This is a genomic window from Paenibacillus sp. CFBP13512, assembly GCF_005233705.1.
GTDB lineage: Bacteria > Bacillota > Bacilli > Paenibacillales > Paenibacillaceae > Saccharibacillus > Saccharibacillus nuruki.
The window spans coordinates 1-57,058 of record NZ_QGAD01000021.1; the positions used below are offsets into that span (position 1 = coordinate 1).

Annotated in this window: 70 protein-coding genes and 1 other annotated feature; all 70 genes read right to left on the reverse strand. The window is 40.9% G+C overall.

What is annotated here, in order from left to right:
* Nucleotides 1-211 precede the first annotated feature (211 nt).
* Nucleotides 212-442, reverse strand: coding sequence for a hypothetical protein (locus PaeCFBP13512_RS20285; RefSeq protein ID WP_069328383.1), 231 nt, complete (start codon nt 440-442; stop codon nt 212-214).
* Between the two features lie 168 nt (nt 443-610).
* Nucleotides 611-1,237 carry a stage II sporulation protein M gene (locus PaeCFBP13512_RS20290; protein WP_137225634.1) on the reverse strand — a complete coding sequence of 209 codons (627 nt, stop codon included), beginning with the start codon at nt 1,235-1,237 and terminating at the stop codon, nt 611-613.
* A 121-nt stretch (nt 1,238-1,358) separates the two neighbouring features.
* Complete coding sequence (locus PaeCFBP13512_RS20295) at nt 1,359-2,468, reverse strand: Mrp/NBP35 family ATP-binding protein (RefSeq protein WP_069328381.1); 1,110 nt, start codon at nt 2,466-2,468, stop codon at nt 1,359-1,361.
* A gap of 241 nt (nt 2,469-2,709) precedes the next feature.
* Nucleotides 2,710-3,879 carry a sulfate adenylyltransferase gene (gene sat / locus PaeCFBP13512_RS20300; protein WP_137225636.1) on the reverse strand — a complete coding sequence of 390 codons (1,170 nt, stop codon included), beginning with the start codon at nt 3,877-3,879 and terminating at the stop codon, nt 2,710-2,712.
* A 131-nt stretch (nt 3,880-4,010) separates the two neighbouring features.
* Nucleotides 4,011-4,703, reverse strand: a complete 693-nt coding sequence (locus PaeCFBP13512_RS20305; RefSeq protein WP_069328379.1) for a phosphoadenylyl-sulfate reductase — start codon at nt 4,701-4,703, stop codon at nt 4,011-4,013.
* 359 nt (nt 4,704-5,062) lie between these two features.
* Complete coding sequence (gene rpsI / locus PaeCFBP13512_RS20310; protein ID WP_069328378.1) at nt 5,063-5,455, reverse strand: 30S ribosomal protein S9; 393 nt, start codon at nt 5,453-5,455, stop codon at nt 5,063-5,065.
* Between the two features lie 19 nt (nt 5,456-5,474).
* Nucleotides 5,475-5,912 carry a 50S ribosomal protein L13 gene (gene rplM, locus PaeCFBP13512_RS20315; RefSeq protein ID WP_069328377.1) on the reverse strand — a complete coding sequence of 146 codons (438 nt, stop codon included), beginning with the start codon at nt 5,910-5,912 and terminating at the stop codon, nt 5,475-5,477.
* Nucleotides 5,913-6,180: 268 nt separating this feature from the next.
* Nucleotides 6,181-6,960, reverse strand: a complete 780-nt coding sequence (gene truA / locus PaeCFBP13512_RS20320; protein WP_137225638.1) for a tRNA pseudouridine(38-40) synthase TruA — start codon at nt 6,958-6,960, stop codon at nt 6,181-6,183.
* Between the two features lie 144 nt (nt 6,961-7,104).
* Nucleotides 7,105-7,470, reverse strand: coding sequence for a 50S ribosomal protein L17 (rplQ, locus tag PaeCFBP13512_RS20325; protein WP_069328375.1), 366 nt, complete (start codon nt 7,468-7,470; stop codon nt 7,105-7,107).
* Between the two features lie 35 nt (nt 7,471-7,505).
* Nucleotides 7,506-8,450: a DNA-directed RNA polymerase subunit alpha gene (locus tag PaeCFBP13512_RS20330; RefSeq protein ID WP_069328374.1), complete on the reverse strand. Its 945-nt coding sequence runs from the start codon at nt 8,448-8,450 to the stop codon at nt 7,506-7,508.
* A 139-nt stretch (nt 8,451-8,589) separates the two neighbouring features.
* Nucleotides 8,590-8,985, reverse strand: a complete 396-nt coding sequence (rpsK, locus tag PaeCFBP13512_RS20335; protein ID WP_017815387.1) for a 30S ribosomal protein S11 — start codon at nt 8,983-8,985, stop codon at nt 8,590-8,592.
* A gap of 17 nt (nt 8,986-9,002) precedes the next feature.
* Nucleotides 9,003-9,368 (reverse strand): 30S ribosomal protein S13, encoded by a 366-nt coding sequence (gene rpsM, locus PaeCFBP13512_RS20340; RefSeq protein WP_069328373.1) that lies wholly within the window; start codon nt 9,366-9,368, stop codon nt 9,003-9,005.
* Between the two features lie 23 nt (nt 9,369-9,391).
* The gene (gene rpmJ, locus PaeCFBP13512_RS20345) at nt 9,392-9,505 is read right to left on the reverse strand and encodes a 50S ribosomal protein L36 (RefSeq protein ID WP_003333770.1); all 114 of its coding nucleotides are present in this window, start codon (nt 9,503-9,505) and stop codon (nt 9,392-9,394) included.
* Nucleotides 9,506-9,618: 113 nt separating this feature from the next.
* Nucleotides 9,619-9,834, reverse strand: a complete 216-nt coding sequence (gene infA, locus PaeCFBP13512_RS20350) for a translation initiation factor IF-1 (protein ID WP_017815385.1) — start codon at nt 9,832-9,834, stop codon at nt 9,619-9,621.
* Between the two features lie 2 nt (nt 9,835-9,836).
* A complete protein-coding gene (locus PaeCFBP13512_RS20355) occupies nt 9,837-10,133 on the reverse strand; it encodes a KOW domain-containing RNA-binding protein (protein ID WP_069328384.1) in 297 nt (98 codons plus the stop codon).
* Nucleotides 10,134-10,162: 29 nt separating this feature from the next.
* Nucleotides 10,163-10,912: a type I methionyl aminopeptidase gene (gene map / locus PaeCFBP13512_RS20360; protein WP_137225640.1), complete on the reverse strand. Its 750-nt coding sequence runs from the start codon at nt 10,910-10,912 to the stop codon at nt 10,163-10,165.
* A gap of 5 nt (nt 10,913-10,917) precedes the next feature.
* Nucleotides 10,918-11,565, reverse strand: coding sequence for an adenylate kinase (locus tag PaeCFBP13512_RS20365; RefSeq protein WP_137225642.1), 648 nt, complete (start codon nt 11,563-11,565; stop codon nt 10,918-10,920).
* Nucleotides 11,566-11,659: 94 nt separating this feature from the next.
* A complete protein-coding gene (gene secY / locus PaeCFBP13512_RS20370; protein ID WP_137225644.1) occupies nt 11,660-12,958 on the reverse strand; it encodes a preprotein translocase subunit SecY in 1,299 nt (432 codons plus the stop codon).
* The gene (rplO, locus tag PaeCFBP13512_RS20375; protein WP_069328369.1) at nt 12,958-13,398 is read right to left on the reverse strand and encodes a 50S ribosomal protein L15; all 441 of its coding nucleotides are present in this window, start codon (nt 13,396-13,398) and stop codon (nt 12,958-12,960) included. Before rplO ends, secY begins: the two co-directional genes overlap by 1 nt.
* A 45-nt stretch (nt 13,399-13,443) precedes the next feature.
* A complete protein-coding gene (gene rpmD, locus PaeCFBP13512_RS20380; protein WP_069328368.1) occupies nt 13,444-13,629 on the reverse strand; it encodes a 50S ribosomal protein L30 in 186 nt (61 codons plus the stop codon).
* A 12-nt stretch (nt 13,630-13,641) separates the two neighbouring features.
* Entirely contained in the window at nt 13,642-14,139 is a 498-nt protein-coding gene (gene rpsE, locus PaeCFBP13512_RS20385) for a 30S ribosomal protein S5 (RefSeq protein ID WP_069328367.1), read from the reverse strand.
* Nucleotides 14,140-14,165: 26 nt separating this feature from the next.
* On the reverse strand, nt 14,166-14,531 hold the full coding sequence (gene rplR, locus PaeCFBP13512_RS20390) for a 50S ribosomal protein L18 (protein WP_069328366.1): 366 nt from the start codon (nt 14,529-14,531) through the stop codon (nt 14,166-14,168).
* A gap of 81 nt (nt 14,532-14,612) precedes the next feature.
* Entirely contained in the window at nt 14,613-15,155 is a 543-nt protein-coding gene (rplF, locus tag PaeCFBP13512_RS20395; RefSeq protein WP_069328365.1) for a 50S ribosomal protein L6, read from the reverse strand.
* A gap of 31 nt (nt 15,156-15,186) precedes the next feature.
* Complete coding sequence (gene rpsH / locus PaeCFBP13512_RS20400) at nt 15,187-15,585, reverse strand: 30S ribosomal protein S8 (protein WP_069328364.1); 399 nt, start codon at nt 15,583-15,585, stop codon at nt 15,187-15,189.
* A 32-nt stretch (nt 15,586-15,617) separates the two neighbouring features.
* Nucleotides 15,618-15,803 (reverse strand): type Z 30S ribosomal protein S14, encoded by a 186-nt coding sequence (locus tag PaeCFBP13512_RS20405; RefSeq protein WP_037291562.1) that lies wholly within the window; start codon nt 15,801-15,803, stop codon nt 15,618-15,620.
* A gap of 68 nt (nt 15,804-15,871) precedes the next feature.
* On the reverse strand, nt 15,872-16,414 hold the full coding sequence (gene rplE, locus PaeCFBP13512_RS20410) for a 50S ribosomal protein L5 (protein WP_069328363.1): 543 nt from the start codon (nt 16,412-16,414) through the stop codon (nt 15,872-15,874).
* A gap of 33 nt (nt 16,415-16,447) precedes the next feature.
* Nucleotides 16,448-16,804 carry a 50S ribosomal protein L24 gene (gene rplX / locus PaeCFBP13512_RS20415; RefSeq protein ID WP_069328362.1) on the reverse strand — a complete coding sequence of 119 codons (357 nt, stop codon included), beginning with the start codon at nt 16,802-16,804 and terminating at the stop codon, nt 16,448-16,450.
* A 57-nt stretch (nt 16,805-16,861) separates the two neighbouring features.
* A complete protein-coding gene (gene rplN, locus PaeCFBP13512_RS20420; protein WP_069328361.1) occupies nt 16,862-17,230 on the reverse strand; it encodes a 50S ribosomal protein L14 in 369 nt (122 codons plus the stop codon).
* A 37-nt stretch (nt 17,231-17,267) separates the two neighbouring features.
* Entirely contained in the window at nt 17,268-17,531 is a 264-nt protein-coding gene (gene rpsQ, locus PaeCFBP13512_RS20425) for a 30S ribosomal protein S17 (protein ID WP_017815371.1), read from the reverse strand.
* Between the two features lie 48 nt (nt 17,532-17,579).
* Nucleotides 17,580-17,780, reverse strand: coding sequence for a 50S ribosomal protein L29 (gene rpmC, locus PaeCFBP13512_RS20430; RefSeq protein WP_017815370.1), 201 nt, complete (start codon nt 17,778-17,780; stop codon nt 17,580-17,582).
* Complete coding sequence (gene rplP / locus PaeCFBP13512_RS20435; RefSeq protein ID WP_069328360.1) at nt 17,770-18,204, reverse strand: 50S ribosomal protein L16; 435 nt, start codon at nt 18,202-18,204, stop codon at nt 17,770-17,772. The genes rpmC and rplP overlap by 11 nt, the downstream gene beginning before the upstream one ends.
* Before the next feature lie 2 nt (nt 18,205-18,206).
* Entirely contained in the window at nt 18,207-18,872 is a 666-nt protein-coding gene (gene rpsC, locus PaeCFBP13512_RS20440) for a 30S ribosomal protein S3 (protein WP_069328359.1), read from the reverse strand.
* A 20-nt stretch (nt 18,873-18,892) separates the two neighbouring features.
* Nucleotides 18,893-19,240 (reverse strand): 50S ribosomal protein L22, encoded by a 348-nt coding sequence (gene rplV, locus PaeCFBP13512_RS20445; protein ID WP_069328358.1) that lies wholly within the window; start codon nt 19,238-19,240, stop codon nt 18,893-18,895.
* Between the two features lie 36 nt (nt 19,241-19,276).
* Entirely contained in the window at nt 19,277-19,555 is a 279-nt protein-coding gene (gene rpsS / locus PaeCFBP13512_RS20450; RefSeq protein ID WP_069328357.1) for a 30S ribosomal protein S19, read from the reverse strand.
* A gap of 62 nt (nt 19,556-19,617) precedes the next feature.
* The gene (gene rplB / locus PaeCFBP13512_RS20455; protein ID WP_069328356.1) at nt 19,618-20,448 is read right to left on the reverse strand and encodes a 50S ribosomal protein L2; all 831 of its coding nucleotides are present in this window, start codon (nt 20,446-20,448) and stop codon (nt 19,618-19,620) included.
* 13 nt (nt 20,449-20,461) lie between these two features.
* The gene (rplW, locus tag PaeCFBP13512_RS20460) at nt 20,462-20,755 is read right to left on the reverse strand and encodes a 50S ribosomal protein L23 (protein WP_069328355.1); all 294 of its coding nucleotides are present in this window, start codon (nt 20,753-20,755) and stop codon (nt 20,462-20,464) included.
* Nucleotides 20,755-21,378 (reverse strand): 50S ribosomal protein L4, encoded by a 624-nt coding sequence (gene rplD, locus PaeCFBP13512_RS20465; RefSeq protein ID WP_069328354.1) that lies wholly within the window; start codon nt 21,376-21,378, stop codon nt 20,755-20,757. Before rplD ends, rplW begins: the two co-directional genes overlap by 1 nt.
* 25 nt (nt 21,379-21,403) lie before the next feature.
* Nucleotides 21,404-22,027 carry a 50S ribosomal protein L3 gene (gene rplC / locus PaeCFBP13512_RS20470; protein ID WP_069328353.1) on the reverse strand — a complete coding sequence of 208 codons (624 nt, stop codon included), beginning with the start codon at nt 22,025-22,027 and terminating at the stop codon, nt 21,404-21,406.
* 44 nt (nt 22,028-22,071) lie between these two features.
* The gene (gene rpsJ, locus PaeCFBP13512_RS20475; RefSeq protein WP_028609655.1) at nt 22,072-22,380 is read right to left on the reverse strand and encodes a 30S ribosomal protein S10; all 309 of its coding nucleotides are present in this window, start codon (nt 22,378-22,380) and stop codon (nt 22,072-22,074) included.
* 329 nt (nt 22,381-22,709) lie between these two features.
* Nucleotides 22,710-23,900 (reverse strand): elongation factor Tu, encoded by a 1,191-nt coding sequence (gene tuf, locus PaeCFBP13512_RS20480; RefSeq protein ID WP_069328352.1) that lies wholly within the window; start codon nt 23,898-23,900, stop codon nt 22,710-22,712.
* Between the two features lie 112 nt (nt 23,901-24,012).
* Nucleotides 24,013-26,088: an elongation factor G gene (gene fusA, locus PaeCFBP13512_RS20485; RefSeq protein WP_069328351.1), complete on the reverse strand. Its 2,076-nt coding sequence runs from the start codon at nt 26,086-26,088 to the stop codon at nt 24,013-24,015.
* A 51-nt stretch (nt 26,089-26,139) separates the two neighbouring features.
* Nucleotides 26,140-26,610 (reverse strand): 30S ribosomal protein S7, encoded by a 471-nt coding sequence (gene rpsG / locus PaeCFBP13512_RS20490; protein ID WP_069328350.1) that lies wholly within the window; start codon nt 26,608-26,610, stop codon nt 26,140-26,142.
* Between the two features lie 49 nt (nt 26,611-26,659).
* Nucleotides 26,660-27,079 (reverse strand): 30S ribosomal protein S12, encoded by a 420-nt coding sequence (gene rpsL / locus PaeCFBP13512_RS20495; RefSeq protein WP_069328349.1) that lies wholly within the window; start codon nt 27,077-27,079, stop codon nt 26,660-26,662.
* A gap of 138 nt (nt 27,080-27,217) precedes the next feature.
* Nucleotides 27,218-27,466 (reverse strand): ribosomal L7Ae/L30e/S12e/Gadd45 family protein, encoded by a 249-nt coding sequence (locus PaeCFBP13512_RS20500; RefSeq protein WP_069328348.1) that lies wholly within the window; start codon nt 27,464-27,466, stop codon nt 27,218-27,220.
* A 237-nt stretch (nt 27,467-27,703) separates the two neighbouring features.
* On the reverse strand, nt 27,704-31,318 hold the full coding sequence (gene rpoC / locus PaeCFBP13512_RS20505; RefSeq protein WP_069328347.1) for a DNA-directed RNA polymerase subunit beta': 3,615 nt from the start codon (nt 31,316-31,318) through the stop codon (nt 27,704-27,706).
* Nucleotides 31,319-31,474: 156 nt separating this feature from the next.
* Nucleotides 31,475-35,023, reverse strand: coding sequence for a DNA-directed RNA polymerase subunit beta (gene rpoB, locus PaeCFBP13512_RS20510; RefSeq protein ID WP_069328346.1), 3,549 nt, complete (start codon nt 35,021-35,023; stop codon nt 31,475-31,477).
* Between the two features lie 368 nt (nt 35,024-35,391).
* Nucleotides 35,392-35,988: a class I SAM-dependent methyltransferase gene (locus PaeCFBP13512_RS20515; RefSeq protein WP_137225646.1), complete on the reverse strand. Its 597-nt coding sequence runs from the start codon at nt 35,986-35,988 to the stop codon at nt 35,392-35,394.
* A gap of 87 nt (nt 35,989-36,075) precedes the next feature.
* Nucleotides 36,076-36,438, reverse strand: a complete 363-nt coding sequence (rplL, locus tag PaeCFBP13512_RS20520) for a 50S ribosomal protein L7/L12 (RefSeq protein WP_069328344.1) — start codon at nt 36,436-36,438, stop codon at nt 36,076-36,078.
* 102 nt (nt 36,439-36,540) lie between these two features.
* On the reverse strand, nt 36,541-37,044 hold the full coding sequence (gene rplJ, locus PaeCFBP13512_RS20525; protein ID WP_069328343.1) for a 50S ribosomal protein L10: 504 nt from the start codon (nt 37,042-37,044) through the stop codon (nt 36,541-36,543).
* A gap of 72 nt (nt 37,045-37,116) precedes the next feature.
* Nucleotides 37,117-37,281, reverse strand: a sequence feature (ribosomal protein L10 leader region).
* A 76-nt stretch (nt 37,282-37,357) separates the two neighbouring features.
* Nucleotides 37,358-38,050: a 50S ribosomal protein L1 gene (gene rplA, locus PaeCFBP13512_RS20530; protein ID WP_069328342.1), complete on the reverse strand. Its 693-nt coding sequence runs from the start codon at nt 38,048-38,050 to the stop codon at nt 37,358-37,360.
* 95 nt (nt 38,051-38,145) lie between these two features.
* Nucleotides 38,146-38,571, reverse strand: a complete 426-nt coding sequence (gene rplK, locus PaeCFBP13512_RS20535) for a 50S ribosomal protein L11 (protein ID WP_069328341.1) — start codon at nt 38,569-38,571, stop codon at nt 38,146-38,148.
* A 174-nt stretch (nt 38,572-38,745) separates the two neighbouring features.
* Nucleotides 38,746-39,279, reverse strand: a complete 534-nt coding sequence (nusG, locus tag PaeCFBP13512_RS20540; protein WP_069328340.1) for a transcription termination/antitermination protein NusG — start codon at nt 39,277-39,279, stop codon at nt 38,746-38,748.
* Nucleotides 39,280-39,301: 22 nt separating this feature from the next.
* On the reverse strand, nt 39,302-39,493 hold the full coding sequence (gene secE / locus PaeCFBP13512_RS20545; protein ID WP_069328339.1) for a preprotein translocase subunit SecE: 192 nt from the start codon (nt 39,491-39,493) through the stop codon (nt 39,302-39,304).
* Between the two features lie 320 nt (nt 39,494-39,813).
* Nucleotides 39,814-40,458 (reverse strand): RNA polymerase sporulation sigma factor SigH, encoded by a 645-nt coding sequence (gene sigH, locus PaeCFBP13512_RS20550; protein WP_069328338.1) that lies wholly within the window; start codon nt 40,456-40,458, stop codon nt 39,814-39,816.
* A gap of 185 nt (nt 40,459-40,643) precedes the next feature.
* Nucleotides 40,644-41,168: an NYN domain-containing protein gene (locus PaeCFBP13512_RS20555; RefSeq protein WP_069328337.1), complete on the reverse strand. Its 525-nt coding sequence runs from the start codon at nt 41,166-41,168 to the stop codon at nt 40,644-40,646.
* Nucleotides 41,169-41,173: 5 nt separating this feature from the next.
* Nucleotides 41,174-41,926 (reverse strand): 23S rRNA (guanosine(2251)-2'-O)-methyltransferase RlmB, encoded by a 753-nt coding sequence (gene rlmB / locus PaeCFBP13512_RS20560; protein ID WP_137225648.1) that lies wholly within the window; start codon nt 41,924-41,926, stop codon nt 41,174-41,176.
* Nucleotides 41,927-41,957: 31 nt separating this feature from the next.
* Nucleotides 41,958-42,413: a Mini-ribonuclease 3 gene (locus tag PaeCFBP13512_RS20565; protein ID WP_137225650.1), complete on the reverse strand. Its 456-nt coding sequence runs from the start codon at nt 42,411-42,413 to the stop codon at nt 41,958-41,960.
* The gene (gene cysS / locus PaeCFBP13512_RS20570; RefSeq protein ID WP_069328334.1) at nt 42,410-43,807 is read right to left on the reverse strand and encodes a cysteine--tRNA ligase; all 1,398 of its coding nucleotides are present in this window, start codon (nt 43,805-43,807) and stop codon (nt 42,410-42,412) included. The genes PaeCFBP13512_RS20565 and cysS overlap by 4 nt, the downstream gene beginning before the upstream one ends.
* 67 nt (nt 43,808-43,874) lie before the next feature.
* Entirely contained in the window at nt 43,875-44,567 is a 693-nt protein-coding gene (gene cysE / locus PaeCFBP13512_RS20575; RefSeq protein ID WP_241669445.1) for a serine O-acetyltransferase, read from the reverse strand.
* A 415-nt stretch (nt 44,568-44,982) separates the two neighbouring features.
* Nucleotides 44,983-46,443, reverse strand: a complete 1,461-nt coding sequence (gene gltX / locus PaeCFBP13512_RS20580) for a glutamate--tRNA ligase (RefSeq protein ID WP_137225654.1) — start codon at nt 46,441-46,443, stop codon at nt 44,983-44,985.
* Between the two features lie 42 nt (nt 46,444-46,485).
* Nucleotides 46,486-46,962 carry a 2-C-methyl-D-erythritol 2,4-cyclodiphosphate synthase gene (gene ispF / locus PaeCFBP13512_RS20585; protein ID WP_069328331.1) on the reverse strand — a complete coding sequence of 159 codons (477 nt, stop codon included), beginning with the start codon at nt 46,960-46,962 and terminating at the stop codon, nt 46,486-46,488.
* Nucleotides 46,962-47,657, reverse strand: coding sequence for a 2-C-methyl-D-erythritol 4-phosphate cytidylyltransferase (gene ispD, locus PaeCFBP13512_RS20590; RefSeq protein ID WP_069328330.1), 696 nt, complete (start codon nt 47,655-47,657; stop codon nt 46,962-46,964). The genes ispF and ispD overlap by 1 nt, the downstream gene beginning before the upstream one ends.
* A gap of 127 nt (nt 47,658-47,784) precedes the next feature.
* Entirely contained in the window at nt 47,785-48,777 is a 993-nt protein-coding gene (locus PaeCFBP13512_RS20595) for a PIN/TRAM domain-containing protein (protein WP_137225656.1), read from the reverse strand.
* A 105-nt stretch (nt 48,778-48,882) separates the two neighbouring features.
* On the reverse strand, nt 48,883-49,593 hold the full coding sequence (gene pssA / locus PaeCFBP13512_RS20600; RefSeq protein ID WP_069328328.1) for a CDP-diacylglycerol--serine O-phosphatidyltransferase: 711 nt from the start codon (nt 49,591-49,593) through the stop codon (nt 48,883-48,885).
* A gap of 55 nt (nt 49,594-49,648) precedes the next feature.
* Nucleotides 49,649-50,725 (reverse strand): DNA integrity scanning diadenylate cyclase DisA, encoded by a 1,077-nt coding sequence (gene disA / locus PaeCFBP13512_RS20605; protein WP_069328327.1) that lies wholly within the window; start codon nt 50,723-50,725, stop codon nt 49,649-49,651.
* A gap of 12 nt (nt 50,726-50,737) precedes the next feature.
* Nucleotides 50,738-52,111, reverse strand: coding sequence for a DNA repair protein RadA (gene radA, locus PaeCFBP13512_RS20610; protein ID WP_069328326.1), 1,374 nt, complete (start codon nt 52,109-52,111; stop codon nt 50,738-50,740).
* Nucleotides 52,112-52,309: 198 nt separating this feature from the next.
* Entirely contained in the window at nt 52,310-54,805 is a 2,496-nt protein-coding gene (clpC, locus tag PaeCFBP13512_RS20615; RefSeq protein ID WP_069328325.1) for an ATP-dependent protease ATP-binding subunit ClpC, read from the reverse strand.
* A 20-nt stretch (nt 54,806-54,825) separates the two neighbouring features.
* Nucleotides 54,826-55,899: a protein arginine kinase gene (locus PaeCFBP13512_RS20620; RefSeq protein WP_137225658.1), complete on the reverse strand. Its 1,074-nt coding sequence runs from the start codon at nt 55,897-55,899 to the stop codon at nt 54,826-54,828.
* A gap of 13 nt (nt 55,900-55,912) precedes the next feature.
* Nucleotides 55,913-56,437, reverse strand: a complete 525-nt coding sequence (locus tag PaeCFBP13512_RS20625) for a UvrB/UvrC motif-containing protein (RefSeq protein ID WP_069328323.1) — start codon at nt 56,435-56,437, stop codon at nt 55,913-55,915.
* A 27-nt stretch (nt 56,438-56,464) separates the two neighbouring features.
* The gene (locus tag PaeCFBP13512_RS20630; RefSeq protein WP_069328322.1) at nt 56,465-56,926 is read right to left on the reverse strand and encodes a CtsR family transcriptional regulator; all 462 of its coding nucleotides are present in this window, start codon (nt 56,924-56,926) and stop codon (nt 56,465-56,467) included.
* Between the last annotated feature and the right edge of the window lie 132 nt (nt 56,927-57,058).

Genomic DNA, 57,058 nt, shown 5'->3' on the forward strand with positions numbered 1-57,058 from the left:
GTGCACCGACGCGTTATCGCATCAGCAACTCTTATAATATATCATGCTCATTTCATTTCGTCAACACTTTTTTTCAATCTTTTTTTCAAGCGATCTGCAATGTTGAAATTTGTTAATCTCTTTCATTGCGTTCAACACTTTTAAACATTAAAAACAGTGCGAGAATTAATTTATCATATATTTATAGATTACGTCAATAGTTTTTTACAATTTAATTATTAGTCTCTTTGTAGCGTCCGTTTCGTACGTATTTGGATAGTTCCTTTTGTGGTGCGAAACGTGCATACATTTGAAAAATCGTTTTGTATCTTTTATCAATTGATTTGCGTATATCCTGATTTAGACGTTGATCACTTAGATCGAATAACATTTCATCTAATTCTTTACGTAATACATAAGCCATCTCTTTACATTCTTTATCGTTTAATAACATTCCAAGCATATGAATATCCTCCCTAGATTGTAACTCCTCACAGTATATCTATTAGGCTGCTATCTGTAGATGTATCAATCTCAATCCATTTACATACAATAACAGCCTTCTGGATAGTGATGAATTAACCTAATTAGGCATACTTGTAACTGTTTGTATGTGATTTTTTGTAAATAACTAAGCCTGCATTAACCAGAATGTTACCGTACTCTCTATAATCGCTGCTACAAAAAGAATAATGACTAGCCAAAATGAAGCTGTGATTGTAGATCTCATAAACTGTTTCCAAGCTACTCTGAGTTTTACTCTTCCTGCTGGACTCCATGTGGTTAGACTATCCAATACCAATTTACCAAATTTCAGACCATAAGCGGCGGCGATAAGAATAGCAGGAATTTCAAAGATTCCATGTGGTAATAATCCTTTAACTATTAAAGTCACTACATCCTGTCCCTGCATATCATAGGTACGTAGTAGAAATCCAATAATCATTCCGTTCATAACTAAAAAGATTACTGGAATGATCCCTATAAATATTCCTAAATAAATAATAAGAACACTTTTGATCGCATTGTTTAGAAAGATAAACACAAAATAGTTAAGTTCTACATGCTGTCCTTGGTTAAGCTGCTCTTTGACTACTTGTAGTTGCTGAAGTTGTTCTCTTAAATAGTTACCCAATGGTTCTACTAATAAGATTCCTGCTACAATTCCTACTGCAAACAGAATGGTAGAAACCAATAACATTGATTTGTTAGATTTAAGATCACGCCAAAAAGTACGCAATGAAAACAATGAAGCCATATATTCTACTCCTTTACAACACAATTTGGTAAATAGATAAAAATAGAGAGCAAGGTATGATACGCCTTCCTCTCTATCTATCGGTTATTGAGATCAATCCTATATTTATTAGTATTGAGGTTTAGCCATGTTTCTCAATTACTTTTAGAGCTAACTCATTATATAGTTGACCAATTTCACTATCTTCTTTGTATACAGAAGGTGAAAAGTCAGGATCTGTTGGTAAATTGTCTGGTGCGCCTAACGGAATTTGAGCTAGTAGTTCAGTATGCAGTGTTTCTGCAAGCTGTCCACCGCCCCCTCTACCGAAGACATACTCTTTCTGTCCATCTCTTGCTTGGTAGTAAGACATATTTTCGACAACACCCAGAATCTCATGATCGGTCTGTAATGCCATCGTTCCCGCACGTGCTGCTACAAATGCTGCTGTTGCATGTGGAGTAGTTACCAGTATTTCTTTACTTTGTGGAAGAATCTGATGTACATCCAATGCTACATCCCCTGTTCCTGGAGGTAGATCTAGTAACATATAATCCAATGGAGCCCAGTCCACATCAGCAAAAAACTGACGAAGCATTTTACCCAGCATCGGTCCACGCCAGATTACAGGATTATTTTCTCGAATAAAGAATCCCATCGACATTACTTGAACGCCGAATCGTTCTACCGGTTGAATACGTCCTTCTTCTACAGTAGGGCCTTCTTCTATTCCCATCATGTCTGGAATACTGAATCCGTAAATATCAGCATCAATAATGCCTACTCTTTTTCCCTGGCGGACTAATGCAGTTGCTAAATTTACTGTAACAGTAGATTTACCGACGCCACCTTTACCACTAGCTACAGCGATAAAACGTACACCGGAATTCTGATGAATGATAGGAAGCTCCTCTAGACCTGCTGCATGACCTTTGTGCGTCTCAGATTCAGGCGGTAGTGCTTCTTCTGTGTCTGGAGATAGTAATTGACGTACTGTAGCCATTTCAAGCTCAGAAGGCGCTCTGAAACGAATATGTAGGTCAATCGGTTCAACAATTTTAAGAGCGGCTCGAATCGATTGCTCTATAGCATCTTTATATTCTTGACCTAATTCAATACCCACTACAGTTAATGAAATTCTGGTATCTTTGATCATAACATCGCGAATAAATTGCATTTCCAATAAAGGAAATTCGTACTGCGGATCTGTAACCGTACTTAATAACTCCAAAACATAGTCTCTTGATAACATATGAGGTGCACTCCTTATGTGGTTAGATTGAATATATCGTTATAAAGACAACCATGCGCTAATGCAACAATACGTTATATTATACCATTTTATATTATTGATTCGCGAATCGTACACCATAAAAGTATAAATAAAATGTTTCTACATCGATCGGCTTCATTTCTTATATAAAAAAACCGCTTCACTTCAAATCATGATCACATGACTAAAGTAAAGCGGTTTGGAATACATAGTGACTAATTTAGAGTTTGTTATGTTCTGCCATACCTTCAATTAATACTTCTGCTACTTCTGGACGGGTAAATTCCGGTGGCGGGCATTGACCATCTCTTAGTAATGCTCTCACTTTTGTGCCAGAAAGAGTTAAATGATTTTCTTTAGAATGCGGGCAAGTTTTGCTCGATGCCATGTTACCGCATTTGGTACAGAAAAAGCTATGTTCAAAGAATAGTGGAGTAATTCCTAATTCCTCTGCCGTAAAGTTAGTGAAAATTTCTTGAGCTTCATACGTTCCATAATAGTCACCTACACCCGCATGGTCGCGACCAACAATAAAGTGTGTACATCCATAATTTTTGCGAACCATTGCATGGAATATGGCTTCTCTTGGTCCTGCATAACGCATTGCTGCTGGAAATACTCCTAAAAAGGCACGATCTTTTGGATAGTAATTTTCTAAAAGAACTAAATAACTACGCATCCGTACATTCGCAGGTACATCATCTGACTTTGTTTCACCTACCAATGGATTCAAAAATAAAGCATCTACAATCTCCATTGCACTCTTTTGAATATATTCATGAGCACGATGCACAGGATTACGAGTTTGGAAACCGACGACTGTTTTCCATCCTTTATCTGCAAAAATCTTTCTGGTTTTTTCAGGATCAAAATAAAACTCACCGAACTTTTCAGGTTGAGGACGTTTTAATACTTGAATAGGTCCTCCTACATAGATCGAAGAACGACTGAATAATTTTTGTATCCCTGGATGTTCAGGATCATCTGTTTTAAAGATTTTCACCGCTTCTTGTTGTTGATCTACTGTATAGATGCTACGTACCTCTAATGTACCGTAGATCACTCCATCCTGCTCTCCTACTAATGCTACTTGCTCACCTATTTGAAGAGTGGAAGTAATAGATTCATCTAAAGCAAGTGTAATTGGAATACTCCATACTGTTCCATTTGATAATCTCATATTTTCGAGAACAGAATGATAATCTGCTTCTTCCATAAATCCTTCAAGTGGCGAAAAGGCTCCTACACCTATAAGATCAAGATCGGAGATAGTCCATGTATTGATAGGAATTTGTTTCCACAGTTGAGCTTGAGCCAATAACTGATCGTGCTCTTCCTCTTTTACAATACGCTGGATCAATTGACCCCCATGTGGCAAAATTGTTGTCATTCTGTAATCGCTCCTGTCTCATCATAAATGTGTATGCTATAAAATCTATCTGTCTAAGTATACATGAAGCCGACCAAATGCTAAAAATCACTTGATCGGCTGAGATTATCTATGTTAGTCATAATGTTGAATTATTTGTGTAATCCACATTCTGTTTTATCAGAGTTAGCCCAACGTCCAGCACGAGGATCTTCGCCTGGCATAACCTGACGTGTACATTGTTCACAACCAATACTAGGGTAATGTTGATCATGCAGAGGATTATAAATAATATCGTTATCTCGAATATACTGCCATACCTCTTCAGAAGTCCAATCTGCAATAGGGTTAAACTTCATCAAACCAAATTTGGAATCATATTCGATCTTTTTAGCATTTGCACGAGTGGGTGCTTGGTCACGCCGAATACCCGTAATCCATGAATCATATTGAGATAATATCCGAGTTAAAGGTTCTACTTTGCGAATATTGCAGCAAGCATTAGGATCGACAGTCCATAGCGATTCTCCATGAGCAGCAGCTTGTTCTTCAGGAGTCAGCTTTGGAGCTACTTTAACAAATTCCATACCATAACGCTCAATCATACGATCACGAGTCTCATAGGTTTCTTTAAAATGGAAATCAGTATCTAAATAGAAAATATCAGTGGACGGGCTGATATTCTGTAACATATCCACAATGACTACATCTTCAGCTCCAAAACTACAAGCAAAAGTAAGACTTTCAAAATTATCCACAGCCCAACGGATGACTTGTTCAGCTGTAGCATGTTCTAACTCTTCCGCTTTTACTCGAGCTAACTCTTCTTTTTCCAACAGATTCATATTTAGTTCCCCCATCTTTGGAATTCATTTTACCATTTTGGTTTTAAGTACCTTCAATAAATGACTACACTTTTAAAAGGATTCAAATTAAAGCCGACTAAACAACTAAGAATTATGTATATTATAGTACTTAATGGTTGAGGATTCAATAGTATTTTTGAAGTTAATCACAAGTTATTCACAATCTTGTACAGCTGATTCTATATTTAATTTTAATTGCTATTGATATTTATGATTGTACACAGGGTTATACACATATAAAATGGTGGTCAAAATGTGGTCACGTTTCTTTTAAACACAAAAAAACCTCCCACCATTTCTGGTAAGAGGTCTTTGTAAACCTTAATATACAAGGAATATTAACGTTTGGAGAACTGAGGTGCGCGACGTGCTGCTTTAAGACCGTATTTTTTACGCTCTTTCATACGAGGGTCACGAGTCAGGAATCCAGCTTTTTTCAAAGATCCACGAAGTTCAGGATCAGCTTTAAGCAATGCACGGGAGATACCGTGACGGATTGCTCCTGCTTGACCAGAAATACCACCACCGTGAGCCAATACGATTACATCGTAGCTTCCGATCGTTTCTGTCAAGTTAAGTGGTTGTTTAACGATCAGTTTAAGTGTATCTAAACCGAAATATTCATTGATGTCGCGTTTATTGATGACAATGCGTCCTTCACCCGGTACAAGGCGAACACGTGCTACCGAATGTTTACGACGACCTGTCCCATAGTATTGTACTTGTGCCATGAAACTGTCCTCCTTTTAATTAGCCGCGAAGTTCGTAAACTTCCGGTTTTTGTGCTGCATGTGGGTGTTCTACGCCAGCATATGCTTTCAATCTTAACTTCATTTGGTTACCCATACGAGTTTTTGGAAGCATACCATGAACTGCAAATTCGATTACACGTTCTGGTTTGTTTTTAAGCATTTCATCAGCAGTGGTAACTTTAAGACCACCTGGATGCATTGAGTGACGGTAGTATTTTTTGTCTTGCAATTTTTTACCAGTCAAGTGGATTTTGTCAGCATTGATTACGATAACGAAATCTCCACCGTCTACATGAGGGGTAAATTGTGGTTTGTGTTTGCCGCGAATAAGTGCAGCTGCTTCACTAGCCAAACGACCAAGCGTTTTGCCTTCAGCATCGATAATGTGCCAATTGCGTTCTACTTCACTTGGCTTGGCAATGTACGTCGTACGCATGAAAAGTTCCTCCTTAGTGTGCTTTTGAAAATATATCATTACGGTATATTTTCATATATCTTCGTTCTTGAGTTAGTGTTGTTAGTACACAGTGTTACATATTTATTAAGTGATGGATTAAAAATTTTAGGTGGTGTTATTCTTAATGGGGCTGTGGGATAGCCTTAAGAAAACACAAACTTTATTTTACAGCATAAAAACACGTTAAGCAAGAACTATTTGAAGTTTTTCTAGAAAAAATTTCGTAGGCATTTGCTTTGAAATTTTACTATGTATTAAACTCCTCATAGTGAACCCCCCACATCGTCAACGCTTTGCTGATTGCAGTTGGTCCTGCCTCACTACGATCCTCCGCAGCAATCATATTAGAAATAGCATCTGGTGCGTGTTTACCTTCTCCCACTTGTACCAGTGTCCCCATAATAATACGTACCATATGCTGTAAAAATCCACTGCCCGTTATATAAAAGTGTAGAATACCTTGGTCTCTTGTATCAGGACGGGTCATAGAATAATCTACTTCCAATCGTGCCTCATAGATTGTACGGATATGACTTTGCTTTTCAGAATGTTTTGAAGCAAAGGTTGTGAAGTCATGAGTACCTATAAAGTGGGAAAGAGCTTCACGCATTGCTTCAATATTCAGTTTGCCTGGATGATGTAATTGCATATGCCTTAGAAAAACATTTGGATATTGATTAGCGTTAATCGTGTATCGATATGTTTTTCGTTTGGCTGAGCGCCGTGAGTGGAAGTCCAAATGAACCTCGCGCGCATTTGTAACAATAATATCTTTGGGCAAGCGACCATTTAAAGCAAGTGGCCAACGTTCTGCTGGGACGGTTGATTCAGTCAAGAAATGAAAGACTTGTCCAATCGCATGTACACCTGCATCTGTACGACCTGAGCCATGAATCTTTGGTTTTTCTCCAATGATAGAGGCAATTGCTTTTTCTAAATGATCCTGAATCGTATTTCCGTCCGGTTGGGTCTGAAATCCGTTATATCTAGTTCCATCATAATTGACAGTCATACAAAGATTCCTCATATATCCTCACCTTTTATACAAAGCAAGGGAGCCCCTAATGGAGCTCCCTCCCTCATTATCCTCAAACACTGCATGTTCCAAACAGAGAAAAAAAGGGTTTTGTCAGAATCTGTTGACCCTGTCCACCCTTTCCTCATCTGCATGTTACGCGCGGTCTACCAATTCAAGATAAACCATAGGTGCAGCATCGCCGCGACGAGGTCCTAATTTAAGAATACGAGTGTATCCACCTGGACGCTCTGCATAGCGAGTTGCTAAATCAGAAAACAATTTTTGGATAGCATCTTGTCCACCATCGAGAGACTCGCGACGAACATAAGCAGCTACTTGACGACGAGCATGAAGATCTCCACGTTTAGAAAGGGTGATCAGTTTTTCAGCGATAGAACGAACTTCTTTCGCTTTAGCTTCAGTCGTTTGAATACGCTCATACAAGAACAGGTCAGTTACCAGGTCACGAAACAAAGCTTTACGAGCGCTGGAGTTACGACCCAATTTTTGGTATGCCATGTTGTTTTTCCCTCCTTCATTACACTATTAAATGATTAGTCTTCTTGACGAAGTCCTAATCCTAATTCTTCAAGCTTCTCTTGAACTTCCTCAAGCGATTTGCGGCCCAAGTTGCGGACTTTCATCATATCGTCTTCGGATTTCGTAGTTAGCTCTTGTACGGTATTAATACCAGCACGTTTCAAGCAGTTGTAAGAACGTACAGAGAGATCAAGCTCTTCGATAGTCATCTCGAGCACTTTCTCTTTTTTATCTTCCTCTTTTTCGACCATGATTTCAGCATCTTTTGCTTCGTCAGTTAGACCAACAAATAACATCAAATGCTCAGTCAAAATTTTAGCGCCCAGGCTAACTGCTTCTTCAGGGCGAATGCTACCATCCGTCCAGATTTCAATAGTTAACTTGTCATAGTTCGTTACTTGACCTACACGAGTATTTTCCACGCCATAGTTAACGCGGGAAATCGGAGTATAGATAGAATCTACAGGAATGACACCAATTGGTTGATCATCACGTTTATTCTTATCTGCAGCAACATAGCCACGACCACGATTTGCAAAAATACGCATGTGAAGTCTAGAACCTGGAGCTAAAGTGGCGATATGAAGATCCGGATTCAGGATTTCAACATCACTGTCTGCACGGATATCTCCTGCAGTGATCGCCCCTTCTCCTTCCGCATCAATCTCCAACACTTTTTCTTCATCAGAGTGGATCTTAAGCGAAAGGGCCTTGAGGTTCAGAATGATTTCTGTAACGTCTTCCATCACACCTTGAACCGTTGAGAACTCATGCAATACACCATCGATTTGAACAGATGTTACTGCTGCTCCCGGAAGAGAAGATAACAAAATTCTACGAAGTGAGTTGCCAAGTGTTGTGCCATAACCACGTTCGAGCGGTTCAATGATGAATTTACCGTAGTTACCTTCATCATTTACATCTACGGTCTCAATTTTCGGCTTTTCGATTTCTATCACTGCAATATCCCTCCTTCAAAACGTCGCTCCTGTGAAACTGTCGCTGAATACTTACAAATAGACATGCAGTAGTATACCCGGTAAACGGATCTTTACCTTTGCCGGGAGTTATACTACAAAATAAAGAGACATGCTTCAATTATACGCGGCGACGTTTTGGTGGACGGCATCCGTTATGCGGGATTGGCGTTACATCTTTGATTAGGTTAACTTCAAGACCAGCTGCTTGCAAAGAACGAATTGCTGCTTCGCGTCCAGCTCCTGGACCTTTAACCATAACCTCAACGGCTTTCATACCGTGTTCCATTGCTGCTTTAGCTGCTGTTTCAGCTGCTAATTGTGCTGCGAATGGAGTAGACTTACGAGATCCTCTGAAACCTAGACCGCCTGAGCTTGCCCAGGAAATCGCGTTACCATGAGGGTCCGTAATTGTAACGATCGTATTATTAAACGTGGAACGGATGTGCGCCACGCCAGATTCAATATTTTTACGGTCACGACGTTTTGTACGTACGACTTTTTTAGCTTTAGCCATTGTGTGTTATACCCCCCTTACTTCTTCTTGTTCGCTACAGTACGACGAGGACCTTTACGTGTACGAGCATTAGTTTTAGTACGTTGTCCACGAACCGGCAATCCACGACGGTGACGAACACCACGGTAACATCCGATTTCGATTAGACGCTTAATGTTTAGAGAGATCTCACGACGAAGATCACCTTCAACTTTAGTACTACCAATTACTTCACGCAATTTTCCAACTTCATCTTCTGTAAGATCGCGGACACGAGTGTTCAGGTCAATACCAGTATCACTCAGAATTTTCTGGGAAGTCGTTTTACCGATTCCGAAAATATATGTCAAGGCGATCTCAACGCGTTTATCACGTGGTAAATCCACGCCAGCTATACGTGCCATTTTACGCTACACCCCCTAGATAATTATCCCTGTTTTTGTTTGTGTTTAGGATTCTCACAAATTACCATTACATTCCCTTTGCGGCGAATGACTTTGCATTTTTCGCAGATGGGTTTTACAGAAGGTCTTACCTTCATGTTAATTACCTCCTCAAGTTTTACGTCCGTAAAACTTACTTGTAATCATTGTATCTGCTGACAAGCAATGATTTCATAAACATCTATTATAACATAGATTAGTGTTAAAGTGTCTATTTGCGGTAAGTTATACGACCTTTTGTCAAATCATAAGGTGACAATTGTACAACTACTTTATCTCCAGTCAAAATACGGATAAAGTGCATCCGTAGCTTTCCAGAAACATGAGCGAGAATCTGATGACCATTCTCTAATTCAACTTTGAACGTTGCATTTGGCAAGGGTTCAAGAACCACGCCTTCTACCTCAATAACATCTTCCTTGGCCACAGTCAGTCTCCTTTCTGTTCAACATTGTTTTCGGCAGATTCCAAGAACTTGGTAACTGCATAGCGCAATTTCCCGTTCGTGACCCGACCGCTTTCTTGCAAACTGTTTACTACTTCGCTGCTAATCACCGGCATTAGCTCCAGATGAAGCAGATTCTTCTTCTTCGGCTGGTCAAACTTTCGTTTGTTCCCGTCGGCGATATAAACAAACTTTTCATCCGGTACTGCAATGATAACAGCAGGTTGAGAAGCTCCCTGACCTTTTAACACTTTCACAATTTGACCGACCTGCGGGTTCATTGTTGTTTTCACAAGAATCACCTACGCATTTAGTTTAGTTTTGTGAAAATTTCCATACCGTCTGGTGTAACCGCAACTGTATGTTCAAAATGGGCACATAATGAGCCATCAACAGTAACTACTGTCCATTTGTCTTCAAGCGTTTTGACATGTTGCTTGCCGGCATTTACCATCGGCTCGATTGCCAGAACCATTCCCGGCTTCAGCCTCGGTCCGCGATCCGCAACTCCATAGTTTGGAATTTGAGGGGCTTCGTGCAGCTTCGCTCCGATACCATGTCCTACGTATTCACGTACGACAGACATACCGGCATCTTCAATAAAACGCTGTATCGCATGCGATATTGTAAACAAGCGTACATCTGGCTTGACCAGTTCAAGTCCTGCATACAAAGAACCTTCAGTTACTTCTAAAAGTTTTTTTGCATCATCAGAAATCTGTCCTACCGGATAAGTCCATGCAGAATCTCCATGATAACCTCGGTATTCAGCACCAATATCAAGTGTAACGATGTCGCCTTCTTGCAATTTGCGTTTATTCGGGAATCCATGAACTAATTGCTCATTAACCGAAGCACAAATGCTGGCAGGAAAACCATTGTATCCTTTGAATGACGGTAAGGCATTTTGACTGCGAATATAACGGTCTGCAATCTGATCAAGATGTTCGGTCGTAATACCTGGCTCGATCGCTTGCTTGATTAGACGATGCGTCTCAGCTACAATTCGCCCTGCTTCCCGCATAAAGCCTAGTTCTGTTTCGGATTTGCAAATGATCATTCTGCTTAACCTCTAAGCAATGAAACAATATCCTTAGATACCGCATCAATACTTTGATCGCCATCAATCTCTCTCAATAGCTTTTGATCACCGTAGTAAGCAATAAGTGGCGCTTCTGTTTTCGTATGATACTCATTCAGACGCGTTCCTACGCTTTCTTCGTTATCATCAGCACGTTGATAAAGTTCACCACTATCAATATCGCACACGCCTTCTTGCTTCGGCGGATTGAATTCAATATGGTAAGTAGCTCCACAAGTTTTGCAAATACGTCGTCCGGTAATCCGAACAAGCAATTTGTTAAGGTCTACTTTTAAATTGATCACGTGGTCCAGCTTACGCTCCATTGCTGCCAGCATTTTATCCAACGCTTCAGCTTGAGCTAAAGTTCTTGGAAAACCGTCAAGCAAGAAACCTTTTTTACAATCGGGCTGAGCAAGACGCTCTTCCACGATTCCGTTCGTTACGTCATCCGGTACAAGCAAACCTTGATCGATGAACTCTTTGGCTTTTACTCCAATTGGAGTTTCCTGTTTGATCGCTAGACGAAATGCATCGCCTGTAGAAATATGAGGAATACCTAGTTCTTTCACAATCACTGCTGCTTGTGTTCCTTTTCCTGCTCCCGGAGGCCCCATGAATATGATGTTCACGTAATGTCACTCCCCCTAAGACTAATGCTGCAAGAACAGCACGGAAAGGCGCCGGTGTGAACAAGCATGACTTGTCCCAGCCGGAACCTGCCGTCTATTTATTGATAAAACCTTTGTAATGGCGTTTAATGAGCTGGCTTTCGATCGTTTTCATCGTATCAAGTGCAACCCCGATTACGATAAGAAGCGATGTACCGCCGATTTGCACAGATTGTGGCAAACCTGAAATAGCTCCTAAGAATACTGGTAATACCGAGATGACCGCAAGGAATAATGATCCTGTCATGGTCAAACGAGTCATAACACGAGTCAAATAAGTAGCCGTTGGCTTACCTGGACGAACACCCGGGATATATCCACCATTCTTTTTCATATTATCTGCCATTTGCGTAGGATTCATTTGCACAAATGTATAGAAGAAAGTAAAACCTATGATCATTATAACATACAGCACCATACCAAGCGGTTTGTCATACCACAAGTTTGCAGTAATCCATTTTGCCCAGATATGAGTAGACCAGAAGCTTGCTATAATAATCGGAAATTGTAGCAATGAAACGGCAAAGATAACAGGGATAACACCCGCTGAGTTAACTTTCAACGGAATATGTGTATTCTGTCCACCATACATTTTGTTACCTACAACGCGTTTTGCATATTGTACTGGAATTTTACGAATACCCTGTTGGATAAAGATAACTCCGACAACGATGAAAATCACGACGAGAACAACAATGGCTAACTTCGCAACATTAAAGAACGTCTGACCTTGTTGCAGGAAATCCGATTGAACCATATCACGGATATGCTGCGGAATAGCTGCAACAATACCAGCGAAGATGATGATCGAAATACCGTTACCGATTCCTTTTTCAGTGATTTGTTCCCCAAGCCACATCAAGAATGATGTACCTGCCGTTAATACAATAGCAATAATAATGTAATCTACCGCAGTAGCATTAGGAATCATTTCTGCATTGTATAAACGGTTGAAACCAATCGATGTACCAAAGGCTTGGATAAGACCCAGAATAACAGTACCATACCGGGTAATCTGTGCCAGTTTCTTTTTACCGTGTTCCCCTTGTTTGGCCCATTCCGCAAATTTCGGAATGACATCCATAGATAATAGTTGAACTATAATGGATGCAGTGATATACGGCATGATCCCAAGGGCAAAAATGGAGAAATGCCCCAAAGCTCCCCCTGAGAAAGTATTTAGAAGACCGAACAATTCTTTACCTTGAGCGTTAGCAGACTGGAATACACTTTTGTCTACACCCGGAACCGGTACAAACGCACCGATACGGTAGACAATGAGCACCAGCAAGGTAAAGATAATCCGATTTCTAAGATCCTCAACCCGCCATATATTCTTTAGGGTCTTGAACATTAGATCACCTCGGTTTTACCGCCGGCAGCCTCGATTTTCTCTACCGCAGATTGAGAGAACTTATTCGCTTTTACAGTCAATTTCACAGTGATGTCGCCATTACCAAGAATTTTAATTCCGCTTCTTGCATTTTTAACGATTCCCTGTTCCATCAAGAACGTAGGAGTTACTTCTGTATCAGCAGCAAAGCTGTTTAAATCTTCGATGTTTACGAGTGCATATTCTTTACGAGTAGGGTTAACAAATCCGCGTTTAGGCAAACGACGATACAATGGGTTTTGTCCGCCTTCAAATCCTGGACGAACGCCCCCGCCTGAACGAGAGTTTTGTCCTTTGTGACCACGACCCGATGTTTTACCAGTACCACTACTTGGACCGCGACCTACACGTTTGCGTTCCTTGCGTGAACCTGGGCTTGGTGAAAGCTCATGCAATTTCATCGTTCGTTGCACCTCCTTATTAATAATAGGTTAATTTTTGATCAATTAACCTTCGATTTCTTTTACAGATACTAAATGTTGTACTTGTTTGATCATACCGCGCATAGCAGCATTATCGTTTTGAACTACTGAGTGATTCATTTTACGTAGTCCTAATGTTTTAACAGTAGTACGTTGTTTCTCTGAACGACCGATCACGCTACGGACGAGGGTAATTTCCAATTTAGCCATGAGGTTCCCTCCTTAACCGAGCAACTCTTCGATAGATTTTCCACGCAGTTTAGCCACGTCTTCAGCACGTTTCAAACGAGACAAGCCTTCCAACGTTGCGTTAACCATGTTCATGGAATTCGAAGAACCCAGAGATTTAGTCAAGATATTGCCTACACCAGCAAGTTCTAATACAGCACGAACCGGTCCACCAGCAATAACTCCAGTACCTTCGGATGCTGGTTTCAACAATACACGTCCTGCTCCGAATTTACCTGTAACAAGGTGAGGAATTGTTGTTCCAACGATAGGAACATGAATCAAGTTTTTCTTAGCATCTTCGATGCCTTTACGGATAGCGTCAGGTACTTCACCGGCTTTACCGATACCAGCGCCTACCCAGCCATTACCATCGCCCACTACTACAAGTGCGCTAAAGCTGAAACGACGTCCACCCTTAACTACTTTAGCTACACGATTAATGTTTACAACTCTTTCAGTCAGCTCTAAAGTGTTTGGATCAATACGCAAGTCGTTAACCTCCTTTTTACAATGTTTTAGAATTGAAGACCAGCTTCACGAGCTGCATCTGCCAAGGCTTGAATCCGTCCGTGATACAAGTAGCCTCCGCGATCAAATACAACAGCTGTGTGCCCTTTTTCAGATGCACGTTTTGCAACCAATTCGCCAACTTTAGTAGCAGCTTCTACGCTACCGCCGTTTTTAATATCTGCAAGTTCTTTATCAAGAGTCGAAGCGGAAACTAAAGTTACACCCGCTACGTCATCGATCAATTGAGCGTAGATATGTTTAGCAGAACGGAATATGTTCAAACGTGGACGTTGAGAAGTACCAGTGATGTTCTTACGAACACGTAGGTGTCTTTTCAGACGCGCTTTATTTTTATCTGCTTTTGTAATCATGACTGTACATTTCACTCCTTTCACGTTGCCTTCACAGGCTCACTTCAACACGCATAAGGTAAAGGAACGTATTCCTTTATCTTATTTTTTCTTACCAGCTTTACCTTCTTTACGAAGAATACGCTCGCCTTCATACTTGATACCTTTACCTTTATATGGTTCTGGTTCACGTACGGAACGGATTTTAGCAGCGTAAGCTCCTACGCGCTCTTTATCGATTCCATTAACGATGATTTTCGTATTTGTAGGAACATCGAACTCGATGCCTGGTTCAGGAGAAATTTCCACTGGATGAGAGTAACCCACGTTTAGAACAATTTTGTCGCCAGATTTGCTTGCGCGGTATCCAACTCCAACTAGCTCTAGGGATTTGGAGAAACCTGTAGTTACTCCACTCACCATATTACTTACTACACTACGAGTAGTGCCGTGCAGGGAACGATGAGTCTTATTATCAGAAGGACGTTCGATTGTGATCACGTTCTCTTCGATGTTTACTTTCATATCTTTATGAATCTCACGGGAAAGCGTACCTTTCGGTCCTTTTACCGTAATTTGAGTATTATCCAAGTTAATTTCAACACCACTTGGTACTTCGATTGGTTTGCGGCCAATACGAGACATAGAGTTGCACCTCCTTATTATATGACGTTAATTACCAAACGTAGCAAACGACTTCGCCGCCGCTTTTCGATTGACGAGCTTCTTTATCAGTTACTACCCCTTTAGAAGTAGAGATGATAGCGATTCCCAGTCCACCTAGTACGCGAGGGATTTCATTGCTTTTCGTGTAAACACGAAGTCCTGGTTTACTGATACGTTTCAAACCAGTAATTACACGTTCGTTATTTTGACCGTATTTCAAGAAAATACGGATAATTCCTTGTTTGTTATCCTCAACAACTTCAGCATCACGAATGAAACCTTCGCGTTTTAGGATATCAGCGATTTGCTTCTTCATTGTAGAAGCAGGAACTTCAACTGTTTCGTGACGCACAACGTTCGCGTTACGAATACGAGTAAGCATATCAGCAATTGGATCTGACATAGTCATGTGTGTAAACCTCCTTCCCCTTAATCAAATGTTTACCAGCTTGCTTTTTTCACACCAGGGATCTGGCCTTTATGAGCCAATTCACGGAAGCAAATTCTGCAAATTTTGAACTTTTGCAATACCGAGTGTGGACGACCACAACGTTCGCAACGTGTGTATGCACGTACTTTGAACTTCGGTGTGCGTTGTTGTTTAACTTTCATTGAAGTTTTAGCCACTTAGCCTGACACCTCCTAATATTTTCGGAGAACTAGGGTTTATATTCGAACCCTGTACGTTTCAATAATTATTTTACGAAAGGCATTCCCAATTGGGTAAGCAATTCACGAGACTCTTCGTCAGTTTTAGCTGTCGTTACAATAACGATATCCATACCGCGAACTTTGTCTACTTTATCATACTCGATTTCAGGGAAGATCAATTGTTCTTTCAAACCTAGTGTATAGTTACCGCGTCCGTCGAACGCTTTAGAAGATACACCACGGAAGTCACGTACACGTGGAAGTGTAATGTTGAACAATTTATCCAAGAAATAATACATACGATCGCCACGAAGTGTTACTTTAACACCGATAGGCATGTTTTCACGAAGCTTAAATCCAGCGATAGATTTTTTAGCACGTGTGATAACTGGTTTTTGACCAGAGATCAATTGAAGATCGCTAACAGCAGAATCCAATACTTTGGAGTTCGATACTGCTTCACCTACACCCATGTTGATAACAACTTTTTCAACTTTCGGTACTTGCATAACCGTTGTATAGTTGAATTTTTGTACCAAAGCTGGGGAAATTTCATTCAAGTAAAGCTCTTTCATTCTTGTTGCCATGTTGGAAGATCCTCCTTTCCGTAACAATTAGTATTAGTCGATTGTTTCACCGGAGCGTTTAGCTACGCGAACTTTTTTGCCGTTATCCAATGTTTTGTAACCGATACGGGTTACTTTTTTTCCGTCCTTAGGATCAACGTGCATTACGTTCGAAACGTGGATCGGCGCTTCTTGCTCAACACGTCCTCCTTGCGGATTCAGTTGAGTTGGTTTTTGGTGTTTGGTGATCATATTCACGCCTTCAACCAACACGCGGTTTTCACGAGGATACGCTGCGATAACGCGACCTTTTTTACCTTTGTCTTTACCGCTGATTACAAGAACCGTATCATCTTTTTTCACGTGAAGTTTGTGGTTGTGAGATTCCAACACTTTTTTCACTTTCGCCATTTGTGTACACCTCCTATAACTCACTTCAGGCCATAGCCTTTATATCTTACAAATCGTTTAGATAACTTCTGGAGCCAAAGAAACGATTTTCATGAAGTCTTTATCACGCAATTCACGAGCAACTGGTCCAAAGATACGAGTACCACGAGGGCCTCTGTCATCTTTAACGACTACTGCTGCATTCTCATCAAATGCGATGTAAGATCCGTCTTTACGACGAACGGAACTCTTTGTACGAACGATTACCGCTCTTACAACATCACCCTTTTTGACAACGCCGCCTGGTGTTGCTTGTTTTACAGAACAAACGATCAAATCGCCGATTGCAGCTGTACGACGTCCAGTACCACCTAGTACGCGGATACACATAAGTTCTTTTGCGCCAGAGTTATCGGCTACAGCCAAACGTGTAAATGGTTGAATCATTGTTAGTTCCTCCTTCCAGACAGGTTTGCATCATTCATCAAATGATGATTGCTTCTTCTACTACTTCCACTAATCTCCAGTTTTTATCTTTAGATAATGGACGTGTCTCCATGATTTTAACAACATCACCAATTTTAGCAGTGTTATTTTCATCATGAGCCTTGAATTTTTTCGTATATTTAATACGTTTGTGATACAAGTCATGCTTTTTATAAGTTTCTACAGCAACAACGATGGTTTTATCCATTTTATCACTGACCACTTTGCCTACTTGTACTTTACGGGCATTGCGTTCGCTCATAGTTAATCTCCTTCCTAGCTGATAGCATTTAAGCTCTCAAATATTGGATTACGATGTGATTCCAAGTTCTCTTTCACGAACTACTGTTTTAGCACGTGCAATTTGTTTACGCACAGCGCTGATACGAGTAGGGTTATCCAATTGACCGGTAGCAAGTTGAAAGCGCAGGTTAAAGAGTTCCTCTTTAAAACCAGCAATCTTTTGCTCGATTTCAGCAGTGGTAAGGTTGCGCAATTCATTAGCTTTCATTTGCTTCACCACCCAATTCTTCACGTTTCACAAACTTAGTTTTTACAGGCAACTTGTGAGAAGCAAGACGCATAGCTTCACGCGCGATCTCTTCAGAAACACCTGCAAGTTCAAACATAATTTTACCTGGTTTAACAACGGCAACCCATTTTTCTACGTTACCTTTACCACTACCCATACGAACCTCAAGAGGCTTTTGAGTAATTGGCTTATCCGGGAAAATTTTAATCCATACTTTACCACCACGTTTGATATAACGAGTCATAGCAATACGAGCAGCTTCGATTTGACGGTTAGTGATCCAAGAAGGCTCAGTAGCTTGCAAACCGAATTCTCCGAAGTTCAATTCAGTACCGCCTTTAGCGCGACCTGACATGCTTCCGCGTTGTTGTTTACGGTGTTTTACACGTTTTGGTACCAACATGATTAGTTGCCTCCTTCCTGAGCAGCTTGTTTCTTAGCCGTAGGAAGAACCTCTCCACGATAAATCCATACTTTTACGCCAATACGACCATAAGTAGTATGCGCTTCTGCTGTACCATAGTCAATATCGGCACGAAGCGTATGAAGTGGAACAGTTCCTTCGCTGTAGCCTTCAGAACGGGCAATTTCAGCACCGCCAAGACGTCCGCTAACTGCTGTTTTAATTCCTTTAGCGCCTGAACGCATAGTTCTTTGAATTGCTTGTTTCAATGCACGACGGAAAGAAACACGACGTTCCAATTGTTGTGCAATACTTTCTGCAACTAGAATTGCATCAAGCTCTTGATTTTTGATTTCAGAAATGTTGATATGAACTTTTTTGCCACCAGCAATTTTAGTTACTTGTGTACGAAGAACTTCAACTTCTGAACCACCGCGTCCGATAACCATACCAGGTTTAGCTGTATGGATCGTTACGTTAACACGATTAGCCGCTCTCTCGATTTCGATATGAGAGACAGCAGACTCTTTAAGTTTGGTTTTAAGGTATTCACGGATTTTAACGTCTTCGATAAGAAGATCGCCAAAGTCTTTACCAGCATACCATTTAGATTCCCAATCACGGATAATACCTACACGTAATCCGACGGGATTTACTTTTTGGCCCACACGTTTTCCCTCCTTCTATCTTATTTTTCAGCTACCACCAAAGAAATATGGCTGGTGCGTTTGTTGATTTTACTTGCACGTCCCATTGCACGAGGGCGGAAACGTTTTAGTGTTGGTCCTTGGTTAACATAAACCTGAGAAATTACCAAGTTGTTAACATCAAAAGTCAACTCTTTTTCTGAGCTAATGAACTCAGCGTTGGCAATTGCGGAGTTAAGAAGCTTCTCAACAATTGGGGATGCGGATTTCGGCGTATGACGCAGAATCGCGATCGCTTCTCCAACTTGCTTACCGCGGATCAAGTCAACTACTAATTGAACTTTACGCGGAGCGATGCGTACAAACTTTGCGTGTGCTTTCGCTTGCATTGCGTGACCTCCTCTCTTACTTTAAATCCTTATATATTAACGTCTTGTTTTTCTGTCGTCATTAGCATGACCTTTGTACGTACGAGTTGGTGCGAACTCACCAAGCTTGTGTCCGACCATATCTTCCGTTACATATACCGGTACATGTTTGCGACCATCATAAACAGCGAATGTATGTCCGATAAATTGTGGGAAAATCGTCGAGCGACGGGACCAAGTTTTGATTACGACTTTTTTATCGTCTTCGTTCAATACTTCTACTTTTTTAAGCAAGTACCCGTCCACGAAAGGACCTTTTTTAAGACTACGGCTCATAGGTTGAATCCTCCCTTCATCTTTTCGTCACTTCACACTTTACAAGCATTCAAGCACAAATCTTACTTCGTGCGGCGGCGAATGATGTATTGATCGGAAGCCTTACCTTTTTTACGAGTTTTGTAACCAAGAGTAGGTTTACCCCATGGAGACATTGGAGATTTACGTCCGATTGGAGCTTTACCTTCACCACCACCGTGTGGGTGATCATTAGGGTTCATTACTACGCCTCGAACTTGTGGACGTTTGCCCAACCAGCGATTACGACCGGCTTTACCGATTTTAATCAATTCATGATCTTCATTACCAACTGATCCGATTGTAGCACGACATACTTTAAGTACGCGACGTACTTCACCAGAAGAAAGGCGAATGGAGACATATTTTTCTTCTTTACCAAGTAATTGAGCTTCCGTACCAGCTGCGCGAACGAGCTGACCACCTTTACCTGGTTTCAATTCGATATTGTGAATAACTGTACCAACTGGAATGTTTTCCAATGGAAGGCAGTTACCGATTTTGATGTCAGATCCTACGCCAGAGAAAATTTGATCTCCAACTTTTAATCCTTTAGGAGCGATGATATAACGTTTCTCTCCATCAGCATAGTGGATCAGAGCAATGTTAGAAGTACGGTTAGGATCGTACTCGATTGTAGCAACGTTACCTGGTATTCCATCTTTAGTACGTTTGAAGTCAATGATACGGTATTTACGTTTGTGTCCGCCGCCATGGTGACGAACTGTAATTTTACCTTGGTTGTTGCGGCCTGCTCTTTTGAAAAGCGGAGCCAACAACGATTTCTCCGGTTGGTTCGTTGTAATCTCTTCGAATGTAGAAACACTCATGTTACGACGAGCCGGGGATGTCGGTTTGTACTTTTTAATTGGCACTGTTTATTCCTCCTTACTCTACAGATTCAAAAAACTCAAGCGGTTTACTTTCTGGAGCCAAAGTTACGATAGCTTTCTTCCATTCGGAAGTGTAGCCGGAATGACGTCCATAACGTTTCGGTTTAGCAGGCATGCGAAGAGTGTTTACTTTAGACACTTTCACTTTGAAAATTTCTTCAATTGCCTTTTTAACTTCCGTTTTATTAGAACGAATGTCTACTTCGAAAGCATATTTCAGTTCACTCATGTACTCGGCAGTGCGCTCAGTAATTACCGGACGCTTAATAATATCACGAGGATCTTTCATTACGCGAACACCTCCTCTACCTTGTGAACTGCATCCTTAGTAAGGATCAGCTTATCGTACGTAAGTACGTCTAGAACATTAACGCCGTCAGCTGCAACGAATTTAACACCTGGGATGTTACGAGCAGATAGTGCAACATTATCATCATAACTAGGAGTTACGATTAATACTTTGCGATCTACTTTAAGGTTGTTTAAAATTGCTGCGAACTCTTTTGTTTTCGGTGCGCTAAAGCTTAGTGCATCCAAAACGATGATTTCGTTAGCTACTACTTTAGAAGACAAAGCAGATTTGATCGCTAAACGACGAACTTTCTTAGGCAGTTTGTAAGCATAGCTGCGTGGAGTCGGTCCAAATGCTACGCCGCCGCCTTTCCATTGTGGAGAACGAATAGAACCTTGACGCGCACGTCCTGTTCCTTTTTGTTTCCATGGTTTACGTCCACCACCACGAACTTCAGAGCGTCCTTTTACTTTGTGATTACCTTGACGAAGGGAAGCACGTTGCATAATGACTGCATCATGAAGCACATGAGTGTTAGGTTCGATACCGAATACGGAATCACTCAATTCAACTTCGCCAACTTGGCTACCGTCGATACTGTAAAGTGCTACTTTTGGCATTTCCTGTTCCTCCTTTCTTGATTGGTTATTTTTTAACCGTTTCTCTTACTTTTACATAACTATTTTTAGCACCAGGGATAGAGCCTTTAACGAGAATTACGTTACGTTCAGCATCTACTCTGATAACTTCGAGGCGTTGGATCGTTACTGTATCATGACCCATGTGACCTGGCAGACGTTTACCTTTCGGTACACGGTTCGCTTGGATAGAACCCATTGAACCTGGTCTGCGATGATAACGGGAACCGTGAGACATTGGTCCGCGGCTTTGGCCCCAACGTTTGATAACGCCGGCAAAACCTTTACCTTTTGAAATACCCGTTACGTCAACGAACTCACCTTGAGCAAACAAGTCTGCTTTGAGTTCCTGGCCAACCTCGACATTTGCGAGGTCAACACCGCGAATTTCGCGAACGTAGCGCTTAGGCACAGTATTCGCTTTAGTAGCGTGTCCTGCTTCCGGTTTGTTAGATCTGCTTGCTTTTTTATCAGCAAAACCGATTTGTACCGCTTCGTATCCGTCATTTTCCAGGTCTTTCTTCTGCAGAACCACACATGGTCCAGCTTCGATAACCGTTACAGGAATTACGTTACCTTCCGCAGTAAAGACTTGAGTCATACCCAATTTTCTTCCTAAGATACCTTTCATGTTGACACCTCTTTTCATTTTACGTGTTACCACATCTATGTGGATTATAATTTAATTTCGATATCTACGCCAGACGGTAAGTCCAAACGCATCAATGCATCCACAGTTTGTGGAGTTGGATTAACAATATCGATCAAACGTTTATGTGTACGTTGCTCGAATTGCTCACGAGAATCCTTGTATTTATGAACCGCACGAAGAACAGTGATAATCTGTTTTTCAGTAGGAAGCGGAATTGGTCCAGATACTCCTGCGCCAGAACGTTTAGCTGTTTCAACGATTTTCTCTGCGGATTGATCAAGAATTCTATGATCGTATGCTTTCAAACGAATACGAATTTTTTGCTTTGCCATTTTTAGTCCCTCCTTCTATCGCCCAATTTGGTATCGGACATACTCAGTGAAAATTTTCCGGCATACCGTCCATGGCAAAGGAGCCGGGTGTGTCGGTAACCTCTCACGTCATCGCAACGTCTCAGAACAACATTTATTATTGTATATGATAACAAACAGTTATGCAAGTCTTTTTTGAAACAATTACATAAAAAAATAAGGCCTGTCTCCCTTATAAGGAAACAGGCCTCATTTGGTCTTTCGTTTACAGTACAATGTTACTTCGTTACAATACAATGTTGCTTATATTAAAATCTTCAAATCGTTTCCGATTCACAATGAAGATTTAATTATTTTTGGATAGATGCTACAGCGCCAGCGCCTACTGTACGTCCACCTTCGCGAATAGCGAAACGTGTACCTTCTTCAATCGCGATTGGATTGATTAGGGATACAGTAACAGTGATGTTATCACCAGGCATAACCATTTCAGTACCTTCTGGTAAAGAAATAACGCCAGTTACGTCAGTTGTACGGAAGTAGAACTGTGGACGATAACCAGTGAAGAAAGGTTTGTGACGTCCGCCTTCTTCTTTAGTCAAAACGTATACTTGAGCAGTGAACTCAGTATGAGGTTTAACAGTACCTGGTTTAGAAAGTACTTGACCACGTTCGATTTGAGTACGTTCTACACCACGCAACAATGCGCCGATGTTGTCACCCGCTTGTGCGGAATCCAACAATTTACGGAACATTTCTACGCCTGTAACAACGGATTTTTTAGTTTCTTCATGGATACCAACGATTTCGATCTCTTCGCCGACTTTAACAGTACCACGCTCAACACGACCAGTTGCAACTGTACCACGACCAGTGATCGAGAATACATCCTCAACAGGCATCAAGAAAGGTTTGTCAGTGTCGCGCTCTGGATCTGGAATGTAAGTATCGATTTCAGTAAACATGTCAACGATTTTTTGAGCCCATTCGCCATCAGGGTTAGCCAATGCTTCACGAGCAGATCCACGAGTGATTGGAGTATCGTCACCAGGGAACTCATATTCGTTAAGAAGGTCACGAACTTCCATTTCAACCAATTCCAAAAGCTCTTCGTCTTCAACCATGTCGCATTTGTTTAAGAATACAACGATGTAAGGTACGCCTACTTGACGAGACAACAAGATGTGCTCGCGAGTTTGTGGCATAGGACCGTCAGCTGCAGATACAACCAAGATCGCTCCGTCCATTTGTGCAGCACCAGTGATCATGTTTTTAACATAATCGGCGTGACCTGGGCAGTCAACGTGTGCATAGTGACGGTTAGGTGTTTCGTACTCAACGTGTGCAGTTGAGATTGTGATACCGCGTTCGCGCTCTTCTGGAGCTTTATCGATTTGATCAAATGCTACAGCAGCACCGCCGTAAGTTTTAGACAATACAGTTGTGATTGCAGCAGTCAAAGTTGTTTTACCATGATCGACGTGACCAATAGTTCCGATGTTAACGTGCGTTTTATTACGTTCAAATTTAGCCTTTGCCATGTTAAACGTTGCCTCCTTGAAGGTAGAGTTTTGTTTGTATTTTAGTTTGAAACGTACAGAGAGCAGTCATGCTACTTTCTGTACATCCCATAAGTGAAAACGGATTGAAAACTTAGCCGTTTGCTTTGGTACTGATTTCGTCAGCGATGCTCTTAGGTACTTCTTCATAATGAGAAAGTTCCATAGAGAATACACCGCGACCTTGTGTACCAGAACGAAGTGTTGTGGAATATCCAAACATTTCAGATAAAGGTACTTTTGCACGAATGATTTGAGTACCACCGCGTGAGTCCATACCTTCGATACGACCACGACGGGAGTTCAGCATACCCATAACATCACCCATGTATTCTTCAGGTACTGTTACTTCAACTTTCATAAGTGGCTCAAGCAATACAGGACGACATTTGTCTTTTGCAGCTTTAAGCGCCATAGATCCGGCAATTTTAAATGCCATTTCATTGGAATCGACATCATGATAAGATCCGTCTACTACTGTAGCTTTTACGTCTACAAGTGGGAAACCGGCGATAACACCGTTCTTCATTGCTTCTTCAATACCTTGCAATGCAGGACCAACATATTCTCTTGGTACGGAACCACCGACAACTTTACTTTCGAACTGGCTACCTGTACCTGCTTCCAATGGTTCGAACTCAACCCATACATGACCGTATTGACCACGACCACCGGATTGACGAACGAATTTACCTTCAACGCGAGCTGGTTGACGGAATGTTTCACGATAAGCAACCTGAGGTTTACCTACGTTAGTCTCCACTTTGAATTCGCGACGCATACGGTCAACGATAATTTCAAGGTGAAGCTCACCCATACCCGCCAAGATTGTTTGGCCAGTTTCTTCATCCGTATGAGCACGAAGAGTTGGATCTTCTTCAGTCAATTTGGACAAAGCAATACCCATTTTATCTTGGTCAGCTTTTGTTTTTGGTTCCACTGCAACTTCAATAACTGGGTCAGGGAAATTCATGGATTCTAAGATAACAGTATCTTTTTCATCACATAGTGTATCACCTGTACCTGTATCTTTCAAACCAACAGCTGCTGCAATATCACCAGCGAAAACTTCGCTGATTTCTTGACGAGCGTTAGCATGCATTTGCAGGATACGACCAATACGTTCACGTTTGCCTTTAGTAGCATTTAGAACGTAAGAACCGGATTGCAATACGCCAGAATATACGCGGAAGAACGTAAGTTTACCCACGTAAGGGTCTGTCATAATTTTGAACGCTAGTGCAGAGAATGGCTCTTCATCAGAAGAATGACGAATTGCCTCTGTGCCGTCTTCGTGCAAACCTTTAATTGCCGGAACATCTGTAGGAGCCGGAAGGTAGTCGATAACAGCATCCAACATAGGTTGAACACCTTTGTTACGGTAAGAAGAACCACAGATTACTGGGAAGATTTTAACGTCACAAACACCTTTACGTAGAGCAGCCTTAATCTCAGCGATTGTTGGCTCTTCTCCTTCAAGATATTTCATCATTAGATCTTCATCTAGTTCTGCAACTCTTTCGATCAAGTCAGCACGCAGTTCTTCAACTGTTGCTTTAAGATCTTCTGGAATTTCGATAGATACTGGATCGCGTCCAAGATCATCTTGATATTCGATAGCTGTTTGCTCGATGATATCGATAATACCAACGAAGTCATTTTCTGCGCCGATCGGCAATTGAATCGCTACTGCGTTCGCTTGCAGACGTTCACGCATGTCTTTAACAACGTTAAGGTAGTCAGCACCAATAATATCCATTTTATTAACATATGCTATACGAGGTACACCATAACGATCTGCTTGTCTCCAAACAGTCTCGGATTGTGGTTCTACACCCTCTTTTGCACTAAATACGCCTACTGCTCCGTCCAATACACGCAGGGAACGTTCAACTTCAACTGTAAAGTCAACGTGACCTGGAGTATCAATGATATTAACGCGGTAGCCTCTCCACTGAGCCGTAGTAGCTGCGGATGTAATAGTGATTCCGCGCTCTTGCTCTTGCTCCATCCAGTCCATTGTAGCAGCGCCTTCGTGAACTTCACCGATTTTGTGCGTACGGCCTGTATAGAACAAGATACGTTCTGTAGTGGTAGTTTTACCAGCATCGATATGAGCCATGATACCAATATTACGTGTATTTTCTAAGGAGAACTCTCTTTTTGCCATGAATGGGTGCTCCCTTCAAAAATATCAATTTTTGAAATAAAGGCTTTGATCCTACCAGCGGTAGTGAGCGAATGCTTTATTCGCTTCAGCCATTTTGTGTGTATCTTCGCGTTTTTTCACTGCTGCGCCTGTATTGTTAGAAGCATCAATGATTTCAGCTGCTAAACGTTCTTCCATTGTTTTCTCTCCGCGGCTACGTGAATAATTCACTAACCAACGAAGTCCCAATGTAGTACGTCTTTCAGGTTTAACTTCGATCGGAACTTGATAGTTAGCGCCACCTACACGGCGAGCTTTAACTTCGAGGACCGGCATAATGTTCTTGATTGCCGCCTCAAATACTTCCATAGGATCGTTACCTGTACGTTCTTGAATCAATTTAAAAGAATTGTAAAGGATGCTTTGAGCAACCCCACGTTTTCCGTCGACCATAATGCGGTTGATCAAACGTGTAACCAACTTGCTGTTATACATAGGATCTGGCAATACGTCTCTTTTCATTACTGGACCTTTTCTTGGCATGGTTATCCCCCTTCCTTAGATATAAAGCGCAGTGATCTGCGCTACTGGATTATTTTTTTTCTTTCGGACGTTTTGTACCGTATTTAGAACGTGATTGCATACGATTGTTTACGCCTGCTGTATCCAAAGCACCACGAACGATATGATAACGAACCCCTGGTAAATCTTTAACCCGTCCACCGCGGATAAGTACCACGCTGTGTTCTTGAAGGTTATGACCGATACCTGGAATGTAAGCAGTAACCTCGATACGGTTCGTTAAACGAACACGAGCATACTTACGAAGTGCGGAGTTCGGTTTTTTTGGAGTCATAGTACCTACACGAGTACATACACCACGTTTTTGTGGAGCGCTAATGTTCGTCTCTTGACGTTTCAAAGCATTATACCCTTTTTGAAGTGCAGGTGATTTTGATTTCTCAATTTTAGCTTGACGTCCTTTACGGACTAATTGATTAATAGTTGGCATTGTGTTGCCACCCCCTTCCCATATTTGTAGTTCCAATATAAACCATATCTTAAGTCCACAGACCCAGGTGGTTCATAAAAGAACAAATGAAAAGTCCTTGCCTGCCACTCACGACCAGCAAAAACATTCCTGATTGCATTATTTAAGGACAACGGCCATAGCAGTTCCCACTTCGATTCCGCAAGCTTTGCCCAATTCTTTCATTGTATCCACATATGTGATCTTAACAGAATGAGTCGAGCATAATTGAACGATTTTCGAGATGAGATGATTTTCCGCATCCTGCGCAACATAGACTTCTTCAGCTTGACCCGTCTCGACCATCCGCATTGTCTGCTTTGTGCCTACTTTGATCCGGGCATCCTTTAATCCTTTGTCATTAGTCATCTTCCGATTTCCTCCAAAAGATCAGGGATCAGCATGCTATTCACGCACCTTTGCTATAGTACCATTAGCTAAAGGATACTGTCAATAGATAACTATAATTCTATTTCATAAATAATCATTATATTTCTTTGACTTCACCCATTAAACAGCAGCTAGAACTGAATAACATCAACTGTTGTTCAGTTCAGCCGCTTATTTATGAGCAATATAAGATTACATTATAACGAGATTAACAAATTACTCAACAGTTACCGTTTCAAGACCAGGTTTCTTGGCTTCAAACTTTTCTGCATCTTCAAATTTAACGCTACGATAACGGTTCATCCCTGTACCAGCTGGAATCAACTTACCGATAATAACGTTCTCTTTAAGACCAAGTAATTTATCGACTTTACCTTTGATTGCTGCATCTGTCAGGACACGAGTTGTTTCCTGGAAGGATGCCGCAGACAAGAAGGAATCAGTTTCCAGAGATGCTTTAGTAATACCAAGCAATACTGGTTTAGCAACTGCTGGCTCTTTGTCAGCCATGATTGCCACTCTGTTCGCATTCTCATATTCGTACATATCAACAAATGAACCTGGCAACAATGTTGTTTCACCAGCATCGATGATACGGATTTTACGTAACATCTGTCTGATCATAACTTCAACGTGCTTATCATTGATTTCTACACCCTGGTTACGATATACACGTTGTACTTCTTGCAGGATATAGTTCTGTACGCCACGGATACCTTTGATACGTAGCATTTCTTTAGGGTCAATCGAACCATCTGTTAGTTCATCCCCAGCTTCGATTTCCATACCTTCTTTAACTCTTAGGCGGGAACCGTAAGTTACAGGGTAAACTTTAGTCTCTGCTTCACCTTCAACCTCGATTTCACGACGGTCTTTAGTTTCACGGATTTCTTTAACCACACCATCAATTTCACTGATGATTGCTTGACCTTTAGGATTACGCGCTTCGAAAAGCTCTTGAATACGCGGCAAACCTTGAGTAATATCGTCCCCTGCAACACCACCAGTATGGAACGTACGCATTGTAAGCTGTGTTCCTGGTTCACCGATAGATTGTGCTGCAATAATACCAACTGCTTCACCAATCTCAACGTGTTTACCAGTAGCAAGGTTACGACCGTAACATGTTTTACATACTCCGTGTTTTGCACGACAACTTAATACTGAACGGATTTGAAGTTTTTCAACTCCAGCTTCAACGATCGCTTCAGCTTTATCCGAATCTAGCAATTCGTTACGACGAGCAAGAATCTCACCTGTTTTTGGATGACGAACAGTTTCGAAGCAATAACGACCTTCTAAACGATCATAAAGATCTTCGATAACTTCTTTGCCATCTTGAATACGGCTTACAGTGAAACCTTTATCTGTTCCACAATCTTCTTCACGTACGATTACATCTTGTGCTACGTCAACTAGACGACGAGTTAGGTAACCTGAGTCAGCAGTACGAAGTGCTGTATCCGCCAAACCTTTACGCGCTCCGTGAGTAGAAAGGAAGTATTCTAATACTGTCAGACCTTCACGGAAATTCGATTTAATTGGAAGTTCGATGATACGACCCGATGGATTCGCCATCAGACCGCGCATACCACCAAGCTGAGTGATCTGCGATTTGTTACCACGAGCTTTGGAGTCAACCATAAGCATAATAGAGTTATAGCGATCCATTGATTTCATAAGGACTTCAGTAATATCATCCTTCGTACGAGACCAGATCTCAATAACACGATCATAACGCTCTTCATTCGTAATCAAACCACGACGGTATTGATTCGTAATAACAGCAACTTTTTTATCAGACTCATCCAAGATTCCTTGTTTTTCAACAGGAACAATAACGTCAGATACACCAACAGTAATACCTGCACGCGTAGAATAAGTGAATCCAAGTTGCTTGATTTTATCCAAAATAATAGATGTTAATGTTGTATGGTAGATTTCAAAACAACGAGCGATAATTGAACCTAAATACTCTTTACCGATAGCGCCTGTTTGAGGAACACTACTAATAAATTCACGGATATTCACACCTTTATCATAGATAAAGTAATGATCCGGTGTACCTTGGAACAAGTTACGACGAGTTGGCTCATTAATGTAAGGGAATGATTCAGGGAAAATCTCGTTAAAGATAATTCGTCCGATAGTTGTTACCATCATTCCTGTTTGTTGCTTCTCTGTAAAGCTTGTTTTGTTCAAAGCTTTAACAGGGATCGCTACACGAGCATGCAATGAAGCAACGCCACGTTGGTAACCCGATACTGCTTCGTTCACTGTACGTAAAATCATACCTGAACCTTTAGCTTCATCATTATCCATAGTTAGATAGAATGAGCCCAAGACCATATCCTGTGAAGGAGTAACAACTGGTTTACCATCTTTAGGGTTCAAAATGTTACCAGATGCAAGCATCAAGATACGTGCTTCCGCTTGCGCTTCAGCAGACAATGGAACGTGAACCGCCATTTGGTCACCATCAAAGTCAGCATTATATGCTGTACATACGAGTGGGTGAAGACGAATTGCGCGTCCTTCAACCAAAATAGGTTCAAATGCTTGAATACCAAGTCTATGCAGAGTAGGTGCACGGTTTAGAAGAACTGGATGTTCTTTAATAACTTCTTCAAGTACATCCCATACTTCTGGACTTACACGTTCTACTTTGCGTTTTGCGCTCTTGATATTATGAGCAAGACCTTTGTTAACCAATTCTTTCATAACGAAAGGTTTGAATAACTCTAGTGCCATCTCTTTTGGAAGACCACATTGGTACATTTTCAAGTAAGGACCTACAACGATAACCGAACGACCAGAATAATCGACACGTTTACCTAGTAAGTTCTGACGGAAACGTCCTTGTTTACCTTTTAGCATATGACTAAGAGATTTCAATGGACGGTTACCTGGTCCTGTAACTGGGCGACCACGACGACCATTATCAATAAGAGCATCGACAGCTTCTTGAAGCATACGTTTCTCATTTTGTACGATAATGTCAGGTGCACCTAGATCCAATAGACGTTTAAGACGGTTGTTACGGTTAATTACACGACGATACAAATCATTCAAGTCAGACGTCGCAAAACGTCCACCATCCAACTGTACCATCGGACGAAGTTCTGGAGGGATAACTGGCAATACATCCATGATCATCCAATCAGGGAAGTTACCAGAGTTACGGAATGCTTCGATAACTTCAAGGCGTTTGATCGCACGATTACGACGTTGACCTTGAGCTGTACGTAGCTCTTCACGTAAAAATTCTAGTTCTTTATCAATATCAAGGTCTTGAAGCAATCGTTTAATCGCTTCTGCACCCATACCTGCATGGAAACCATGACCGTATTTTTCACGGTAGCTACGGTATTCTTTTTCAGATAAAAGTTGTTTTTTCTCCAGTGGCGTCTCACCTGGATCTGTTACAACATAAGATGCGAAGTAGATTACTTCTTCCAAAGAACGTGGAGACATATCAAGTGCTAGACCCATACGGCTTGGAATACCTTTGAAATACCAAATGTGAGATACAGGAGCTGCAAGCTCAATGTGTCCCATACGTTCGCGACGTACTTTAGCGCGTGTTACTTCAACGCCGCAACGATCGCAGACTACGCCTTTGTAACGTACACGTTTGTATTTACCGCAGTGGCATTCCCAGTCTTTGGTTGGTCCAAAAATACGTTCACAGAACAACCCGTCTTTCTCTGGTTTAAGCGTACGATAGTTGATTGTCTCCGGTTTTTTAACTTCTCCGCGGGACCAAGAACGAATTTTGTCTGGGGAAGCTAGCCCAATTTTCATAAATTCGAAATTGTTAACGTCTATCAAAAGACACCCCTCCTAAGGCCAAATCCTGTTTATTGTCATTCTTATCAAAAACTGTATGAATTCCCATATACCCTCTCATCAATAAGGGATAGACCGGGATAAATCTCCGGTCTATCTTCATTGTTAGATCACATAGGGAATGTGTAGTGGCAATAGTTACTCGGCTCCGACTTCAGAACCTTCTAGATTAAGACTGAGCTTATCGTTCGTGCTCGCCTCTTCTTCATCATCCAATTCTCGCATTTCGATCTCATTCTCATTTTCATTGAGAATTTTGACGTCCATACCCAAACTTTGCAATTCTTTGATTAGAACTTTGAATGACTCAGGAACACCTGGTTCAGGAACATTCTCGCCTTTAACGATGGATTCGTATGTTTTCACACGACCAACGACATCATCGGATTTGACTGTAAGGATTTCTTGTAGGGTGTAAGCAGCACCATAAGCTTCAAGTGCCCATACTTCCATCTCCCCGAAACGCTGTCCACCAAATTGAGCTTTACCACCCAACGGCTGTTGCGTAACCAAAGAGTAAGGACCTGTAGAACGAGCATGGATTTTATCATCAACCATGTGTGCCAACTTAATCATATGCATGACACCAACAGTTACTTCACGTTCAAATTCTTCACCGGTTCTACCATCATAAAGGATCGTTTTACCGTTACGTTGCATACCTGCTTCTTCCATCGTATCAAATACATCATACTCTTTTGCTCCATCAAATACTGGTGTAGCAACATGAATACCAAGTTTCATAGAAGCCATACCTAAATGGACTTCAAGAATCTGACCAATGTTCATACGGGAAGGTACACCTAGTGGATTCAATACAACTTGTACTGGAGTACCATCAGGCATAAACGGCATATCTTCTTCCGGCAAAATACGTGCTACAACACCTTTGTTACCATGTCGTCCCGCCATTTTATCGCCTTCAGAGATTTTACGTTTTTGCGCAATATATGCACGTACCAAGTGATTAACACCTGGTGGCAATTCATCGCCATTTTCTCTAGTGAATACTTTGACGTCCACAACAATACCATCAGTACCATGCGGTACACGAAGACTAGTGTCACGAACTTCACGAGCTTTTTCACCAAAGATAGCGTGCAGAAGGCGTTCTTCAGCAGTTAGTTCAGTTACACCTTTAGGTGTTACTTTACCAACAAGAATATCACCAGCAGCAATTTCAGCACCGATACGAATAATTCCGCGTTCGTCAAGATTTTTGAGTGCTTCTTCACCAACGTTAGGAATATCACGTGTGATTTCTTCAGGTCCAAGTTTAGTGTCACGAGCTTCAGATTCGTATTCCTCGATATGAATCGAAGTGTATACATCCTCTTTAACAAGTTTTTCACTCAATAGGATCGCATCTTCATAGTTGTAACCTTCCCAAGTCATGAAGGCAACGACTACATTACGTCCTAAAGCAATCTCGCCCATCTCAGTCGAAGGACCGTCAGCAAGGATATCTCCTTTTTGAACGTAATCGCCTGTTTTAACGATAGGACGTTGATTAATACAAGTTCCCTGATTCGATCTCATAAATTTGTGTAATTTATGTTTAACAAGATCGCCTTTTACTTCTTTGCCATCTACGAGTTCAATACGACGTACTGTAATCTCGTTAGCAGTAGAACGTTCAACGATTCCGTCATGTTTACTTACGATACAAACGCCTGAATCTTTTGCTGCTTTATGCTCCATACCAGTACCAACAAGTGGTGCTTTAGGAATAAGCAAAGGAACAGCCTGACGCTGCATGTTAGAACCCATCAATGCACGGTTGGAGTCATCATTTTCCAAGAAAGGAATCAATGCTGTTGCTACAGACACAACCTGTTTAGGGGATACGTCCATATAATCAACACGTTCATTTGGCATTGGTAAAATGTTATCCGCTTGTTTGTTATAACGAACGATAACCATTTCGTCAGTGAAAGATCCGTCTTCATTCAACGCTGCATTCGCCTGAGCAACAACATAGTTATCTTCTTCATCAGCAGTCAAATAATCAATTTGATCTGTAACACGATTTGTCTTAGGATCTACACGACGGTATGGAGCTTCAATAAAGCCATACTCATTGATACGTGCAAATGTAGACAAGGAGTTAATCAAACCGATATTCGGTCCCTCTGGAGTCTCGATCGGACACATACGGCCATAATGACTGTGATGGACGTCACGAACTTCAAAGCCTGCGCGTTCACGAGTCAAACCGCCGGGTCCCAAAGCAGATAAACGACGTTTGTGCGTCAATTCACCCAATGGGTTCGTTTGGTCCATAAACTGTGAAAGCTGGGAGCTACCGAAGAACTCTTTAATCGATGCAATAACAGGACGTATATTGATCAAAGCTTGTGGTGTAATGACGTTAGCATCTTGAATAGACATTCTTTCACGAACAACACGTTCCATACGGGACAAACCGATACGGAATTGGTTTTGTAAAAGTTCACCTACAGAGCGCAAACGACGGTTACCCAAGTGATCGATATCATCTGTATCGCCAATACCGTTCAACAAGTTCAAGAAATAACTGATTGAAGCGATAATGTCAGCTGGAGTAATATTTTTAACTGTTTTATCAATAATTCCGTTCGCAATCAAAGTCACAACTTTACCATCTTCGATTGGAGAGAATACATTGATGCTTTGCATTGGGATATCATTATCATCCAATACGCCGCCAGCTACGTGATATGTTTTATGATTCAAATCGCCTTCCAAATACGGCATAATTTCGTCTAAAAGACGACGGTCTACCATTTGTCCAGCTTCAGCAATAATTTCACCAGTATCCGTATCAATTAGCGTCTCAGCCAAACGTTGGTTGAAAAGACGGTTTTTGATATGGAGTTTTTTGTTGATTTTGTAACGACCTACGTTTGCAAGATCATAGCGTTTTGGATCAAAGAAACGCGCTACTAACAAGCTCTTCGCATTGTCGAGAGTTGGTGGTTCACCTGGACGAAGACGCTCATAAATTTCAATCAGCGCTTTGTCTGTAGAATCCGTGTTATCTTTATCTAAAGTATTGCGGATATATTCATCGTTACCAAGTAGGTCTAGGATTTCAGCATCTGTACCGAATCCAAGTGCACGCAATAGTACTGTAACTGGAATCTTACGAGTACGGTCAATACGAACATAAATGATATCCTTAGCATCCATTTCAAGTTCAAGCCATGCGCCACGGTTAGGAATAACTGTAGCAGTATATGATGTTTTACCATTCTTATCGACTTTAGTGCTGAAATAGACGCTGGGAGAGCGAACCAACTGGCTGACAATAACCCGTTCTGCACCATTAATAACAAAGGTACCGGTTTCCGTCATCAACGGGAAATCACCCATAAATACTTCCTGCTCTTTGACTTCACCTGTTTCTCTGTTGATAAGACGGACTTTTACCCGAAGTGGAGCAGAATAAGTAACGTCACGCTCTTTTGCGTCGTCTACTGTATATTTCGGCTCACCAAGGCTGTAATCGATGAACTCGAGAACCAAATTGCCTGTAAAATCTTGGATTGGCGAGATATCGTGAAACATTTCGCGCAAACCTTCTTCCAAAAACCACTGATATGATTTCTGTTGGATTTCGATCAGGTTAGGTACTTCAAGAACTTCGTTAATTCGTGCATAACTTCGCCGAGTGCGTCGACCATATTGAACAAGATGTCCTGCCAACTTAAACTCACCCCTTAATGTCTACTCGCTTAAAAATTTCATTGCGAACTACTGTTTGGATCACGTATAATAGGTGCATACATAGAAGTTCACATCCATAAAATAGAGAAAAGCCCTTATCGAATACTTTCGAAAAAAGAGCAGCATCAACTACCAACGAATGTGATTACACATTTGAATGCTGTATTACGGCTGAAATTGACCGAAATACCCCTTAATATACGATTATAGACAATATTAAACACCTTCATGGATGACTAATTTTCATGATTATTTCAGAAAACTAAAGCCAAGAAGGGCATCTTAATACTGACATTTTGTAATCATACCATGTTCAGAACTTCGAGTCAATGATCCTAAAGCAACTTTTATTTAGTAGCTTTGAAAATCCGATAGCCTTTATCTTTCGTTACTTCCTCTACAGTATCAAACAATTCTTCCAATTTTGCTTTGGCTGAAGGAGCGCCCTGTTTCTTCTGAATCACAATCCACAGTGTACCACCTTTATGCAAATGCTCTGCTGCCTCTTCAAAAATAGTGTGAACTGTCGATTTACCTGCACGAATAGGTGGATTTGTCAGAATCACATCAAACATCTTTCCTTTGACTGCACTAAACAAATCACTTTCCAAAATAGTTACGTTACTGAGCCCATTCAATTTAGCATTTTCTTTTGCTAACTGAACAGCTCTTTCGTTCACATCAACCATTGTTACATGACCTTTAGTCGCAAGATAAGCCGCAGATAGCCCCATAGGTCCATAACCACAACCTACATCTAACACATGAGCATTCTCAGCAATATCTATTGCTTCAATTAAGACCCGGCTTCCATAGTCAATGCCTGTTTTGGAAAAAACACCGGCATCGCTTGTAAAACGAAATACTTTACCTCGCAAGGTTGCTTCCAGGACTCGCCGATCGTGTGCCGCTCCTGGCTGATTGGAATAATAATGGTCTCCCATATTCTCCGCTCCCTCTTTTCAAGCTGATCTACAAAACAAACCCCTTGAACGAATTCAAGGGGTTTGCCGAAAATAAGAGGAAACCTCTTATTTTACTTCTACAGATGCGCCAGCTGCTTCTAATTTTTCTTTGATAGAATCAGCTTCTTCTTTAGCAACGTTTTCTTTGATTGCTTTAGGAGCGTTGTCTACTACTTCTTTAGCTTCTTTCAAGCCAAGACCAGTGATTTCGCGTACTGCTTTGATTACGTTGATTTTAGATCCGCCAGCAGAAGTCAAGATAACTTCGAATTCTGTTTGCTCAGCAGCAGCTTCGCCGCCACCAGTACCAGCAGCAGCTACAGGAGCAGCAGCAGTTACGCCGAATTCTTCTTCAATTGCTTTTACAAGATCGTTTAATTCAAGAACTGTCATGCCTTTGATGGCTTCAAGGATTTGTTCGTTACTCATTTGTAAACCCTCCATATAATGGTTTTATTTTTAAATCGATTTTAGCTGATCACACAGCCATCGTTATATCTGTTAAACAGATGTAACGGTTGAGCAAAAAGCTTACGCGCTTTGCTCTTCTTTTTCTGCAACAGCTTTGACAGCCAGTGCAAAACCGCGCATTGGTGCTTGAAGCACGCTGAGAAGCATAGACAACAAACCTTCGCGTGATGGCAATTCTGCCAACGCTTTGATTTCTTCAGCTCCAACAATACGTCCTTCAACCACTCCACCTTTTAATTGAAGAGCTTCGTTTTTCTTAGCGAAGTCATTCAAAATTTTAGCTGGAGCAATTGCATCATCTTTACTGAAAGCAATAGCAGTAGGACCGGTAAGAATTTCATTCAAACCAGCAAGATCAGCAGATTCAGTAGCACGACGAACCAATGTATTTTTCAATACTTGGAACTCAACTCCAGCTTCACGTAATTGCTTACGTAATTCTGTAATTTGAGCTACGTTTAGACCACGATAGTCAGCTACAACAGTAGTTGTGCTTTCGCGCAATTTTGCTGCAACAACTTCTACCGCTTCTTGTTTTGCATGGATTACTTTTGCGTTTGCCAAATTGGACACCTCCTGATCGTATTCTAGCTTTTCTCTGTTTCCGTAGAAGTCAGAAGAAAAGACTTTCCTACACGGACATTAAAAAAAGCCCCCGCAGAATGACGAAGGCTTGATTGAGCGGAACCGAGACGCAGACTAATCTGCGCTCTCAAGTATCCGGTATTCTATCATAACACCTCGGTAGGAAATTAAGCCTGTTACAGCACCTACTGTCTACGGTTAAACATATTCAAATGTAAATGCAAGTACAAAGTTCAAGCATATTCACAACTTTTACATAATATCAAGTATATTGACTATTGTCAACAACTAATTATTTGTAGATAGAAGCGTTTACGCGTGCGCTTGGTCCCATTGTCGAAGAAATCGCAATGTTTTTAAGGTAGATACCTTTAGCCGCAGCTGGTTTAGCGCGGTTAAGAGCTTCAACAAGAGCTTTAAGGTTCTCGTTTAATTGCTCAGCAGAGAAAGATACTTTACCGATAGGAGCGTGAATTTGTCCTGCTTTGTCTAGACGGTATTCGATTTTACCAGCTTTGATTTCTTGAACAGCTTTGGTAACGTCGAAAGTTACTGTGCCGGCTTTAGGGTTAGGCATAAGACCTTTACCACCAAGCAAACGACCCAATTTACCAACTTCGCTCATCATGTCAGGCGTAGCTACGCAGACATCAAATTCGAACCATCCTTGTTGGATTTTGTTAATCATATCTTGATCGCCTACGAAATCAGCTCCAGCAGCTTCTGCTTCTTTTGCTTTTTCTCCTTTAGCGAATACCAAGACACGTTGAGTTTTACCAGTACCGTGTGGCAATACAACTACACCACGAACAGCTTGGTCTTGTTTACGTGGGTCTACGCCCAAACGTACTGCTGCTTCAACAGTTTCATCGAATTTTGCAGTAGATGCCTTTTTCACTAGATCAACAGCTTCTGAAGGCTCGTAAGTTGCTTCGCTATCAATAAGCTTAACAGCTTCTAAATATTTTTTACCGTGTTTAGCCATTTTATATTCCTCCTTTGTGGTATTAGCGGATATTCCTCCCACAATTACTGAATTCATACGAACTCAGTACTGAGACTATTCACTACAAGAGTGAATTAGTCTTCGATCGTGATACCCATGCTACGTGCTGTACCTTCAACCATCAACATCGCCGCTTCTACGGACGCTGCATTCAAGTCAGGCATTTTTTGTTCTGCAATTTCACGAACTGCGGAACGTTTAACAACTGCAACTTTTTTCTTATTAGGTTCGCCAGATCCTTTTTCGATCTTAGCAGCAACTTTCAAAAGAACTGCAGCCGGTGGAGTTTTAGTGATGAAAGTGAAAGAACGATCTTCAAACACTGTGATTTCAACCGGAATGATCAAACCTGCTTGATCAGCTGTACGAGCGTTGAATTCTTTACAGAATGCCATGATGTTGACACCTGCTTGACCCAATGCCGGACCTACTGGAGGAGCCGGATTCGCTTTACCCGCTGGAATTTGCAGTTTCACCATTTTGATTACCTTTTTAGCCATGTAAAACACCTCCTTGCGAATAGTGGTAGACGGACATTGCTGCCCTCCCACGCAAAACGCCGCATTATACGAAAATCGAAATGATCATATAAGTGCGGTAAAACTGGAAGCACTGGTCAGGAGCCATTGTGATACGAGATCATCAATGATTCCCCGTGTCATCCTAGAAACCTACTATATCTTTTCCACTTGAGTATAATCTAGCTCAAGCGGGGTTTCCCGTCCGAACATGTTAACATGTACTTTCAGCTTGCTCTTTTCAACCAAAATTTCTTCCACAGAGCCAACAAAGTTCGCAAACGGTCCTACTTTAATGCGTACAGATTCATTGATGTCGAATTCAATAGTTTCCTTCGGCTCATCCATACCCATGTGTTTGAGAATTTGTTCTACTTCTTCTGGTAGTAATGCGGTTGGCTTAGAGCCAGCACCTGTTGAACCGACAAAGCCAGTTACACCAGGAGTATTACGCACAACATACCAAGAATCGTCAGTTTGAACCATTTCGACAAGAACATAACCGGGGTAAACTTTACGCATAACGGTTTTTTTCTTACCGTCTTTGTTTACCACTTCTTCTTCCATAGGAACAAGAACGCGGAAAATTTTGTCTTCCATGCCCATAGACTCAACGCGTTTTTCTAAATTGGCTTTGACTTTGTTCTCATACCCTGAATAGGTATGAACGACGTACCATCTTTTTTCCATATCAAGCCACCTGGAACCCTTCTTAAATTATCGCTTCGATCACAGCGGAAATGCCGATGTCTAGAACCCAAAAATAAATGGCGACAAACAAAATCGTACCAATAACGATAAGAGTATAGTTAGTCAGCTCTTTACGATTAGGCCAGCGAACCTTTTTAAGTTCAGCCCAGCTTTCGGAGAAAAAGGAAAACACAGACTTGAAGCTTCGTGCCACGACTACACCTCCAAAAGACTATCTGGTTACATGATGAGAATCACAAGTTCTGGAACTAGTGCATTCCGCATCCCATGCGGTCAGGGTGGTTACACTTGCTTTAAATGCAATCATTTTGCCGCAAAGCAAAGGTTGACACATTAAAAAGCAGGCGAAATTAGGCCTACCTAAAACACTTTATCATAGCGTTCCAACCCTGTCAACGAATAAAGCACAACGATTAACAAATATTTTCCATCCATAGGGTCACTATTTTGATACACCCTTGAGCAAATAAAAAAGACTCCAGAGTAAGAGTCTTTGCTTGATTGCTTCCGGATTCAATTATCACGTACTTCGAGATAGCGTTCCAGTTTACGTTTGACACGTTGTAGTGCATTATCAATAGACTTGACATGACGACAAAGATCAACCGCAATTTCCTGATACGAACGACCATCCAGATAGAGCATTAGAACTTTACGTTCCAAATCGCTCAAAATCTCAGACATCTTATCTTCCAATCCTACGAACTCTTCCTTGTTAATGACAAGCTCTTCGGGATCAGATACCTGAGAACCGCAAATGACATCAAGCAGGGTTCGATCAGAATCTTCATCATAGATCGGTTTGTCTAGTGACACATACGAATTGAGCGGAATATGCTTTTGCCGTGTTGCCGTCTTAATAGCTGTAATAATCTGACGAGTAATGCATAATTCAGCAAAGGCCTTGAACGAAGAAAGCTTATCGCCTTTAAAGTCACGAATCGACTTGTACAGACCAATCATACCTTCTTGCACAATATCCTCGCGATCTGCACCAATCAAAAAATAAGATCGGGCTTTCGCACGCACAAAATTTTTGTACTTAGTAATTAAGTACTCTAGTGCCTGAGAATCGCCTTGCCGGACGGCTTCTACAAGATCTTCATCACTTTGGTAATCGTACGGTGACACCATCATATCTTTGAGGTCGACACTCACAAACAATCCCTCCGGTTGCAACGCAAGGTCTCCGTTACCCTATGAAATATAGCCCAAGTATATATTATGTAACCTCACATCGTCAACAACTTATGTCGTATTTGCCGCTTATTTGATGACATTTATTGATATTTAGCATTAAATAGAACGCAGGTTCGTAAGTAAGCTGTCATTTGATTGACAGCTCACTCTCCTCTGCGCCACTTTTCAAACAGATCACGTTGTTTTGAATTTAATTTACCATCTAACGTATTACGTGCTCCACTTTGTTTATGGTCTGTAATTTTTTGTTTTACTTCTTTTTCACTAAGCTGAACTTCGATCAATAGCTCTCTTGCTGACACTCTGAGCGCACCTTGTCCAAAAATAACGTGTTGCTCTGTCATATCACTAGTCGCCACATAAATTTGTCTGCGTTTGCGTCCAAGTTCACGAACAAACCGCTCAATCGCTTCGTCAGCTGTTTCTTTTTCTTTTGTAAAATAGACTTCGACTTTACCTTGATTAAAAGATTTGCCTAGACCGATTACTCGGTACGCATCAAATACAGCAATCACTCGGCGATCTGAGAAAGCTTGATAGTTAGCCAATCTGGTTAATAAACGATCGCGAGCTTCCTCTAAACCGATTTCGGAAAGCTGAGCCAGTTCAGGCCAAGCTCCGATCATGTTGTAGCCATCTACTAGAAGAACATCCCGTAAATCGGTCATCACATTTAACCTTGACCTAAAGATTGTCTACGACGCAGCACTTCATACATCACAACACCTGCTGCAACAGAAGCATTCAATGAATTAATTTGACCTTGCATTGGTAGTTTGATCAACACATCGCATTTTTCACGAATCAATCGTCCCATACCTTTGCCTTCATTTCCAATAACAATCGCTACTGGACCTGTAAATACTTCAGCATCATACAAGCTACTGTCTGTATCTACGTCTGTTCCCACGACCCAGACACCTTGCTCTTTCAAACGATCTATCGTTTGTCCTAAATTCGTCACACGTGCAACCGGAACATATTCAACAGCACCTGCTGATGTTTTGGATACGGTAGCTGTGATTGAAGCAGAGCGACGCTTCGGTACGATCACTCCATGTACACCTGTACAATCTGCTGTACGTAGAATAGAACCTAGATTATGAGGATCTTCGATTTCATCAAGCAAAAGCAAAAATGGAGCTTCGTTTTTGGCTTGAGCAGCTTGTAGAAGATCTTCAACTTCTGCATATTCATAAGGAGCAGCTTGAGCGATAACGCCTTGATGCTGTACATCAGGCACAAGTGTATCCAGCTTACGCTTGTCTACTAATTGCACTACGATTCCTTTTTTCTTGGCTTCTGTCATAATTGGTTGTGTTAGATTTTTCTGCGATCCTTCAGCAATCCAGATCTTATTGATACTACGTCCAGCACGTAAAGCTTCTGTTACTGAATGCTTACCTGCAATATATTCCTCTTCCATACCGTTTCCTCCTAATGTTGTATCATCCGTGTTAGGACTGTTTTTCCAAATGACGGATTCCTTCAGTGATTAACTGCTCCATACGTGCATGTTCACCTTTATAATATAGATAACCCAAAAGACACTCCCATGCTGTCGCATAACGATAATCAATCACACTTGCATTTTTAGGAATAGTTCCCGATTTGGCATTTCGCCCTTGGCGTACTACATTACTTTCAGCTTCTGTTAACGATGGTTCAAGATGAGCTAAGATTTTGGCTTGGGCACCCGCAGATACAAAGCTTGTAGAAGAGCGATGTAAATGATGGGGACGCAAATTTTTACCTGATAATAAATACTGTCTGATGGCTACTTCATGAATAGCATCCCCCATATAGGCAAGTGCCAGTGGGGGAAGTTGCTCTACAGGCTTGGAAGGGTCAAAATTGAACCATCCTTTATTACTTTTCTGAGGTTGAGCGGGATTCAACGATTCTTCACTCATTTGCGGCGCCATCTCATGCCTTGTGGAGTATCCTCCAACATGATCCCTTGCGCAGATAATAGATCACGAATCTCATCAGCACGTGCCCAGTTTTTATTTTGACGAGCTTCTACACGCTCTGTAATTAATTGATCAATATCTGCATCTACCAATTCTTCCTCTTTCCAGTAAATACGAAGTACTTCATTCATTTCATCAAACAAATCTAGCAATGCTTCAAGCGAAGCTTTGGCTACAACTTCTTTTTGTAACAACAAATTAGCTTCATTCACCCATTCAAAAATAGCTGTGATTGCATCCGGTGTGTTGAAATCATCTTGCATTTTCTCATGAAACAGATGACGAATCTCAGTCAAGCGTTGGTTCAAGCTTTCTTCTACAGGTGAAGCTTGGTCTGAAGCAGAAAGGCGATGCTTCACATTATTTACGGCATTCGCAATACGGTCTACACTATTTTCGGCTTGTTGAATAGTATCTGCATTGTAGTTCAATGGATTACGGTAATGCGTAGATAACATGAAGTAACGAATCGCTGCTGGTTTGTGTGCTTTACGCAAATCTTTAACCAAAATACCGTTACCTAAAGATTTGGACATTTTCTCATCGTCTATACGAATAAATCCATTATGCATCCAGTAATTAGAAAGTGGCTTGCCTGTAACAGCTTCTGATTGAGCGCATTCGCACTCATGATGCGGGAACTGCAAATCTTGTCCGCCTCCATGAATATCTAGCGTATCTCCCAAGTAATGACGTGCCATTGCAGAGCACTCGATATGCCAACCCGGTCTACCTGCTCCCCAAGGACTTTCCCATGATACTTCACCTGGCTTAGCGGCTTTCCATAATACGAAATCTTCTGGATTTTCTTTACGCTTATCGACTTCTACACGAATCCCAAATTGTAATTCGTCTAATTTCTGATGAGATAACTTACCATAGTCTGCAAATTTGCGAGTGCGGAAATACACATCGCCTTCTTTAGCATAAGCATAATCTTTATCTACCAGACTCTGGATAAACTCCAAAATGATATCCATGTTCTCTGTTACACGTGGATGCATTGTTGCATGGCGAATCCCTAATCCTTCAAGGTCCTCAAAGTAAGCCGCAATAAAACGTTCTGCTACATCAGCGACTGTTGTATTTAATTCTTCAGCTTTGCGAATTAATTTATCATCTACATCTGTAAAGTTAACTACATAATTTACGTTATACTGTTGATTTTCTAAATAACTACGAACGACATCGAAAAAGATCATCGGTCTTGCATTACCAATATGGATATAGTCATACACGGTAGGTCCGCATACATACATTTTAATTTCTCCTGGCGTCATACTGACAAACTCTTCTTTCATACGGCTCATCGTGTTATATATTTGCAATGCCATACTGTCATCCCTTTCGTATATGTTGCTCTAGTACTTATCGAATATGTTTAAAAGTAACAGGTAATCATTACTCTTTTTTAATTTCTGCTTCACAGGTAGCTAATTGTTTGCGTAATTGATCGATCTCAGATTGTAATTCATTGAGTTTACTTGTTATTGGATCAGGCATTTGATGTCTTAAGCGATCAGCAGGCTGTCCATTTTGTCGAACAATTTTACCAGGAATGCCGACAACTGTACTATCCGGTGGAACTTCGCGAAGAACGACTGAATTGGAACCAATATTACTTTGATCGCCTACCTTGAAAGAACCCAGAATCTTAGCTCCTGATCCAATCACGACATTATTCCCAATCGTAGGATGACGTTTCCCTTTTTCTTTGCCTGTTCCTCCCAAAGTAACCCCTTGATAAATCAGAACATCATTACCAATCTCACAAGTTTCTCCAATAACGACACCCATACCATGATCAATAAATAATCGTTGTCCAATCGTAGCTCCTGGATGAATCTCGATCCCTGTCATAAACCGACTACATTGTGAAAGAGTTCGTGCAACTGTAAACCAACCTCGACGATAAAAAGCATGAGCTATCCGATGCCACCAAATTGCGTGTAATCCGGAATACGTAAAAATCACTTCAAACCAGCTACGTGCGGCTGGATCATTATCAAAAACAGCTTGTATATCAGATCGCATATTTTTCAGCATTACGTTTCCCCTTTTAACCTGCGCTTCATTAAAAAAACGCCCCCACAGCCCCTTAGAGGCTGCAGAGGCGTGAATTGACGCGGTTCCACTCTGCTTGAGTTATTTATTGATTACATCTTATAAAAGATGAATACGTAAATAAAATAACTCTACTTATCATGTTCCTTAACGAGGAACGGTCGGTATATTTTACTTCATAATTGCTATCTTTTAATCAATACGGATAAAAGATGGCAGAAATGGTTCAAATATACAGCTCACAGGTGCATGTTCAAATGTTTGTAAATAGATGATTTCCAGCCAACATTAGATAATATTCTTATCTAATCCGATCATCGTCTCTGGGATTCACAATATCATTTTACTTTTCCTGATCATCGCTATTTATAGGTATACAACAATTATTCTCAGGTCATCATTATAACGAACTCTATGCGATTAGACAATACAGTCTGTTCACCAATTAGCCTTTTATTTGTGAAGCTAGACGTTCAATAACACGATCGCGTCCTAAAAGGTAGATCGTATGGTTAAGATCACGTCCATGCATTTCACCTGTCAACGCTACACGGATCGGCATAAACAGTTGCTTGCCTTTAAATCCTGTTTCTTTTTGGACTTCTTTAATCAATGCTGCTGCACGAGTAGGACTGAATTCGTCTGAAGCTTTGATTTTTTCAAGTAAAGCACTAAGCACTGTACTTACATGTTCTTCACCAATAATCAATTGCGATTCATGATCCATTTGCAAATGCGTACGGAAGAACACTTCAGATAATTCTACAATATCAGAAGCAGAAGTCATTTGCTCTTGATACAACGCTACAAGATCGTGTGCCCATTGTTGTTGTTCTTCACTGAGTTCCGCTGGTAAACGTCCTGCTTTTTGCAAATGAGGAACAGCCAACGCTGTAATACGATCTGTATCTGCATTTTTGATATACACATTATTCAAATGAGACAATTTGTGGGTATCAAATACAGCCGGACTTTTCGATAAGCGTTTAGCATCAAAGATTTTGGTCAATTCTTCACGAGAGAAGATTTCTTCTTCGCCTTCTGGAGACCAGCCTAGCAAAGCAATAAAGTTAAACATCGCTTCTGGCAAATAACCTAAATTGTCATATTGTTCAATAAACTGAATAATCGACTCATCACGTTTGCTTAACTTTTTATGATTTTCATTCACAATTAGTGTCATATGTCCGAAAATCGGCGCTTCCCAGTTCAATGCTTCATAGATCATCAATTGACGAGGAGTATTGGAAATATGATCTTCTCCACGTAGTACATGAGAGATTTTCATCAAATGATCATCAATCGCTACCGCAAAGTTATACGTAGGAATACCGTCTTTTTTGACAATAACAAAATCGCCTGTATCTTCAGTTGTGAATGAGATTTCACCTTTAACGATATCATCGAATGTAAATGTTTTGTTTTCCGGTACACGGAAGCGGATACTTGCTACTCTACCTTCTGCTTCAAAAGCAGCACGTTGCTCATCTGTTAGATCACGGTGTTTACCTGAGTATCGAGGATTTTCACCACGTGCAATTTGCTCTTCACGTTCTTGCTCTAATTCTTCTTCTGTGCAATAACATTTGTAAGCTAGACCGCGATCAAGCAGGTCTTGCCAGTATTCACGATAGATATCTAGACGTTCTGTCTGACGATAAGGACCATAGTGGCCGCCCACATCGATACTTTCATCCCAATTCATACCTAACCATTTCAAATACGTCAGCTGGCTTTCTTCGCCACCTTCAATATTACGTTTGATATCTGTATCTTCAATTCTTATAATGAATTTGCCCCCTTGACTACGAGCAAATAAATAGTTAAATAAGGCTGTACGTGCATTCCCGATGTGTAAATGTCCTGTTGGACTTGGTGCGTATCGAACTCGAACTTCGTTAGTCATTTGTTATTTCCTCCTTCAGTGTATTACGGTTAGTCTCACTTATTACTCTTTAATTAAGCATACCACTGCTTGTGCAGCAATACCTTCTCCACGGCCTGCAAATCCTAATTGTTCTGTAGTCGTTGCTTTTACATTCACCTGATCAAGTTCAGCTTCTAATGCTTTAGCAATCACTTCAACCATTTGCGGAATATAAGGAGCCATTTTAGGTTTTTGCGCAATAATCGTTGCATCGATATTTCCTAGACGATATCCACGCTCACGAATAAGTGCCCATACATGATTAAGCAATTTCAAGCTATCTGCATCTTTAAATTCAGGATCTGTGTCTGGAAAATGTTTACCGATATCTCCCATCGCTAGTGCGCCTAATACCGCATCTGTAATCGCATGTAGTAGCACGTCTGCATCAGAATGACCTAACAATCCTTTTTCATAAGGAAGGGTAACGCCTCCGATAATGCAGTCTCTTCCTTCTACAAGCTGGTGTACATCGAATCCTTGGCCAATACGAATCATTATATTTTCTCTCCCCTACGTTGCAATAAATAAGATGCATAATCCAGATCATCCGGTGTCGTGATTTTGATATTTTCATAACTGCCTTCTACTACGGATACAGTCACACCCATACGTTCAATCAACATGGAGTCATCTGTCCCACGAAACTCTTCAGCTAGTGCTTGTTGATGCGCTTGTTGAAGGTCAGCAGTACGAAACGTTTGCGGTGTCTGAATCGCCCATAACTGACTGCGATCTGGTGTACTTAAGATATGTTTTTGTAGATCGACTTGTTTGATCGTATCTTTAACCGGTACAGCCAATACAGATGCTCCGGCTGTAACTGCACTGTGATAACAATCCATAATCTGATCCTGTGTTATAAAAGGGCGTACACCATCATGTACCATGATCCAATTAGAGTGTATATACTGTAAACCGTGAGCAACAGATTCTTGGCGATCATAGCCTCCAACTACCACTTGCTTCACTTTGGTCAGTTTATACTCTGTAATCCAATCCTCACAACGCTGTACATCGTCTTTACCTGTTACAATAACAATTTCATCAATAATAGATGAATGTTCAAAGACTTCCAGTGTATGTATCAGGATCGGCTTATTTTGCAGTCTTAGATATTGCTTACTCTCTGTTGTGCCCATCCGTGAACCTTTACCCGCGGCAACAACAATAACACCTGCTTTATTTTCCATAATCCCCATCCTTAACCTGCTGTCCTGCCCTTTAATAGATATCAAAGTGCCAAACTCCATTCCTTAATAATATACCCCTCTATAGGCACAGCACAACAATTAAAAGGAATTGGCTTTGAATCGTAGCTTATTCCGTACGATATAATTTAGCGAAAATCATTTTTCCATTCGCTGTTTGTAGCACACTGGTCACGATAACTTCGCACTCTCGCCCAATATAAGATTGGCTATCTTCTACCACGATCATTGTCCCATCCTCTAGATAAGCGATACCTTGCCCTGCTTCTTTGCCTGATTTCATAATGGTTGTTTGGACGATTTGTCCTGCACGCAGAATAGGCTTCATAATCGAAGCAAGGGTATGGAGATTCAACACATGGATATGCTGTAGCTGAGCGAGTTGTTGTAGATTACTATCGTTGGTTATAAGCGTAGCTGACTTGTCCAAAGCGAGTCGAATTAACTTGTTGTCTGTATGTTCTGTTTCTTCATACTTTGTATTCTCTATAACGACTTCCAAAGATTCTAATTGTTGCAAATGAGTAATCACTTCAAGTCCTCGTTTTCCACGGTGACGACGTAATGTATCTGAAGAATCGGCAAGAAGTTGTAATTCATGAAGTATAAAATCTGGTACAAGTAATGGGCCTTCGATAAATCGATCCTGACACAATTCTATAATACGCCCATCGATCGCTATATTGCTGTCGATCATTTTGTAATCGGTAGAGGGTAGAGATACAGCAACAGATTCACTTTTCCAAAATGAAAGAATATCCTGACTTTTGGCAAGCCCTATTCGCAGTCCAACATAACCAAAAATACTCATCAAAATAGCTCTAATAATTTCTCCTATACTCCCTAACCATATCATAATAAATGAACTCAGTAAGCCCACAAGCAAGCCTATCGTCAGTCCAATCGTTCCTGTCATCACAAGTGAAATAGGTACAGTGAGTAAATGATTCTTGGTATACTCCACATAATAAACGAGCTTACGTACACTCAGTACAGCTACCGTCAATACTACAATCACAAATGCTAGACTAATCCATAGTTCATTCATACCTTCTTGTGCTTGAATCCATCCTTTGGGCGATCCTATTAATTGTTGCCACATGCTTTTAATCTCCTTACATTATCTATTTTTCCCATGAAAAAAAAGCATTCATTTCCCGGGAAGTAGAGAAATAAATGCTTTTAAGCATAACATGTGCTGTAAAAGTTATCGAAGTGATTCTTTTTCTTTTTTAGAACGTCGACGAATGAGGCGGTCTATACTTTGCTTCACGCCCAATAACGCATATAACGCTAACGGTACAAAAATTAATTTGGATACCTGATTAGGAAACATCACTGCAATAAAGACCGCAGCAATAATGACCCAAGGAGCTAACCATAAAGCTTTACGTGGAATACCTGCTTTTTTGAAATTAGGATAGCGTACACGACTGACCATCAAGTAAGACAATAAAATAGTACTTATAATCATATACGGTGTAGTCACATCATTATGAAATAAAGACAATGTAGCTAACACACCACCAGCTGCTGGAATAGGTAATCCTGTGAAATACCCTGGAACTCCAGCCCGTACATTAAATCTTGCTAGACGAAGTGCTCCACACATTGGAAAAATTAAAGATGCCGAAATAGCTAATACCGGATTTAACTCTTTAAATGCTATATCATACATAATAATAATAGGTGCTACGCCAAAAGAAACAAGATCAGACAGTGAATCCAACTCTTTTCCAAACTCACTCTGTGCATTAAGCGCACGTGCCATACGACCGTCCAGACCGTCCATCAACATCGCTATTATGATCATAATGGCTGCAAGACTGTAATTATCATTAAGCGCCATTAGAATAGCTACCATCCCAAGACATAAGTTAAATAACGTACAAATGTTTGGAATTGACTTTGTTATCATTTTTTCACCTCAAAGATGGATATATTAACCAGTTCATCTCACGATTGTAGCTAAATTAAATTTGTCTGTCAATGAATACTTGATCTTGGATGCGATGTAACCCTGCTCGAATCGTCCGTGCTCGTACTTCCCCAATACCTTCTACCTCATCCAAATCATCAATACTTGCTGCAATCACATGATGCAATGCACCAAAGCGTTCCACCAAATTATGAATAATCACATTCGGCAAACGTGGAATTTTGCTAAGTACGCGATATCCTCTAGAAGAAATAACTTCTTCAGATTGAGCTGCTGCTGTCGGATATCCTAACAACTTAATAATTTGTGTAATATCTAACAATTCGTTTTCTGTGGTACGTTTGAGACTGTTGGTGATTTCATTAAGACGTTCATCGCTACTATCCCGACCATAGTCTTTAAGCAACAATAGAAATTCTTCTTCGGTATTGCCAATCAATTCTTCCATTTGCATGGTGATAAGACGACCTTCAACACCCAACTCATTAACATAACGCCGAATCTCTGTCTGTATACGTAGTACCATTTCTACACGTTGTACTACACCTGCTACTTCTGTAATCGTCACTAATTGTTCGAACTCAGAAGCTGTCAGGTTGGTAAAGGATTGACTCAACACCGCCCGATAACGTTCCAATGTCTGAATCGCTTGATTGGCTTTGGTCAAAATAACACCAATTTCTTTCAGTGCATATCTAAGATTACCCTGATATAGCGTAATGATATTCCGACGCTGTGAAATCGAAATGACTAATTCTCCTGTTTGCTTGGCTACACGCTCTGCTGTACGGTGACGAATCCCTGTTTCGGATGAAGATATCGAAGAATCAGGAATCAACTGTGTATTCGCATATAAAATACGCTTGAGATCATCACTTAAAATGATCGCTCCATCCATTTTTCCCAGTTCGTACAGATAGTTTGGTGAAAAATCACAGTCAATTGAGAATCCTCCATCGACAACTTCTCTAACTTGCGGGCTGTAACCAACCACAATCAATGCTCCTGTTTTAGCGCGCAATACATTCTCTAATCCATCGCGAAAAGCTGTACCAGGCGCAACCATTTTCAACAAATTATTCATCTTCTCAAGCTGACTGAGTTCTTTCATCATTATGTCCCCCTAATCTAACGCAGCCTTTAATGCTTCTGCTACTGTATTAATACCGATTAATTGTATACCTTTAGGATGCTTCCATCCTTTCAGACTTTTTTCGGGTAAAATCACTCGTTTAAATCCTAACTTGGCAGCTTCTTTAACCCGTTGTTCTGCCCGAGATACACCACGCACTTCACCAGTCAATCCAATTTCTCCAAATATCACATCATCTGGTTTGGTTGGAACGTCTTTGAAGCTAGAAGCTAGACTGACTGCAATTGCTAGATCTACAGCAGGTTCATCTAATTTCACTCCACCTGCTACATTCAGATAAGCATCCTGATTTTGTAGAAACATCCCCATCCGCTTTTCCAATACAGCAATAATCAGACTCAATCGGTTATGATCGACACCTGTTCCCATACGACGTGGAGAAGGAAAATGAGTTGCAGCAACAAGCGCTTGTAGTTCAACAAGCATAGGGCGGGTGCCTTCCATACTGGCAACTACTGTGGAGCCAGCTACACCTATCGAACGTTCTGATATAAATAATTCAGACGGATTAGAGACTTCGATCAACCCATCTTCATGCATTTCAAAAATACCCATTTCATTGGTAGAACCAAAACGATTTTTAACAGCTCTTAATATTCTGTACGTATGATGACGTTCCCCTTCAAAATAAAGTACACAGTCTACCATATGTTCAAGCATCCTTGGGCCTGCAATTGCGCCTTCTTTGGTAACATGCCCTACAAGCACTGTAGCCACTCCACGAATTTTGGCTACTCTCATAAATCGTGATGTACACTCACGTACTTGGGATACACTACCCGGTGCACTAGTGACTTCAGGTTGATATACCGTCTGTATAGAATCGATCACTAGAAAATGAGGATCTAATTGATCGATCGCTTCTTCGATCAGATCCATATTACTTTCACAAAGTACAAATAATTGATCTGATAAGGCTCCAAGACGTTCTGCACGTAACTTGGTCTGTCTTACCGACTCTTCTCCTGATATATAAAGAACACGTAATCCAGCTTGTGTTAGCGCATAGGAAGTTTGTAATAACAATGTAGACTTACCGATACCCGGATCTCCACCGACTAAGACTAGCGAACCTGGAACAACACCACCACCTAATACACGGTTTAGTTCTCCAATCCCTGTTTGGATGCGAGGTTCTTTGCCGCTTTCAATTTCTGTAATGGCTTGCGGTTTTTGCTTCGTCTGTGTCTGAAATAAAGAAGAATTCATCCCCTGTGTTTTTACATTGCTTTCTTTTTCTTCAACCATACTATTCCAAGACTGACATCCCGGACATTTACCATACCATTTTGGAGATTCGTATCCACATTCTGTACAAAAAAACTTGGTTTTGACTTTAGCCATGGATAACTCCCTCTATATTGATGTCAACTTATTATAAGCTTAACATTCTATACGTTTTATCGTAAAACAATATTGTAAACTTTACATCTTTGCGATACATCTTCTCTATTATAACATCAAAAAGGTTGATCCCGGAGCAAATTCTGCTCTCAAGGACCAACCTTTAGTTAGACGTAAATGATGATAAATAAGTTACACTTAGTTCGAAGATTTAGCTTCATCCGATGTAGATTCATCAATCGAAATGTTTTCTACAGGTGCTTCTGTTTTAGCTACTTTCTCTACAGTCAAAGCACCGTCTTTTTCATCGATGATCAACGTATCTCCTTTGACAATACCACCTGTTAACAATTCTTCAGACAATTTGTCTTCGATATGTTTTTGGATTGCACGACGTAATGGACGTGCACCATAAGCAGGGTCGAATCCTTCTTTTGCCAAGAATGCTTTAGCTGTATCTGTCAAAGTAAAGTCTACTGCATATTCACGTAGACGTTTACGCAATTCTTCAGACATTAACGTTACGATTTCAGCAATATGTTTTTGTTCCAAGGAGTGGAATACAATTGTATCATCAATCCGGTTCAAGAACTCAGGACGGAAACTACGTTTCAGTTCATCGGTTACTTTACCCTTCATGTTTTTATAATCTGCTCCAGAATCTACAGCAGCTGTAAATCCAAGCGTAGAATTACGACGAATTGCATCTGCACCGACGTTGGAAGTCAAAATAATCAACGTATTACGGAAATCGACAACACGTCCTTTAGAATCAGTAAGACGTCCATCTTCTAATACTTGTAACAAGATATTAAATACTTCTGGGTGAGCTTTTTCAATCTCATCCAATAGCACTACAGAATACGGTTTGCGACGTACTTTCTCTGTCAATTGACCGCCTTCTTCATAGCCTACATATCCTGGAGGAGCCCCTACTAAACGTGAAGTAGAATGTTTCTCCATGTATTCAGACATATCGATACGAATAATCGCATTTTCGTCACCAAACATAGATTCTGCCAAAGCACGAGCCAATTCTGTTTTACCAACCCCTGTAGGTCCTAAGAAAATAAAGGAACCCATTGGACGTTTAGGATCTTTCAATCCAGCACGAGCACGACGAATCGCACGGCTAACAGCTACAACAGCTTCATCTTGACCGATAACACGTTGGTGCAACAGTTCTTCCATGTTCAATAGACGATCTGTTTCTTCTTCTTTCAATTTCGTTACCGGAATACCTGTCCAGCTTGCTACGATATCAGCAATATCTTCTGGAGTTACTTCAGAATCCGTACGACCTTGTTTTTCTTTCCACTGATTTTTCGTCGTATCTAATTCTTCACGAATTTTTTGTTCTGTATCACGTAAAGCAGCTGCTTTTTCAAACTCTTGGCTTTGTACAGCAGCATCTTTCTCTTTACGGATATCTTCTAATCGACTTTCCAATTGTTTAAGATTTGGCGGGATTGTATAAGAGTTTAATCTTACTTTAGATCCTGCTTCATCGATCAAATCAATCGCTTTATCCGGTAAGAAACGATCTGTGATATAACGATCAGACAATTTAACAGCTTGTACAATCGCTTCATCTGTAATTTTTACACGGTGATGAGCTTCATAACGATCGCGCAATCCCATTAAGATCTGAACCGCTTCATCAGGTGAAGGTTGATCTACAGTAATAGGTTGGAAACGACGTTCTAAGGCTGCATCTTTTTCGATATATTTACGGTACTCATCAAGTGTTGTCGCACCGATACATTGTAGTTCACCACGAGCCAATGCTGGTTTTAAAATATTAGAAGCATCAATAGCACCTTCAGCTCCACCAGCACCAATCAACGTATGCAACTCATCAATAAACAGTACGATGTTACCTGCTTGACGAATTTCATCCATGATTTTTTTCAAACGATCTTCAAATTCACCGCGATATTTAGTTCCAGCAACTACAGAACCCATATCTAGAGTCATTACACGTTTGTCGCGCAATGTTTCAGGAATTTCATTATTGATAATTTTTTGTGCTAATCCTTCAGCGATTGCTGTTTTACCAACCCCTGGTTCACCGATCAACACTGGATTGTTTTTGGTACGACGACTAAGCACTTGAATGACACGCTCAATCTCTTTGCTACGTCCAATTACAGGGTCCAAGTTGCTATCTTTAGCAATAGCTGTCAAATCACGTGCCAAGCTATCTAGAGTAGGTGTACTCACGTTAGCTGGTGTACCATGATGACTAGATACCGCTTCATTGCTACCAAGCAATTGCAATACTTGTTGACGAGCTTTGTTTAAGCTAATACCTAGATTATTAAGAACACGAGCGGCTACGCCTTCACCTTCACGAATCAATCCCAATAAAATGTGCTCTGTACCTACATAGGTATGACCCAATTTACGAGCTTCATCCATAGAAAGTTCAATAACTTTTTTCGCACGTGGTGTATAAGCGATATTAGTAGGTTGTTCTTGACCTCTACCGATCAATGATTCTACTTCATCTTGAATTTTTTCAAGTCCAAGACCTAGACCGATAAGTGCTTTGGCTGCAATGCCTTCACCTTCACGAATCAAACCAAGCAAAATATGCTCTGTACCAATATTATTGTGACCCAAACGAACTGCCTCTTCTTGTGCCAACGCAAGAACCTTTTGCGCACGTTCCGTAAATCTACCAAACATCATATCTAAAGCACCTCCACGGTTTAGTCTTGTACGTTTACATTACTTAATGTATTACGGATCAGTTGCGCTCGGTACATATCGCTTTCTCCTGACCCCATTTTAACACCGAATGTTTTCTGAAGAAAACCCGGTTGTGTCATTATCGTTAATTCGTTCATTTGTGTAACAGAAGCTTTATCTATAAGACCAAGGTCTACACCCAAGCGTACATCGGAAATGCGTTGAAAAGCTTCTTTGGAATCCATCATCGTTGAATAAGAAAGTATTCCATACGAACGCATAATTCGATCAGTTACACGCAATTTGGATTCGCTTAGCAAACGACTGCGAGCATGTTGTTCATACTCTATCAGTTGTAAAACAACGCTGTGCAAGTTATCAATGATTTCTTCTTCAGCTAAGCCCAATGTAATCTGGTTGGAAATTTGAAAAATATTTCCGATCGCTTCGCTACCTTCTCCGTATAGACCTCGTACAGCAAGTCCTACTTGAGATACAGCAGATAACACACGCCCTACCTGATTCATAATAGCCAGTGCAGGTAGATGGAGCATTACAGACACTCTAAGCCCTGTACCTACATTAGTTGGACAACTTGTCAGATAACCTCTACGATCATCGAAAGCAAAGTCCACTACTTCTTCAAAAGCATCATCAATTTGAGTCGCACGTTCCCATGCTTCTTGCAATTGAAATCCAGGATATAAACACTGGATACGCAAATGATCTTCTTCATTTACCATGATACTAACAGATTCATCATCGGTTAGCAGAACAGCTCCACTTTTGGAATCATTCAGTAAATTGGGACTGATCAAATGTTTCTCCATTAACACTTGGCGATCTACATCTTCTAATTCATCTAAAAGCAATGGCTCGAACGGTCCCAAATCTTGAAGTGCTTCATTACTCAACACTTCTGTTAACTGGTTCCGTACATCTTGCGCCTGCTCCATATTTGCCAGAATCGGGAAAGGGTGATGTATCAGATTACGGGCTATACGCACCCGACTACTGATCACAACATCCGAATATTCTCCGCCCTTTTGCATCCAATCGCTCAAAGGTTTTTCTGTAAAACGGAGATTCGGCATAAGTTATTCCTCCTTATGACTCCTGTGAAATTTGTTTTTCTAGCTCGCGTATTTCATCTCTCAAATGTGCGGCTTCTTCAAATTCCTCTTCAGCAATACGTTCTTTTAATTCTTGCTTTAAGTCACTCATTTGACGCTTGATTTTAACTTTGACTCCACTTCGTTTAGGAAGCTTGCCAGCATGAGAAGTGCTGCCATGTACTCTTTTAAAAAGAGGATCTAATTGATTATCAAACGTTTTATAACATGAACTACACCCAAATCGTCCTAATTTACGAAATTGAGTATATGTCATACCACATTCTTCACAATGAACATCTTCACTACATTGCCCGGCAAGTTGCCCTTTACTACTAGAATCAAAATCCATTAGACCAGATAGTAGACTATGAATCGAAAAGCCTCCGGAAGTTCCCGGAATCAATTCGCCTTTTTCACGAGCACAAGTCTCACAAATATGAAACTCATTTTTTTCACCGTTAACAATTTTAGTAAAATGAAGAGTTGCCGGTCTTACCTGACATTCTTGACAAATCATCACGTATTGCCCCTTTCTCCCGAATGATTAGGGACGAAGCAATGCAATTAACATCGCCTTCATCATTCTTGCACGGATCTCATCCCTGTAGGGAAGCTTGATCGAAATAACATCTCTACATACTGCTGCACGCATCAGTTCTGCTTCACGATTGGAAATGACTCTAGCTTCAAGTAACTGATATACCAAACCTTCAGCAGCTGTCTGGCTCATATGCTGTCCAATACTCTCATGAATATGAGTATGAAGAATAGCTTGAGCAGGCAATTCAAGACGCCGGATACGAATATAACCACCGCCACCGCGCTTGCTTTCAACCAGATATCCTTTTTCCAATGTAAAACGTGTACTAATTACATAATTGATCTGCGAAGGTACACAAGAGAATTGATCAGCTAAATCATTACGCTGTATCTCGACTGCTCCCTCTCCACTATCTTGCAGCATTCGTTTTAGATATTGTTCGATAATGTCGGAGATATTACGCATTGTATATTCCTCCATCATGTTTAAAACATTTACTTATTCTAACTTTGATCCATTTATCATAAGTTCAAAATAGCAGATAGATATCACTTAACCATAAACCTAATCGTAAGAAACCAAAGAAGATATACAGTT

What these genes read in the sequence shown, in the direction of transcription:
- PaeCFBP13512_RS20555 (WP_069328337.1), bottom strand. Translation starts at nt 41,168, where the DNA reads ATGACCGATTTACGGGATGTTCTTCTAGTAGATGGCTACAACATGATC.
- clpC (WP_069328325.1), bottom strand. Translation starts at nt 54,805, where the DNA reads ATGATGTTTGGTAGATTTACGGAACGTGCGCAAAAGGTTCTTGCGTTG.
- PaeCFBP13512_RS20295 (WP_069328381.1), bottom strand. Translation starts at nt 2,468, where the DNA reads ATGTTATCAAGAGACTATGTTTTGGAGTTATTAAGTACGGTTACAGAT.
- ispF (WP_069328331.1), bottom strand. Translation starts at nt 46,962, where the DNA reads ATGATTCGTATTGGCCAAGGATTCGATGTACACCAGCTTGTAGAAGGA.
- fusA (WP_069328351.1), bottom strand. Translation starts at nt 26,088, where the DNA reads ATGGCAAAAAGAGAGTTCTCCTTAGAAAATACACGTAATATTGGTATC.
- sat (WP_137225636.1), bottom strand. Translation starts at nt 3,879, where the DNA reads ATGACAACAATTTTGCCACATGGGGGTCAATTGATCCAGCGTATTGTA.
- rplP (WP_069328360.1), bottom strand. Translation starts at nt 18,204, where the DNA reads ATGTTGGTACCAAAACGTGTAAAACACCGTAAACAACAACGCGGAAGC.
- rplX (WP_069328362.1), bottom strand. Translation starts at nt 16,804, where the DNA reads ATGGCGAAAGTGAAAAAAGTGTTGGAATCTCACAACCACAAACTTCAC.
- rplN (WP_069328361.1), bottom strand. Translation starts at nt 17,230, where the DNA reads ATGATTCAACCATTTACACGTTTGGCTGTAGCCGATAACTCTGGCGCA.
- rplK (WP_069328341.1), bottom strand. Translation starts at nt 38,571, where the DNA reads ATGGCTAAAAAGGTAATCAAAATGGTGAAACTGCAAATTCCAGCGGGT.
- rpmD (WP_069328368.1), bottom strand. Translation starts at nt 13,629, where the DNA reads ATGGCTAAATTGGAAATTACCCTCGTCCGTAGCGTGATCGGTCGTTCA.
- PaeCFBP13512_RS20305 (WP_069328379.1), bottom strand. Translation starts at nt 4,703, where the DNA reads ATGAATCTGTTGGAAAAAGAAGAGTTAGCTCGAGTAAAAGCGGAAGAG.
- rpsS (WP_069328357.1), bottom strand. Translation starts at nt 19,555, where the DNA reads ATGAGCCGTAGTCTTAAAAAAGGTCCTTTCGTGGACGGGTACTTGCTT.
- rplF (WP_069328365.1), bottom strand. Translation starts at nt 15,155, where the DNA reads ATGTCTCGTATTGGCCGCAAACCAATCGAAGTACCAAGTGGTGTTGAA.
- PaeCFBP13512_RS20625 (WP_069328323.1), bottom strand. Translation starts at nt 56,437, where the DNA reads ATGATTTGTCAAGAATGTCAGGTAAGACCGGCAACTCTTCATTTTACT.
- rplD (WP_069328354.1), bottom strand. Translation starts at nt 21,378, where the DNA reads ATGCCAAAAGTAGCACTTTACAGTATCGACGGTAGCCAAGTTGGCGAA.
- rpsJ (WP_028609655.1), bottom strand. Translation starts at nt 22,380, where the DNA reads ATGGCAAAGCAAAAAATTCGTATTCGTTTGAAAGCATACGATCATAGA.
- cysS (WP_069328334.1), bottom strand. Translation starts at nt 43,807, where the DNA reads ATGGCATTGCAAATATATAACACGATGAGCCGTATGAAAGAAGAGTTT.
- rplV (WP_069328358.1), bottom strand. Translation starts at nt 19,240, where the DNA reads ATGCAAGCGAAAGCACACGCAAAGTTTGTACGCATCGCTCCGCGTAAA.
- rplQ (WP_069328375.1), bottom strand. Translation starts at nt 7,470, where the DNA reads ATGGCATACCAAAAATTGGGTCGTAACTCCAGCGCTCGTAAAGCTTTG.
- rpsG (WP_069328350.1), bottom strand. Translation starts at nt 26,610, where the DNA reads ATGCCAAGAAAAGGTCCAGTAATGAAAAGAGACGTATTGCCAGATCCT.
- rpsL (WP_069328349.1), bottom strand. Translation starts at nt 27,079, where the DNA reads ATGCCAACTATTAATCAATTAGTCCGTAAAGGACGTCAAGCTAAAATT.
- PaeCFBP13512_RS20290 (WP_137225634.1), bottom strand. Translation starts at nt 1,237, where the DNA reads ATGGCTTCATTGTTTTCATTGCGTACTTTTTGGCGTGATCTTAAATCT.
- secY (WP_137225644.1), bottom strand. Translation starts at nt 12,958, where the DNA reads ATGTTCAAGACCCTAAAGAATATATGGCGGGTTGAGGATCTTAGAAAT.
- PaeCFBP13512_RS20285 (WP_069328383.1), bottom strand. Translation starts at nt 442, where the DNA reads ATGCTTGGAATGTTATTAAACGATAAAGAATGTAAAGAGATGGCTTAT.
- nusG (WP_069328340.1), bottom strand. Translation starts at nt 39,279, where the DNA reads ATGGAAAAAAGATGGTACGTCGTTCATACCTATTCAGGGTATGAGAAC.
- rplE (WP_069328363.1), bottom strand. Translation starts at nt 16,414, where the DNA reads ATGGCAACAAGAATGAAAGAGCTTTACTTGAATGAAATTTCCCCAGCT.
- rplL (WP_069328344.1), bottom strand. Translation starts at nt 36,438, where the DNA reads ATGAGTAACGAACAAATCCTTGAAGCCATCAAAGGCATGACAGTTCTT.
- rpsM (WP_069328373.1), bottom strand. Translation starts at nt 9,368, where the DNA reads ATGGCACGTATAGCTGGCGTGGATTTACCACGTGATAAACGCGTTGAG.
- PaeCFBP13512_RS20565 (WP_137225650.1), bottom strand. Translation starts at nt 42,413, where the DNA reads ATGAGTGAAGAATCGTTGAATCCCGCTCAACCTCAGAAAAGTAATAAA.
- rlmB (WP_137225648.1), bottom strand. Translation starts at nt 41,926, where the DNA reads ATGGAAGAGGAATATATTGCAGGTAAGCATTCAGTAACAGAAGCTTTA.
- map (WP_137225640.1), bottom strand. Translation starts at nt 10,912, where the DNA reads ATGATCATTTGCAAATCCGAAACAGAACTAGGCTTTATGCGGGAAGCA.
- rpsI (WP_069328378.1), bottom strand. Translation starts at nt 5,455, where the DNA reads ATGGCACAAGTACAATACTATGGGACAGGTCGTCGTAAACATTCGGTA.
- PaeCFBP13512_RS20355 (WP_069328384.1), bottom strand. Translation starts at nt 10,133, where the DNA reads ATGAACCCGCAGGTCGGTCAAATTGTGAAAGTGTTAAAAGGTCAGGGA.
- rplW (WP_069328355.1), bottom strand. Translation starts at nt 20,755, where the DNA reads ATGAAAGATCCTCGTGATATTATTAAGCGTCCGGTAATTACTGAGCGC.
- radA (WP_069328326.1), bottom strand. Translation starts at nt 52,111, where the DNA reads ATGGCTAAAGTCAAAACCAAGTTTTTTTGTACAGAATGTGGATACGAA.
- rpmC (WP_017815370.1), bottom strand. Translation starts at nt 17,780, where the DNA reads ATGAAAGCTAATGAATTGCGCAACCTTACCACTGCTGAAATCGAGCAA.
- PaeCFBP13512_RS20620 (WP_137225658.1), bottom strand. Translation starts at nt 55,899, where the DNA reads ATGCCGAATCTCCGTTTTACAGAAAAACCTTTGAGCGATTGGATGCAA.
- PaeCFBP13512_RS20500 (WP_069328348.1), bottom strand. Translation starts at nt 27,466, where the DNA reads ATGACTAATGACAAAGGATTAAAGGATGCCCGGATCAAAGTAGGCACA.
- pssA (WP_069328328.1), bottom strand. Translation starts at nt 49,593, where the DNA reads ATGATAACAAAGTCAATTCCAAACATTTGTACGTTATTTAACTTATGT.
- rplO (WP_069328369.1), bottom strand. Translation starts at nt 13,398, where the DNA reads ATGAAATTGCATGAGCTTTCACCAAGCCCAGGTTCACGCAAGGAACGC.
- rpsH (WP_069328364.1), bottom strand. Translation starts at nt 15,585, where the DNA reads ATGACTATGTCAGATCCAATTGCTGATATGCTTACTCGTATTCGTAAC.
- PaeCFBP13512_RS20595 (WP_137225656.1), bottom strand. Translation starts at nt 48,777, where the DNA reads ATGTGGCAACAATTAATAGGATCGCCCAAAGGATGGATTCAAGCACAA.
- rpsQ (WP_017815371.1), bottom strand. Translation starts at nt 17,531, where the DNA reads ATGAGCGAACGCAATGCCCGTAAAGTACAAGTAGGCAAAGTGGTCAGT.
- PaeCFBP13512_RS20515 (WP_137225646.1), bottom strand. Translation starts at nt 35,988, where the DNA reads ATGGGAGACCATTATTATTCCAATCAGCCAGGAGCGGCACACGATCGG.
- rplC (WP_069328353.1), bottom strand. Translation starts at nt 22,027, where the DNA reads ATGAAAGGTATCTTAGGAAGAAAATTGGGTATGACTCAAGTCTTTACT.
- tuf (WP_069328352.1), bottom strand. Translation starts at nt 23,900, where the DNA reads ATGGCAAAGGCTAAATTTGAACGTAATAAAACGCACGTTAACATCGGA.
- disA (WP_069328327.1), bottom strand. Translation starts at nt 50,725, where the DNA reads ATGAAAGAACTCAGTCAGCTTGAGAAGATGAATAATTTGTTGAAAATG.
- rpmJ (WP_003333770.1), bottom strand. Translation starts at nt 9,505, where the DNA reads ATGAAGGTAAGACCTTCTGTAAAACCCATCTGCGAAAAATGCAAAGTC.
- gltX (WP_137225654.1), bottom strand. Translation starts at nt 46,443, where the DNA reads ATGACTAACGAAGTTCGAGTTCGATACGCACCAAGTCCAACAGGACAT.
- rplA (WP_069328342.1), bottom strand. Translation starts at nt 38,050, where the DNA reads ATGGCTAAACACGGTAAAAAATATTTAGAAGCTGTTAAGCTTATTGAT.
- rpsK (WP_017815387.1), bottom strand. Translation starts at nt 8,985, where the DNA reads ATGGCTAAAGCTAAAAAAGTCGTACGTACAAAACGTCGTGACCGTAAA.
- truA (WP_137225638.1), bottom strand. Translation starts at nt 6,960, where the DNA reads ATGAGGAATCTTTGTATGACTGTCAATTATGATGGAACTAGATATAAC.
- rplM (WP_069328377.1), bottom strand. Translation starts at nt 5,912, where the DNA reads ATGCGTACGACGTACATTGCCAAGCCAAGTGAAGTAGAACGCAATTGG.
- PaeCFBP13512_RS20630 (WP_069328322.1), bottom strand. Translation starts at nt 56,926, where the DNA reads ATGCGTAATATCTCCGACATTATCGAACAATATCTAAAACGAATGCTG.
- rplR (WP_069328366.1), bottom strand. Translation starts at nt 14,531, where the DNA reads ATGATTACAAAAGCAGATAAAAATAAAGCGCGTCTGAAAAGACACCTA.
- ispD (WP_069328330.1), bottom strand. Translation starts at nt 47,657, where the DNA reads ATGGAAAATAAAGCAGGTGTTATTGTTGTTGCCGCGGGTAAAGGTTCA.